Source organism: Mesorhizobium sp. WSM4841 (assembly GCF_055811515.1).
In genome coordinates this window covers 114,654-172,324 of record NZ_JBVVQC010000001.1, presented here as the reverse complement: position 1 = coordinate 172,324, position 57,671 = coordinate 114,654, and the positions used below count along the sequence as shown (strand labels likewise).

General features: G+C 59.7%; 46 protein-coding genes (2 of these 46 cut by a window edge). 37 read left to right on the top strand and 9 right to left on the bottom strand.

What is annotated here, in order from left to right:
* From AC0L14_RS00800 to AC0L14_RS00765, 8 genes are all read left to right on the top strand, one after another.
* On the top strand, positions 1–193 hold the 3' portion of the coding sequence (locus AC0L14_RS00800) for a glycosyltransferase family 2 protein (protein WP_473748393.1). Its footprint begins 563 nt before the window's first position; only the last 193 of its 756 coding nucleotides appear in the window; its start codon lies beyond the left edge, outside the window; it ends in the stop codon at positions 191–193.
* Positions 194–273: 80 nt separating this feature from the next.
* Positions 274–1,041, top strand: a complete 768-nt coding sequence (locus AC0L14_RS00795) for an FkbM family methyltransferase (RefSeq protein ID WP_473748391.1) — start codon at positions 274–276, stop codon at positions 1,039–1,041.
* Between the two features lie 94 nt (positions 1,042–1,135).
* Entirely contained in the window at positions 1,136–2,407 is a 1,272-nt protein-coding gene (locus AC0L14_RS00790; protein ID WP_473748390.1) for a lipopolysaccharide biosynthesis protein, read from the top strand.
* A complete protein-coding gene (locus AC0L14_RS00785; RefSeq protein WP_473748389.1) occupies positions 2,404–3,141 on the top strand; it encodes an FkbM family methyltransferase in 738 nt (245 codons plus the stop codon). Before AC0L14_RS00790 ends, AC0L14_RS00785 begins: the two co-directional genes overlap by 4 nt.
* Before the next feature lie 29 nt (positions 3,142–3,170).
* Entirely contained in the window at positions 3,171–4,085 is a 915-nt protein-coding gene (locus tag AC0L14_RS00780; protein ID WP_473748387.1) for a hypothetical protein, read from the top strand.
* Between the two features lie 88 nt (positions 4,086–4,173).
* Positions 4,174–4,914: a methyltransferase domain-containing protein gene (locus AC0L14_RS00775; protein WP_473748385.1), complete on the top strand. Its 741-nt coding sequence runs from the start codon at positions 4,174–4,176 to the stop codon at positions 4,912–4,914.
* 29 nt (positions 4,915–4,943) lie between these two features.
* A complete protein-coding gene (locus AC0L14_RS00770; RefSeq protein WP_473748383.1) occupies positions 4,944–6,020 on the top strand; it encodes a glycosyltransferase family protein in 1,077 nt (358 codons plus the stop codon).
* 270 nt (positions 6,021–6,290) lie between these two features.
* A complete protein-coding gene (locus AC0L14_RS00765; protein WP_473748382.1) occupies positions 6,291–7,121 on the top strand; it encodes a hypothetical protein in 831 nt (276 codons plus the stop codon).
* Between the two features lie 6 nt (positions 7,122–7,127).
* Here AC0L14_RS00765 and AC0L14_RS00760 read toward each other — a convergent pair whose 3' ends face one another.
* Positions 7,128–8,351, bottom strand: a complete 1,224-nt coding sequence (locus AC0L14_RS00760; protein ID WP_473748381.1) for an O-antigen ligase family protein — start codon at positions 8,349–8,351, stop codon at positions 7,128–7,130.
* A 5-nt stretch (positions 8,352–8,356) separates the two neighbouring features.
* Entirely contained in the window at positions 8,357–10,315 is a 1,959-nt protein-coding gene (locus tag AC0L14_RS00755; protein WP_473748379.1) for an acyltransferase family protein, read from the bottom strand.
* Between the two features lie 589 nt (positions 10,316–10,904).
* On the opposite strand from AC0L14_RS00755, the gene AC0L14_RS00750 reads away from it, so the two are divergent.
* The 13 genes from AC0L14_RS00750 to cysQ all read left to right on the top strand — a co-directional run bounded on the left by AC0L14_RS00750 (position 10,905) and on the right by cysQ (position 28,387).
* Entirely contained in the window at positions 10,905–11,669 is a 765-nt protein-coding gene (locus AC0L14_RS00750) for a class I SAM-dependent methyltransferase (protein ID WP_473748377.1), read from the top strand.
* Entirely contained in the window at positions 11,666–12,640 is a 975-nt protein-coding gene (locus AC0L14_RS00745) for an NAD-dependent epimerase/dehydratase family protein (RefSeq protein ID WP_473748375.1), read from the top strand. The genes AC0L14_RS00750 and AC0L14_RS00745 overlap by 4 nt, the downstream gene beginning before the upstream one ends.
* A complete protein-coding gene (locus tag AC0L14_RS00740) occupies positions 12,637–13,812 on the top strand; it encodes a glycosyltransferase family 4 protein (protein WP_473748374.1) in 1,176 nt (391 codons plus the stop codon). Before AC0L14_RS00745 ends, AC0L14_RS00740 begins: the two co-directional genes overlap by 4 nt.
* On the top strand, positions 13,809–16,049 hold the full coding sequence (locus tag AC0L14_RS00735; protein ID WP_473748372.1) for an AGE family epimerase/isomerase: 2,241 nt from the start codon (positions 13,809–13,811) through the stop codon (positions 16,047–16,049). The genes AC0L14_RS00740 and AC0L14_RS00735 overlap by 4 nt, the downstream gene beginning before the upstream one ends.
* Positions 16,050–16,828: 779 nt before the next feature.
* A complete protein-coding gene (locus tag AC0L14_RS00730; RefSeq protein WP_473748370.1) occupies positions 16,829–17,479 on the top strand; it encodes a hypothetical protein in 651 nt (216 codons plus the stop codon).
* Positions 17,480–17,858: 379 nt separating this feature from the next.
* Complete coding sequence (locus tag AC0L14_RS00725) at positions 17,859–18,668, top strand: tyrosine-protein phosphatase (protein ID WP_473748368.1); 810 nt, start codon at positions 17,859–17,861, stop codon at positions 18,666–18,668.
* 41 nt (positions 18,669–18,709) lie between these two features.
* On the top strand, positions 18,710–19,450 hold the full coding sequence (locus tag AC0L14_RS00720; protein ID WP_473748367.1) for a polysaccharide biosynthesis/export family protein: 741 nt from the start codon (positions 18,710–18,712) through the stop codon (positions 19,448–19,450).
* A gap of 51 nt (positions 19,451–19,501) precedes the next feature.
* Entirely contained in the window at positions 19,502–21,874 is a 2,373-nt protein-coding gene (locus tag AC0L14_RS00715) for a GumC family protein (RefSeq protein WP_473748366.1), read from the top strand.
* Positions 21,762–23,021, top strand: a complete 1,260-nt coding sequence (locus AC0L14_RS00710) for a tetratricopeptide repeat protein (RefSeq protein WP_473748365.1) — start codon at positions 21,762–21,764, stop codon at positions 23,019–23,021. The genes AC0L14_RS00715 and AC0L14_RS00710 overlap by 113 nt, the downstream gene beginning before the upstream one ends.
* Positions 23,018–24,337: an O-antigen ligase family protein gene (locus AC0L14_RS00705; protein WP_473748364.1), complete on the top strand. Its 1,320-nt coding sequence runs from the start codon at positions 23,018–23,020 to the stop codon at positions 24,335–24,337. Before AC0L14_RS00710 ends, AC0L14_RS00705 begins: the two co-directional genes overlap by 4 nt.
* Positions 24,338–24,745: 408 nt before the next feature.
* A complete protein-coding gene (cysD, locus tag AC0L14_RS00700) occupies positions 24,746–25,651 on the top strand; it encodes a sulfate adenylyltransferase subunit CysD (protein ID WP_473748363.1) in 906 nt (301 codons plus the stop codon).
* Positions 25,652–25,653: 2 nt separating this feature from the next.
* On the top strand, positions 25,654–27,591 hold the full coding sequence (gene cysN / locus AC0L14_RS00695; RefSeq protein WP_473748361.1) for a sulfate adenylyltransferase subunit CysN: 1,938 nt from the start codon (positions 25,654–25,656) through the stop codon (positions 27,589–27,591).
* 10 nt (positions 27,592–27,601) lie between these two features.
* On the top strand, positions 27,602–28,387 hold the full coding sequence (cysQ, locus tag AC0L14_RS00690) for a 3'(2'),5'-bisphosphate nucleotidase CysQ (RefSeq protein WP_473748514.1): 786 nt from the start codon (positions 27,602–27,604) through the stop codon (positions 28,385–28,387).
* A gap of 173 nt (positions 28,388–28,560) precedes the next feature.
* Here cysQ and AC0L14_RS00685 read toward each other — a convergent pair whose 3' ends face one another.
* The 4 genes from AC0L14_RS00685 to AC0L14_RS00670 form a co-directional block, all read right to left on the bottom strand.
* On the bottom strand, positions 28,561–29,703 hold the full coding sequence (locus AC0L14_RS00685) for a DegT/DnrJ/EryC1/StrS family aminotransferase (RefSeq protein ID WP_473748360.1): 1,143 nt from the start codon (positions 29,701–29,703) through the stop codon (positions 28,561–28,563).
* Between the two features lie 254 nt (positions 29,704–29,957).
* Positions 29,958–30,881: a carbohydrate kinase family protein gene (locus AC0L14_RS00680; protein ID WP_473748359.1), complete on the bottom strand. Its 924-nt coding sequence runs from the start codon at positions 30,879–30,881 to the stop codon at positions 29,958–29,960.
* Positions 30,878–31,324, bottom strand: a complete 447-nt coding sequence (locus AC0L14_RS00675; protein ID WP_473484673.1) for an RbsD/FucU family protein — start codon at positions 31,322–31,324, stop codon at positions 30,878–30,880. The genes AC0L14_RS00680 and AC0L14_RS00675 overlap by 4 nt, the downstream gene beginning before the upstream one ends.
* Positions 31,325–32,551 (bottom strand): ROK family transcriptional regulator, encoded by a 1,227-nt coding sequence (locus AC0L14_RS00670; RefSeq protein ID WP_473748358.1) that lies wholly within the window; start codon positions 32,549–32,551, stop codon positions 31,325–31,327. It abuts the gene before it with no gap.
* A 271-nt stretch (positions 32,552–32,822) separates the two neighbouring features.
* On the opposite strand from AC0L14_RS00670, the gene AC0L14_RS00665 reads away from it, so the two are divergent.
* The 10 genes from AC0L14_RS00665 (at position 32,823) to bglA (ending at position 49,022) form a co-directional block, all read left to right on the top strand.
* Entirely contained in the window at positions 32,823–33,800 is a 978-nt protein-coding gene (locus AC0L14_RS00665; RefSeq protein WP_473485129.1) for a substrate-binding domain-containing protein, read from the top strand.
* Positions 33,801–33,955: 155 nt separating this feature from the next.
* Positions 33,956–35,020 carry an ABC transporter permease gene (locus AC0L14_RS00660; RefSeq protein WP_473484679.1) on the top strand — a complete coding sequence of 355 codons (1,065 nt, stop codon included), beginning with the start codon at positions 33,956–33,958 and terminating at the stop codon, positions 35,018–35,020.
* Positions 35,021–35,022: 2 nt separating this feature from the next.
* Positions 35,023–35,805, top strand: a complete 783-nt coding sequence (locus AC0L14_RS00655) for an ATP-binding cassette domain-containing protein (protein WP_292187661.1) — start codon at positions 35,023–35,025, stop codon at positions 35,803–35,805.
* 258 nt (positions 35,806–36,063) lie between these two features.
* Positions 36,064–38,526, top strand: a complete 2,463-nt coding sequence (locus AC0L14_RS00650) for a glycogen/starch/alpha-glucan phosphorylase (protein ID WP_473484683.1) — start codon at positions 36,064–36,066, stop codon at positions 38,524–38,526.
* A gap of 57 nt (positions 38,527–38,583) precedes the next feature.
* The gene (gene glgB, locus AC0L14_RS00645) at positions 38,584–40,797 is read left to right on the top strand and encodes a 1,4-alpha-glucan branching protein GlgB (protein ID WP_473748357.1); all 2,214 of its coding nucleotides are present in this window, start codon (positions 38,584–38,586) and stop codon (positions 40,795–40,797) included.
* Between the two features lie 36 nt (positions 40,798–40,833).
* The gene (glgC, locus tag AC0L14_RS00640; protein WP_473526421.1) at positions 40,834–42,102 is read left to right on the top strand and encodes a glucose-1-phosphate adenylyltransferase; all 1,269 of its coding nucleotides are present in this window, start codon (positions 40,834–40,836) and stop codon (positions 42,100–42,102) included.
* A complete protein-coding gene (glgA, locus tag AC0L14_RS00635; RefSeq protein ID WP_473748356.1) occupies positions 42,103–43,548 on the top strand; it encodes a glycogen synthase GlgA in 1,446 nt (481 codons plus the stop codon).
* A 3-nt stretch (positions 43,549–43,551) separates the two neighbouring features.
* Entirely contained in the window at positions 43,552–45,180 is a 1,629-nt protein-coding gene (locus tag AC0L14_RS00630; protein WP_473748355.1) for an alpha-D-glucose phosphate-specific phosphoglucomutase, read from the top strand.
* 214 nt (positions 45,181–45,394) lie between these two features.
* Positions 45,395–47,407 carry a glycogen debranching protein GlgX gene (gene glgX, locus AC0L14_RS00625; protein ID WP_473526420.1) on the top strand — a complete coding sequence of 671 codons (2,013 nt, stop codon included), beginning with the start codon at positions 45,395–45,397 and terminating at the stop codon, positions 47,405–47,407.
* Positions 47,397–49,022, top strand: coding sequence for a beta-galactosidase BglA (bglA, locus tag AC0L14_RS00620; RefSeq protein WP_473526419.1), 1,626 nt, complete (start codon positions 47,397–47,399; stop codon positions 49,020–49,022). Before glgX ends, bglA begins: the two co-directional genes overlap by 11 nt.
* A gap of 17 nt (positions 49,023–49,039) precedes the next feature.
* Here the strand turns inward: bglA and AC0L14_RS00615 are convergent, their stop codons facing one another.
* The 3 genes from AC0L14_RS00615 to AC0L14_RS00605 are packed head-to-tail and all read right to left on the bottom strand — an operon-like array spanning position 49,040 to position 51,251.
* Positions 49,040–50,068: a hypothetical protein gene (locus tag AC0L14_RS00615; protein WP_473748354.1), complete on the bottom strand. Its 1,029-nt coding sequence runs from the start codon at positions 50,066–50,068 to the stop codon at positions 49,040–49,042.
* A complete protein-coding gene (locus AC0L14_RS00610; protein WP_473484700.1) occupies positions 50,061–50,804 on the bottom strand; it encodes a pilus assembly protein TadG-related protein in 744 nt (247 codons plus the stop codon). Before AC0L14_RS00610 ends, AC0L14_RS00615 begins: the two co-directional genes overlap by 8 nt.
* A 12-nt stretch (positions 50,805–50,816) precedes the next feature.
* Positions 50,817–51,251, bottom strand: coding sequence for a TadE/TadG family type IV pilus assembly protein (locus AC0L14_RS00605; protein WP_473485130.1), 435 nt, complete (start codon positions 51,249–51,251; stop codon positions 50,817–50,819).
* A gap of 416 nt (positions 51,252–51,667) precedes the next feature.
* On the opposite strand from AC0L14_RS00605, the gene AC0L14_RS00600 reads away from it, so the two are divergent.
* The 6 genes from AC0L14_RS00600 to AC0L14_RS00575 form a co-directional block, all read left to right on the top strand.
* Complete coding sequence (locus tag AC0L14_RS00600; RefSeq protein ID WP_473484702.1) at positions 51,668–53,260, top strand: peptide ABC transporter substrate-binding protein; 1,593 nt, start codon at positions 51,668–51,670, stop codon at positions 53,258–53,260.
* A gap of 265 nt (positions 53,261–53,525) precedes the next feature.
* Positions 53,526–54,449: an ABC transporter permease subunit gene (locus AC0L14_RS00595; protein ID WP_473484705.1), complete on the top strand. Its 924-nt coding sequence runs from the start codon at positions 53,526–53,528 to the stop codon at positions 54,447–54,449.
* Positions 54,442–55,563 carry an ABC transporter permease gene (locus tag AC0L14_RS00590; RefSeq protein ID WP_473484708.1) on the top strand — a complete coding sequence of 374 codons (1,122 nt, stop codon included), beginning with the start codon at positions 54,442–54,444 and terminating at the stop codon, positions 55,561–55,563. The genes AC0L14_RS00595 and AC0L14_RS00590 overlap by 8 nt, the downstream gene beginning before the upstream one ends.
* Position 55,564: 1 nt before the next feature.
* The gene (locus AC0L14_RS00585; RefSeq protein WP_473484711.1) at positions 55,565–57,184 is read left to right on the top strand and encodes an ABC transporter ATP-binding protein; all 1,620 of its coding nucleotides are present in this window, start codon (positions 55,565–55,567) and stop codon (positions 57,182–57,184) included.
* Positions 57,185–57,417: 233 nt separating this feature from the next.
* Entirely contained in the window at positions 57,418–57,654 is a 237-nt protein-coding gene (locus tag AC0L14_RS00580; protein ID WP_473526414.1) for a glycogen/starch synthase, read from the top strand.
* Positions 57,567–57,671, top strand: partial view of a glycosyltransferase gene (locus AC0L14_RS00575; protein WP_473748513.1) — the 5' end (the start) only. Its footprint extends 1,026 nt past the window's final position; 105 of the gene's 1,131 nt are visible here — the first part of the coding sequence; it begins with the start codon at positions 57,567–57,569; its stop codon lies beyond the right edge, outside the window. Before AC0L14_RS00580 ends, AC0L14_RS00575 begins: the two co-directional genes overlap by 88 nt.

Here is a 57,671-nt window from a genome sequence, read left to right as displayed (position 1 = left end):
TGCAACCAGCCACGTGTTGGTGGACATGATGGTTGGCGGGGCCAGCACAAGGAGCTTCCGTTCGCACATCGGGCACAACCTGGAAGCGCTACGCTCTCGACGCCGTTGGCTTGGGGCAGGGCCTCTTGACTACGCGCTTGTTGCGAAGCCAATGCGCAAACTCGGACAGTTCGTTTTCGCAAGGCGAGGTTAGCCGAATATGCGTCTTGAAGCCTTTAACTTGGCGGCCGTCTGTATCCTTCGCTCAGGCCGCCCTGAACCTGCCAATCCTAGATGCCGAAGCAACAAGCCTTTGCCGCCGCGCCTGGCATTCTGGCTGCGAAAGATGCAATGGAGTCACCTACAATGTTGAGCGATGTAAGATTCTGGGCCGCCAAATCCGGCCTGATACAAGGGCTGCGCGACATTCCCCTTCATTTTCAGCGTCGGGAAAGTTATTCCCAGCACGGCGAGGACACCTTCCTCCTCAACACCATCTTCAAGGACCAGGGGCGTCCCGGTCGATATCTCGATATCGGCGCTTCCCACCCGGTCCGGATCTCGAATACGTACTTGCTGCATCGCATGGGCTGGTCCGGAATCGTCGTCGAGCCGATCAGCCGTCTCCTTCGCCTTCATCAGCGCTGGCGTCCGCGTGATACACACGTCCAGTGCCTCATCGGGGAGACGGACAGTGTCGCGGAGTTCTTCTTGATGTATCCGTCGGTACTCTCAACCACATCGCCCGAACAATACGAGCGTGTGGTTGCAGCCGGCTATCGTTTGATTGAGCGCCTCGAACTCCCTCAATTGACGCTGGGCACACTGCTTCACAAATACGGCGAGGGAAAACGGATCGATTTTGCGAGCGTTGACATCGAGGGGGTCGATTGGATCGTAGCCAAGCAGATTGGCGAACTCGACGAGAAACTGGTTCCGCGTTGTCTGTGCATCGAATCGAATGATGAAGACGCAAATCTGCGCGTGACCAGCCTGTTGCGCGACGTTTATCGAAACAAGAAACGCATGGGCGCGAATACGATATTCTGGAATGAGATGTGAGAGGGCCAAGCATCCTCCACTTCCCCGCGATGGCTTTTCTACAATTGGCGCAATCAGCGGGAGCCGCCAATTTTGCTATACTCAGTAGCCAAACATGTTCCGCAGCATCCTGACCGTTTTATCGGGGTCAGTGATTGCGCAGCTCATCGCAATTGCAGTCCTTCCGGCCTTGACACGCCTGTATGACGCCGAAGCCTTCGGCCGATACCAGATCTATCTGTCGGTCCTGAACGTGGCGATCATGTTTGCCGCTTTTCGGTACGAAGTCGCACTGCTTGGCGCAAGGCCGGGGCGGGTTTTGGAAAACCTGCTGAAGCTGACATTTCGGCTATGTATCTTAACCGGTGTGGTGGCCGTTCTCGTCGCCGGTGTCGCCGATCTGTGGATGCCGAACGCAGTGTCGCCCCTCCGCGACATTATCTTTATCCTGCCCGCCGCAATGATTGTGGCGGGGCTCTACCAGATGTTCTCCTATTTGCCGATCCGCGATCGGAATTACAGCCTCAGCGCGCGTTCGAAGATCTTGCAGTCGGCAGGCTTTTCCGTTGGCGCGCTTGGGTGTGCCATATTCCCTTTCATGGGAGTTGGTCTTGTTTTAGCCGATATCTTTGGCAGGGCCGCTGGGAGCATTGCTATCCTCGTTCGCAGCGGCAATCTCTGGCGGATCCTGATCTCTCCCATCTCATTTTCTGCGATGAAATTTACGGCAATTCGCTTCAAGGAATTTGGATTCTTCACCTTTCCGGGAACACTTTTGTCCGCGCTCGGTGCCGCCGTCGTGCCATTCGCCTTTCTTGCACTGTTCAACCTGGAAGTTGCAGGACAGTACGCCCTCGTCGAACGGTTCATTTTAATGCCGGTTGCCATCGTCGCCGTGGCCGTATCGCAGGTCTTCACTGGTGAATTCACGAAACTTTATCGGACTGATAAAGACGGGTTAAATGGCGCATTTCGACGGGCGCTCTTTCAACTTCTTGCCATTGGCCTGTTGCCGACGGTGCTGGGGATGGTGTTCTCGCCAAGCGTCGTCCCGTTCGTCTTTGGTGCCGATTGGGCTATGGCCGGCAGTCTCTGTGCCATTGCGTTTCCAATCGCCTATGTGCGCTTCGTCGCGACGTCGTTGACGATGACTCTCATCATTGTCGAGCGACAATCGCTCCAGTTTATCTGGGAAATAGGTCGGTTCCTTTTCACTCTGTTGGTCTTTGGCTGGCTCGGCTGGGCTCGGGTCGACAATCCGCTCACCGTCATGATCTGGTACGGACTGGCGACCGCTGTCACCTATGCTCTTCAACTTGCGTTGGCTGACCGTGCAACGATGATAATCAATTTGCGGGCGAGGGAGAGTGGAGTGACGATGTCATGAGGGTGGGTTTGACGTTCGCTGCGCAGCGAGTTTTCAATATGTTTGGCTACCATTTGAGCAAGCTTGAGAGCGGTGTCCGCATCGATGACTCATTCGAGGAGCAATTGCGTCTTGCAGGCGATACCATTGCCACCATCTTCGAGGTAGGATCAGCGGACGGACGGGATACGCGCACATATGCCGACAGGTGCACGAAGGCGATCGTTCATGCCTTTGAGCCTTTGCCTGAAAACTTTGCCAAGCTCCGCAACATTGCCGAGCACGAGCCACGTATCGTTCCCATTAACATGGCGGTCTCTTCGAAAGCCGGAACTGCGTCCTTCCATGTCGCGGCGCTTGCTGATGCCAGCTCCCTCTTCAGTGCTCGTAGTACTGGCTCAACATTTGATAAGTACACATCAAAAAAAGAAATAATAGAAGTTAAGGTTACAACCATAGAAGAATATTGTGTAAAAGAAAAGATAGAACGTATTGATATCCTTAAGATGGATGCGCAAGGAGCTGAGCTTGAAATTTTAAAGGGCGCGGAAAATATAATCATGAAGAGAAATATATCTCTTATTTACTCAGAGGTTAATTTTATGAGAATATATGATGGGTCCTGCCAGTTCCACGAGGTGACAGCCTACCTTGAGCAATTCAACTACCGGCTCCACGCGATTTACAACCAGCACCATAACCAGTTCGGCCGGCTGGCCTGGGCTGACGCGATCTACCTGCCGAACATTGACTGAGTTTCGGCGTTTTCGATAAGGCAGCGCTCATGGCACATCTTTACGGCTATCCCGATATCGGCCGCTTCGGTCTCGGTCACAGCATGCTCGCTTGGGCGCGCTGTGAGATATGGTGTCGAGAGAACGATGCGCAGATGCTCGGGCCGCGTTGGTTCCGCCCACGTATCGGTCCCTACTTGCGCCGCGAACGGGACAAGCGCGAGTATTTCAGGCTCTTCAACAATAAGGGCTATGTCGGTGAACCGTGGCGAACCGCACTGCTCGCAACTGCACGAAAGGTTCCGGCAGAAGCGGCTGCATCCGCTCCATATGACGGTGGGAATACGGTCGTTGTTTTCAAGAACACCGTGGCATCAAACTTCGAAAAACATTTCCATGAAGTCCGCGGTCACGGTCCGGTGCTGTATGACGCGTTTCGCCGGATCACCCGCAAAAAGTACCTGCCACAAGCGCCTGCCACGCCCTTCCTGGCTGTCCATGTCCGCCTTGGCGACTTCTCCCGTTTCGACGTGAGCCAGGTGGAGGCGAAGACGCACAACCAGCGGCTTCCGATCGAATGGTATTGCGATAGCCTTGTCGCCCTTCGTGAGGGACTGGGCACGAACATGCCGGCCCGTGTGTTTTCCGACGGAGATGATGCCGACCTTGTTCCACTGCTCCGTCTGCCGGATGTGCGCCGGGCCAATGACGCGGAATCGGTCACGCACATGCTGGAAATGGCTCAGGCAAATGCGATCATCGGAGCAGGCTCGAACTTCAATCTGTGGGCTGCCTTTTTTGGGCAGGTTCCGCGGATCACCTACCCAAACCAGGCGATCGTCGTGGTAAATGACGATCCAACGCGCGAGACGAGTTTCCGCGATGATGCGTCCCTTCCTGACGCCTTCGTAAATCACGTGAAGGACCAGTTCATGCGGCGAGAAAAACAGGGCGAACTAACCTAGAGGTTGCCAGTGCAAGCCGTAACAGCACTATGATCTTGATCTATTTTCGATGTTCCGGTCTCTACCGGTTTGCAGGACAAGGGGTGCGGTGATTCTCAGGTCGTTTATTGGTTGGAACAGGAGCGCCGCCGCCTGGCTCGAACGCCGCTTTCCCGGAATTTTTGGCGCGCCGTCCTACAAAGCGGAGCTCGAACGGCGTATCGCAGACGACATTGCGCGCCTGACGCCATCTGCGATCCTTGAGGTCGGTGGGATCGACCGGCCGCTCCTGGAGCGGGGTAATGGCTTCACCTATATCGGTCTCGACATCGAGGAAAAGCCAGACTGCTATCGGATCTACGATCGATTTGTTGTCCAGTCCATCGAGCAGCCCGGCGACATTCAAGCAGACATGCTCATTTCGATCACATTGATGGAGCACGTGCCGGACAACAGGGCGGCGGCGCGTTCGATGTTTTTGGTGTTAAGGCCGGATGGCGTGATGCACCACTATATCCCGTCGAAGTGGCACCCCTATTCGGTAGCGTTGCGGCTCGTCGGACCCGTTATGCAAAAATGGCTTATTCCGTATCTTAGACCGGCTGCAGTCGGTGTTACCGGATACCCGGCCTTCTTTGACCACTGCTCTCCCTCGGACATGGCGAAGGTATTTCGCAGCCAAGGTTTTATCCAGGTCGACGCCAAGCCGTTTTACCGTGCCAGCGATTATTTTGCTTTCTTCCTGCCAGCCTACGTTTCCGTCGCTCTGTTCGAGAATCTTTGCGCGGCCCTGGACTGGCGCATCTTCTGTTCCGGCTTTGTCATCAGCGCGACAAAACCCGCCCGCTAGCTACACAGCAGATCAACAAGAACGGCGTCATGCAAATCTTTCAAAACTCCGGGATCGCCTCAAGCTATCGGCCCCGACTTGCCGGTCTCGTCGCGGAGATCATCGGGTTCGAACAGCAAAAGGACGTGTTCTTGAATGATCGTTACGGTGCAGCACATATCCTTTTGCCGGTACTCGGCCGTCATCCGGAGGCGTTCTTTACGAACGGCGACGACGAATCGCTGCAGCGGGCGTGGGCACGCGAAAACGGGCTTGGTCCAGACACGCCGCTGGCCGATATCCTTCTTGCCCAGATCGAGCATCACAAGACGGATGTCTTCTACAATCTCGACCCATTTCGCTACGACGCCGCTTTTGTGAGCCGCTTACCTGGGCACGTGAGACGAAAGATTGCCTGGCGCGCCGCGCCAGGCAAGATTGACTTTTCCGGCTATGATCTCGTGCTTTGCAATTTTCCGTCGATGCGACAGCTTTGGGAGGAACAGGGCGCCAGAACCGCTCACTTCTTTCCGGCTCACGATCCGGAACTCGACAGTGTGGCCGCGAATCGCGACAGGGACATCGATGTCCTTTTCTTCGGTGGCTACAGCCGTCATCACCAACGTCGGCGGCAGATCTTGGAAGCTGTCGCAGGTCTTTCCAGCCGCCATCGTGTTGTTTTCCATTTGGACCTGTCACGCTACACGCCACTCGCCGAGACGCCGCTTGGCTGGTTCGGTCCTCTGAAAGCGGTACGCCGCCCACGTGCGATCCGCAACGTCAGCGCGCCCCCTGTGTTCGGGCGTGCCATGTATGAACAGCTTAGAAGAGCCAAGATCGTGGTCAATGCTTCGATCGACATGGCCGGCCCGGACCGTGGCAACATGCGTTGTTTCGAAACGATGAGCGCCGGAGCTCTGCTGGTTTCTGACTCTGGCAACTATCCCGCGTCGATGCGCGACGGGGAAACCATGGTCGTCTATGAACAGCTGAAGGACGCAGTGGAAAAAATCGAGCGGCAACTGGACGAGGGAAGCTGGGACAGAATCGGTTGGACCGGGCACCGCGCGATTCGTGAAGAATACAGCAAGAAACGACAATTTGAGCAGTTTGTCGAACTGGTTTAGCGGATGATTCGATCGTGTTTTTACGTCTGGTATTGACATGCGTTTTGCGTCTCACCCACTGCGCCGCCATCACGTAACGCGACGAGACGCGGTTATTGACAAGGGTCGCGATCTGATCCTCGTGGTATGGCGTCGTCTGATTGCTCTTTGAAATTCGCGGGCAATGCGCCCTGTATCGCTTCCCCGCGCTCGGCATCGAGTTCCGCCCGGCCCGTTACCGACAAGTCTGGAATATGTGAGAGTCGGGTGCGCAAAGTCCACGAATGCGCGATGCCGGATATCGCCGTCATGTTTCAAAGGATAATATTCTGTGTGATATGCATTCTTGCCGGTTCTTGGTCCGCGACGGCGCAGACGCACGCTCAATTCAAGCTGTTCGAGAGTTTGCTTTTCTCCGGCGAGCCGCCCGATTTCCGTTTATTTGGGTTCGACCATCTCACGCTCGCCACCCCTCATGTGCTGGGATTCGATGTTCCCCGGACCGACCAGGTGCAGAAAGCCCTAGCGCTGCCGCGGACCAACAAATTCATGGCGATCGACATCGAGCACTGGCCGCTGAGTGGCACCGCCGTGGATCGTGCGTCATCCATTGCCAAATACAGAGCGACGCTCAGCGCCATAAAGCAGGCTGATCCGAGCCTCAAGCTCGGGCTCTACAGCATTCTGCCGATCGCAGACTACTGGCGAGCAAATGGCTCCGAAGGAAACGATGCATTCAGGGACTGGAAATCGCGGAACGATGAGATCGCGTCCGCTCTCATCCCCCATGTCGATGTGCTTTTTCCTTCTCTTTATACGGCCTATCGCGACAAGGACGCCTGGGTGGTCTTCGCGCGAGCCAACATCGAGGAAGCGCGAAGAATATCACAGGGAAAGCCTGTCTATTGCTTCCTATGGCCGCAGTTTCATAGCACCAGGGCCTTTCTGCCGGGCGATTACTGGTACGCCCAACTGGACACCTGCAGGAAATTCGCCGACGGGATCGTGATCTGGGGCACCATCGCCCTCAGTCCTACCTATCGGCCCGAAAAATGGGACGAAAAGGCGGAATGGTGGCATGCCACCTTGAGATTCCTTCGCGAGTTGGGCAAGATTCCCTAGAGTCCGTCACACGCGGGCGTGAAACGAGCGTTGAACGGTTCTGTTCGAGCGCGGAAGCGCTGTTAGCGAGCGAGGCTCGAAGCTCTTGCTGGCCGCCAACAGAATCGAGGTCAGCACAAACAGGCTGTCTGCCGCCCATATCGCACCTGAAGTCTGCAAGAATGCGAAAGAAACGAAGTACATAATCGTATAGAAGGTGAGATAGGCCCTAAATTTCATCGCCCTGTACATCGACATGGCTATCACGATGAAAAGCGGAATGGCCCCCACCAGGCCCAGCGCCATGAGTATTTCAATGATGATGTTGTGAGGGTACAGGCCCGGCCCCCAGTTCATGTCGATAAAGTGCTTGCCGATGATAGGGCTATCGAGGAAGTCGGAAATCGCCGTGCGTTGCACATTAAAGCGCTCCAAAGCTGCAGTGTCCCATTGCGCAATGACAAGGTCACTCATGCGCCGAACCAGGAAGTTGTCCTGCGGCAAGTACATCAAGCCGCCAAGCAAGAAGGATACCAAAATCCAAAGGCGGGATGGGCGGGAAACCGCATAGACAGCCGAAGCGACTATCACTCCAACGAAGGCGGCGCGGGATCCCGACAGGAACAAGGCGGCTATCGAACCGACGATGATCGCCACATGCACCACGTATTCGATAAGGCGTGGCTTATATTCGATTACGAAAAAAAATGCTGCGATTGCGACAGTGCAGGTAAAATGCCCAAGCAAAACCGCATTAACGAATTCAGAAGCATACCTGACGTTAGAGTCGTCCGTGCCTTGGGTGTTCAGGAGTCCATTGCTATACGCATAGAAGAATGCCGGAAGGAACAATATGCCGGAAAAAGAGATCATAAGTACGATTCTTTTTTGAATAGAGAGTATGTATTCAGAGTATGATCCAAGAGCAAAAGCTGGGATGACGACGGATGATAGATAAAATTGAATAGCTACTAGCGCATATTCGTTGTATTGATATGCGTAGTCGTATACAAGCCTGGCGAAATATAATATGAAGAACGCAAGCAACATTTTGTTAGTTTTGAATTTTTTATCGGAGACTGCAGCAAGTATCAAAAATATCGACATTAGGGCGATAATCATTCTTACAGCAATGGAGGCGATATTATTACCTAAGCCGGCAACGGTGGTATACATTCCCAGTAAAGGATAGCCTACCAGCGCCCATAGGAGCACGATTTCCACCAACCGCTTTTGAATGGATACGAGCATTTCGCTTACTCGCTTTTCAAGCGCTGCATGGCCAACGCTTCAGAGAAGATGGAGCGAAAGCGGAACAATTCTGCTTGCGCAATATGGCTGGCGTCCGCAAACACGGATCGTCCATCCAGAACATAATTGCATCGATTTGCATCGCACAACACCGTGTCCGGACGGGCGAAGCCGATATCGCGGCGCGCTCCGAAATGTTGGATGATCTCCTCATGCTGCCGCTGGAACGCATCTGCCGGCAGATAGGTCGGTTTTCCAAGTGGCCGGCCGAAGGCGAGATCACGGCTCAATTCGGAAGGAAGATCCCATCCGGGGTAAGCTATCGGGCCGATCAGAACGACTTTCTTGCCAAACTCCTGCAGGCGACCGATCAGATCGTCCAGCCCGCGAACGAGTTCTGCGTCATTCCTATTGTCGACCGTCTTTCCGTCCGCATCGACCAGTCCGTTCTCTGCATGTGCCCAGTTCAAGCCAAGAATAACGGTCCTCACGTTTGAAATTTTGCCAAGCTCACTGAGATTGGCGGCGGCCACATCGATACATTCACGCGAGATATTGACGGACACGGTCGGCAGGCAGCCGTTTGCCGGAACCAGGAGACCGGGCAACCCTTCTTCGACAAATATGGACTCCCAGACAGGCGCATACATTTGTGCATGCGAATTCCCCAACAGAACAACCTTTGCGTCAGAAGGGTTGCGAGTGGGAAGGTTCAGCACACAGGCGCGCGACTGGCCCACCCGCAGGAAATTTGGGACCGGGCAACGATAGTTAGTTCCGACAGCCGCATTGATGGCCGCGGCTTCACCGCTCATCCGGCCGGGCAGCCCATTGGACCAGATCAGCACCGACGCCATCACCACGAGGGCACCGGCGCCGGCGCCAGCAGCGAGACACACGGTTCGTGCCGCCATGGCTCGGCTACGAAAAGGGCGCTCAACATATCGCCATGAGACAATGGCGCAGATGGCCATGCCGGCCACGGCAATCGTCATCTCGCCGATGTTGAGGTCGCGGACGAGATAATATTGCGACAGGACGATGAAGGGCCAATGCCAGAGATAAAGCGAATAGGAGATCAATCCGACAAAGGCGAGCGGGCTGGCCGCTATTATTCGGTTGATGGACGGTTGCTGAACCTGACCAGCGGCGATCAAAAACATCGTGCCGATGACCACGGGTAGCGCGGCAGGTACGGAGCCATACGTCTGAACGGGGGTGACGATGCCAATGAGGACTGCAACCGCCCCGATTGCCCCGAGAAGGCTGGCGACGGTTCCTCGCGGCGTCAGGCTGGGCGGCAGAAGAGCAACCATAGCACCGGTTCCAAGCTCCCACGCCCGGGTAGGCAGCAGGAAAAATGCCGGCGATGCGCCACCTATCCTGAGGGCCAGGCAGTTGGCTGCCAGAGACACAAGAGTGAGCAGTGCGATTGCGGGGAAAGTCGCGCGGGGCCAAAAGCGGGCAAATGCCGCAATGAGCAGGGGAAAAATGATATAGAACTGTTCCTCGACACCCAATGACCAGACATGCAGGAGCGGCTTGGTCTCGGCAGCCCTCGAAAAATAGTCCGTATCTCTCCAGAAATAGATATTTGCCACGAAGCCAAGTGTGGCGAGCATGCTCTTTCCATATCCTTTCAAGTCGGCAGGCAGCAGCAAGACGATCGCGGCCATGGTGGTGAAAAACAGCAGGAGGAGAAGAGCCGGCATGATCCTGCGGATCCGCCGTTCATAGAACCGTAAGATCGAGAACTGCCCCTTGAGCGCCTCACGCCATAATATCAGGGTGATCAGATATCCCGAGAGCACGAAAAAGATATCGACGCCCAGATATCCTCCCGACAACCATGATCTCGACAGGTGGAATGCTATCACCGATGTGACAGCAATTGCGCGCAGGCCGTCGACGTCCGCCCGATACCCAATGACGTGCGAATCCGCGCTTCCAACTCTGGTGTGCATGTTGAATATTCAGGTCCCCGAGGCAGTGCCTCGTCTATAGAAGAACCAGAGCCGGGGCGCTACTCTCAGGTTCTGCGATAATCACCACCTGCGGACGGGACTCGGGGAGCGAGGAACTTAGCTTCGTAAAGGCGAGAGGGCGTTTTGCGCGGACGAGGTTCGCGCGGTTCGAACTCTCTTGACCTGAACTTGACGAATTTTAAAACGGTAGCTTAGCTGGACGTCTCGAACAACCTCCTGACTGAACGATGATCGACGCTGGAAATTATCCGCCTTTGTGGTGGACGGTCGAAGCATGCAAGCCTATGACCGAGCGCTGTCGCATTCGTCAAGCTGAGCCTTGGCGGCGGCTGCTGTGGCCGCATCTGACAAATCTGACGAGGAGATCGAGATTGTTGTGACCGAGATCGTTGTGACAAAGGACGTGCCGCCTTACGCAGTTGTCGCCGAAATCCGGCGCGGATGATCGAGCATATGGTTTCTCTCGATGCCTGAAGCGGCCATGACCTGGGAAGATGCCGTCCGCTGGTGCATGAGCGAGCCTTCGATGAAGGAACTCGCCCGCGCCGCTTATTTCGACGATCCGGTCGTGGCCGCGCAGCGCTATCACGAAAGCGCGGAGTTCGACGCGGTTCGCGACATGATCCCGCGCAAGGTGGGCCGTGCTCTCGATCTTGGCGCCGGCAACGGCATACTCTCCTACGCCCTGGCGCGCGAAGGGTGGTCGGTAACCGCAGTTGAGCCTGATCCGAGCGCACTCGTCGGTGCCGCTGCGATCCGGGCGCTTGCCGAAAGCACAGGCACGCCCATCGATGTGCTCGAAGCGTTTGGGGAGGCGATCCCGTTGTCCGCCGCAGGCTATGATTTGGTCGTCGCACGGCAGGTGCTGCATCATGCCCATGATCTTCCGGCTTTCTGCCGCGAAATGGCGCGTCTGTCTCGCGAAGGCGCGACGGTGCTGTCGTTGCGTGACCACGTGGTCTCCGGGCCGCAGCAACTCGAGCCTTTCCTGAGCGCACACCCGCTTCATCATCTCTACGGCGGAGAGAACGCCTTTACGCTGGCGGGCTACCGCGCTGCAATCGAGGGGGCCGGGCTGACGATCGATCGCGAACTGATCTCGTTTCGGTCCGTCGTGAATTATGACCCAATGATACCATCCGAGATTCGCGAGAGGCTCGCCAAAATCTTTGGTGCGTTTTCCCCGGTTGTTCGCCTGGCCCTTTCGACTGTGCCCTTTGGTGTCGTCGCCAGGGTCGCCGCCCTGCTTGACCGCCGGCCTGGGCGCCTGGTCTCTTTCCTCTGCCACAAGCACGGGCCTTTGCCACAAGCAGGGGAAGGACTGATTTCTTGACACAATCAAAAGAGGCCAAGCTTGTCTGGGTGACTGGAGCCGGCGGTTTCATCGGCCTGCACCTCGCTCGTTTTCTTGCTCAAAAGGGGTGCCATGTCATCGGCTTCGGTCGAAAACAAGCACCGGGTTTTGCGTTGGCGACCGGCGGCGTATTTTTTTCCGGTGGAATAGCCGTGGAAACGATGGATACGGCTCTGGCAGCGCATGGTCGCCCGTCAGCCGTGTATCATTTGGCGGGTGGCGCAACGGTCGGCCAGTCGATTGCCGATCCCCTCAAGGACTTTGAACAAAGCGTTGTCTCTGCGGCTCGTGTCCTCGATTTCTTGCGCCGCCACGCACCCGATGCACCTGTCGTTCTTGCATCCTCCGCCGCCGTCTATGGCGGCGGGCATGCCGGTTCGATCAGGGTCGACGCGGCGCTCGATCCCTATTCTCCCTATGGCTATCACAAACGTATGGTTGAGGAGCTTGGCCGGTCATATTGTGCCGCATACGGCCAGCCAGTCTCGGTGGCTCGCCTCTTTTCGGTCTATGGCGAAGGGTTGCGCAAGCAACTGCTCTGGGATCTCTGCGGAAGGCTCGCGGCAGGCGAAACCCACATTGTGCTTGGCGGCACAGGTGCGGAAATGAGGGATTGGCATCATGTCTCGGATATCGTGCGGTTGATCCATCGCATTTTGCCTCAAGGCGAACCGCGCTTCGCCGTCTATAATGGCGGTGCGGGCGCTCCTGCGTCCGTCAGCACGATTTCCAGCATGGTTTTGGATGCCTGGGGAGGGAACCATCGCCTCTCGTTTTCTGGAGAATCCCGGCGGGGCGACCCTGTCAATCTGATCTCGGATCCCTCCGGCGTCCCGGAGGGGCTTCAGTTGCAGGTGCCGCTCGGCAGGGGCATTGCCGGCTATGTCGATTGGTATCGCGCTGAAATTCTCGCCGAGCCGGTCGGTCATCTGCGACGCTCCGCGCCTTGATTACCGTCGGCTTCACTCTCATCGGCCGCGGAACCTGGTCAGGCGGCGAGTCCTATCTACGCAACATGCTGAGCGTCATAGCCTCTGAGTTGCGTGGTAAGGTGCAGGCGAAACTGTTTCTTACCCCTGAGCAGCATTCAAGCATTGGCGCGTCCTTCGATCATATGTTGGCTGCGCCTGCTATTGTTGATGACCGGGTCACGGGCGCCGGGCTCGGCAGGCGAGGGCTGATCGCACTTGCTGGCGGAAGTGACCGTGCCTTCGCGGATCTTGTCGCTGCGCAATGCATCGATGTCGTGTTTGAAGTCGCCCAGTGGTTCGGCAACCGGTTTCCAGTGCCGGTCGTCTCCTGGATTCCGGATTTCCAGCACCGTCGTTTGCCGCACCTCTTTCCGCGTAGCGCCTGGTGGCGCAGGGATCTCGGCTATCGCCTGCAGACGTCCGGAAATCGCACCATAATGCTCTCGAGCGGGGACGCGCTGGCGGACTGCAAAAAATTCTATCCGACCTCGCGCAACAAGACCGCCGTCGTGCGTTTCGCTATCGATCTCGATCCCGGCGCCATCCTGGCGCATGCCGATGAGGCGCGCCAGGCACATGGTCTGCCCGCGCGTTTCTTCTTTCTGCCCAACCAGTTTTGGATCCACAAGAACCATAGGCTGGTCATAGAGGCGTTGAAGCATATAGACCAAATCGGGGCGCTGGGCTCCTTGCCGCCGATAATCCTCACGGGGCGCACCATCGATCCGCGCGACCCGACATTGTTCAAGCGCCTGATGGAGCTTGCGGAAACGCACCGGCTCGCAAGCCATTTTCGACACCTCGGATTGATTCCCTATGACGATGTCGTCGCCCTGATCGGTGCCGCGGACTATCTTCTGAACCCTTCCCACTTCGAGGGGTGGTCAACCACGGTCGAGGAAGCCAAGTCGCTGGGCACGCCGATGCTGCTATCCGACATTCCACTGCATCGCGAGCAGGCGCCGGAATCGCTTTTCTTCGCACCCGATAGTGCAGAAGCGCTGGCGCAGCGACTCCTGGAAGCCGCGCAGCGCCCACGCTTAGCCCGCGACAGTGTCGCCGTGCTACAAAGCCGGCAACAAATGCGCCGCCGAGACTACGCGGCAGCGCTCCTTGCTTTGTTTGAAAATGTCAGAGGTGTCACCCCATGACCGAGCGGATCGTCAGTTTTGTCATGAGTGGCGGTATCGGCTCACGACTGTGGCCGCTGTCGCGCGAGGACAATCCCAAGCAGTTCCATGATTTTTCCGGCGATGGCTCGATGCTGTTCAAGACCTTGCGCCGGCTGACGGCGCGGCCGAAGGGCGAAACGCCGGTCTTCCTGATTGCATCGGAGCGGCACGCCGACCGCGTCCACGCCGATCTCGCCGGCCTCGATCTTTCCGGCGGCGGCCCGTTGTTCGAACCGACCGGCCGCAACACTGCCGCCGCCGTTGCCTTGGCGACGCTGCGCACCTTGTCCGAATTTGGCGACAGCCTGGTGCTGGTGGTGCCGTCCGATCATGAGATCACGACCGCACGGCAATTCTGGCAGAGCGTGGAAAACGGCACCGGCGCGGCGCGTGCCGGCCGGCTGGTGGTGTTCGGCATCAAGCCCGGCCAGCCGGAGACCGGCTACGGCTATATCGAGGTCGCCGACGAGAAGGATGGCATCTATGATGTCTCGCGTTTCGTCGAGAAACCAGACCTCGCAACCGCGCAGAGCTATCTGGCGGCCGGCAATTTCTACTGGAACACCGGCATCTTCCTGTTTCGCGCCAGCGCCATGCGCGACGCCTTCACGGCTTTCGAGCCCGAGATCTGGAAGGCCACCGAACTTGCCTATCAGGCGGCGACGTCAGATCTTTCCGGTCTCTACATGCCTCTGGAACTCTACGCCGCCATTCCGTCGACGTCGATCGACTATGCGATCATGGAGCGTGCCAGCCACATCGCCATGGTGCCGGCCGGCTTCCGCTGGAACGATCTCGGTTCGTGGCAATCACTGCTCGATGTCGGTCCGTCCGACAATGACGGCAACGTCATCGTCGGCGATGTCGTCGCCATCGACTGCGAGAACTCCTACATCCGCAGCGACAGTCGCTTGCTCTCTGCCATCGGCTTGAGGGACGTTGCCATCGTCTCGACCGCCGATGCCACTTTCGTCGCCCCGGTCAGCCGCAGCCAGAACGTCAAGAAGATCGTCGAGCAGCTCGAAAAGAGCGGCCGGCTGGAAACCAGGTTCACACCCGCCGGCGACCGCGTGATCGAAAGCGGCGCCTGGCGGCGCCGTGTGCACCACTGGCTGTTTGAAGAGACGGTGCCGCTGTGGTCCACCGTCGGGGTCGATGAGCGCCATGGCGGCTTCCACGAGGTACTCGGTTTTGACGCCACACCGCTGATGAAGCCCAAGCGCATGCGCACCATGGCCAGGCAAGTCTACGCCTTCGCTGTCGCCAAGGCGCGCGGCTGGGACGGGCCCGCCGACCGGTTGATCAGCCACGGCCTCGAATTCATGAACAGGAACGGCCGCACCGACAATGGCGGCTGGGTGCGCACGTTTAATGTCGACGGCACGGTCGCCGACGCAGCCGAGGATGCCTACGATCATTCCTGCGTGCTCCTGGCGCTGGCGCATGCCCATATGGTCGGCAATCCTGATGCATTGCGGCTTGCCGAAGAAACGTTTTCGTTTCTCGACGCGCATCTCGAGGATCACCGCATGACCGGCTTTCTCGAAACGTCGAGCGGCGCCGGCGAACGCCGTTCCAACCCGCACATGCATCTGCTCGAGGCTTTTCTGGCCTGGCATCAAGCGACGGGCGAGCTCGCCTATCTTCGCCGCGCCGCGCGCATCGTCGATCTGTTTCGCAGCCATTTCTTCGATCCGGAAAGCTGGACGCTGGGCGAATATTTCGATGCCGAGTGGAGGCCGGCGGAGGGCGAGAAAGGGACATGGACGGAACCCGGCCACCATTTCGAATGGGCCTCGCTGCTGGTCGACTTCACCGGGCGCAGCGGCCAAAGTGACCTGACCGGCTTTGCCAGAAAGCTCTATGCCTCGGCCATCGCCAATGGGCTCAATCGCGCCACTGGCCTTGCCTATGGCGCCGTCTCGCGGCAAGGCCTGCCACTCGACCTTGTCTCGCGCAGTTGGCCGCAGGCCGAAGCGATCAAGGCGGCGATTGCACTGGATGGCTCAGGCGGTCCCGATCTCAAGCCCGAGATCGAAGCGCGTGTCGGTCGCCTGTTCCGTTGGCACATCAATCCGGCACCACTCGGCCTGTGGATAGACCGGATCGACGAGCGGGGCCGCTCGCTGGCGACCGATGTGCCGGCAAGTATCTTCTACCATCTGGTCTGTGCGCTGACCCAATATCTCGACAGCACCGCCGGCAAATCTCGATAGAGCAGTTGACGGGATAGGAGGTGGTTGCGCGGGCGTTTCCGTTGGCGAAATGCGCGCGCCTGGCCACGGCGGGGAGTAGGATATTGTCATTCAAGAAAATAGGCGTGCTGGCACTTGTTGCCTTGGCGTTGCGATTGGCTTCTTTGACATCATCGTGGAAGAAGGGACGGCTGTTCGTCCGCCAAAGCCGCAAGCGGCACTTGAGCCGTTTGATGGCATGCTTTCCATCCCGGCAGTCGATGATCTTCGCGCCGCCGGCCGCAAGATTGTGTTGTCCGTCGTGGCGTTTACCAAGCCGGGATCCAAATGTGCCTGGTAACGGAGGCGGCGCGCCGGGACTACCAAGGGGTCGCCCTGACCTGCAAGCCGTTCGGCAAGGGTACGCCTTGCGACGGCAATGTCGCCTCAAAGTTTGGTGACGCCATCGTTGTGCAATGCCTCACGTCCGATGGCACGGATTTGGCCGCGAAACTTGCCGAGAATGGCCGCTTGTGCGGACAGCCCGCGCAGGCGGGTTCGACCTACAAATCTTGCTTATCGGGTTCGTAGCTCACGGCTTCGCCAACTGCCCTCGCGGCCGTCATTCCACGAATCGCGTGTCATAAAACGAAAGGCAGGGATGTGCGATAACGTCAAACAGAGTCGACCATAATCCTGTACGAAGCACGGCGCGATGGCGGCCATTCAAAGGCCACGAAATAGACCTGATTCCCGACAATTTCCAGAGGGGCCCGCAGCGAAAAAATGCTAAGTTCAAAGCTGCCAGGTGAGTGTGTCCAATGAAGCACAGCGGAAGCCAAAAAGTCATCTCGCAAATGCCAAACAGGTTGGAATCAAAGCAAAAAGCTGTTACGCGCTTGGTCAATACCTTGGTACTTGGGCGGGGCCGAGGTGCGGCGGGACAAAAAGGATCGAAACGAATGAACGTTATAGTTAAAAGTGCGTTAGCCGGATTTGTCGCCTCGATCGGTTTCGGCCCAGTTTCATCTTTCGCTCAGGACACGTCATGCACCTGTACGACAGCCTATCAGGCAGCAGCGAATTCGATTGGTTCCATCGGGCGCGCCAATGGCGACGTAATGGTTTCGCAAGCCGCCGGGTATGGCCCTGCCAAGCCGGGAAGCGCTCTGGATTTTGGCAGCCGCATAGTGGTCGGAGCCAGGGGATCGGCCGCCGTCAATGTCGGTGGCTGCAACCTGGATGTGCCGGCGAATTCAAGCCTCGAGATTTCCCGTGTCGAGAACAATATCTGCCTGAAGGTTGTGGGCTCCGAGCAGACGGCCGCCGCTGTCAGTTCCGAGCATACGGGTCAGATTCCCCCGGGCGGGGCCGCCAACTCCCGCCTTCCGCTCTTTCTTTTTGGGGGCATGGCTGGCACGGCTGGTCTCCTTGCTGCAACGCAGGATGACGGCGACAGCGTCAGCCCTTAAGCCGCCGCCCAGTGGATAATATAGCAGAGGCGTGAGACTGCCCTGTTGTATTGTATGCCTCTGTGCATCAGCCTTGGTGCGCCGGGTGGAGCCGGAAATGCTGATGAAATTCATTAACCATCCGCTCACTTTAGGTTGAAGTTGAATGAGCTTCGTCTTGGGCGATTTCATCCTATCCGACTGGGTGGGCACTGTGACAGGTGATTGCGGCACGCTGATCACCAGCTTGCACGATGACGACAACGCTGTCAGCGAATAGCTTGAGTTCTACCGCACTGCATGGACTTGATGGATGCGTCATTCGCTATCGTGCGGGTGGCGCATTTACCTTTTATCCGGGAGAAGTTGCTACGTTGCTTCAATGTGGCCACAAACGCCAATGATCGACCTGCATTCCCATATCTTGCCCGGTCTTGACGATGGCTCGCCCAGTCTTGCTGAATCGCTGGAAATGGCGCGGCTGGCGGTGGCAGATGGGACGACCCATATGGCGTGTACTCCGCATATCGTGCCAGGTATGTACGAAAACCGATCGGCAAATATTGCCCGAGCGGTTCAAGGGTTGGGGCAGGCGCTACATCGCGCGGCAATACCGCTTGCTCTTTACGTTGGCGCCGACGTGCATATAGCGCCGGATCTTCCGGAGCAATTGGCGCTGGGTAGCGTGCCGACCTTGAACAGGTCTCGCTATTTTCTATTCGAACCGCCGCATCACGTTCTGCCGCCAAGACTGGAAGATCTGGCTCTGCGCCTCATAAACGCCGGGTTCATTCCGATTCTTACCCATCCTGAGCGACTGACCTGGATCAAGACGAATTACGATGTTGTCGAGAGGTTAAATGCAATCGGCTGCCTTGTTCAGCTTACGGCAGACTCGATTGTTGGTGCTTTTGGACGCACAGCACTTTACTATTCGGAAAAGCTGATTGACGAAGGCAGGGTAGATATTATCGCATCGGACACCCATGGCGCCACCCGCCGGCGTCCTGGGCTTACGCAGGCCGTCGCCGCGGCGGCGAAGCGATGTGGGGAAGACGAGGCCCGCAACATGGTGTTGAAACGTCCAGGCGAAATATTAGCGAATCGGACTCTCGAGCCGGTCGGTAAGGCAGGCTCGAAAAAGCCAAGCCCCGGCAACGTCGGTCGCTTCGCAGGATTGGGTCGCTTGTTGAAGGGTGGGACCGCGTAATGGGCGTTTTTCATTTCGCAAAAAGCTGCACGATATGTGTCTTGCTCGCTTCGCTCTCTATGTCCGCCTGCACGAGCACCTCGTCGACGACATCGTCTTCGCCGACTTCGGTCGATGCGCTGCAACTGACGTCATCGTCGGCGCCGCTCTCGGGCGGCGGTGCCCTGCAGGTCGTAAAGGAACTGCCTGCGCCGCAGAACACCCAGAACGGCAATGAGCAGCCTTTGTCGCCGAACGATGTGCTCGAGGTGAATGTGTTCCAGGTCGACAATCTGAATAGAACCGTTCAAGTCGACGCCGGCGGGCAAATTTCGCTTCCACTTATCGGGACCGTCACCGCGGCAGGAAAGACCGTCCGTCAGCTTGAGCAGGAAATCGAAACGGCCTACGGCGCCAACTATCTGCAGTCGCCCGATGTGTCGGTCTACATCAAGGAATCGATCGGACAGCGCGTTACCGTCGATGGCGAAGTCACCAGGGCCGGTATTTTTCCGGTGTCGAGCAATTCCTCCCTCATCGACGCGGTCGCCCTTGCCGGAGGGTTCAATGCCGTTGGCGATGCAAAAAAGGTGTTTGTTTACCGCAATATCGGCCCAAACACATTGGTCGCAAATTACGATGTGGAGCAGATTCGCGCCGGCAAGAGCCGCAATCCACGCATCTATGGTGGCGACAAGATTGTCGTCTTCGCTTCGAAATCGAAAATTGCGATGAACAATCTCAAGGACGCTCTCGGAGTTGCATCAAGCGCAGCGAGACTTGCCGTAGTCCCCGGATTGTAAATCACGGCCAGTCAGAATTACGCACAGAGACAAACCCAAGGTTGTCACGCAATGCTCGATCGTAACAGGCAGCATCAAATCGCAGGCCCAGGGCATGGCCAGGCCTTGTCCGCCGACCTGTATTATGACGGTGCGCAAAACTATAGCCCGTACGGTCGCGATTACGCGGAGCAGGACGAGGGCTTCAATCCACTCAGGCTGTTTTTTTACGTTGTCCAGTATCGGTGGCTGATCGTCATGATGGTCGCCGGCGGGCTTGTCGCCGGCATCGTCGTTACCATGATGCAGACGCCAAAATATCGGGCAACAGCGCAATTGGAAGTGCTTGTTCCTTCGGCCAAGGTCTTCCAGGACCTTGAGGTGGTTTCTGAAACCAGCAACTTGTGGGCCTTTGAAACCGCCCGGGAAAAGCTGAAAAGCCGGGCTTTGGCGCAGCGCGTGGTCTTCCAACTAGGGCTTAGCGAAAAGCCGGATTTCCTGTTTCCGATCCCGAACTTCTCACTTAGCAATATTTTCTATCGTGCGTTCGGAATTTCCAAATCGCCTTCCATAGAAGAGAAAACCCCGGAGGAACGTGAGAGGATTGCGATTGGTCGCGTTCTCGATGACCTCAGGGTCACTCTGGTCTCAAATACAAGCCTGCTGTCGATTACGTTTGCCGACCAGAAACCGAAATATGCAACTGATATAGCCAATCAGGTCGCGCAAAGTTTTATTGACCAGCGCCTCGATCAGGTCGGCGAAACCTCAGACCTGGCACGGCAATTCATCCAGGAACAGGTTTTGCAGGTAAAGCAAAAGCTGCAGAAGTCCGAGGAGGAACTCGTCGCTTACGCAAAGGATGTAGGCATCACGATAACCGGCGACGAGAAATCGCTGATAGGGTCGAATATCGAGACTCTGAACACCGCGCTCGCGACGGCAATCCAGGAACGTCTCGATGCCGGACGGATGGTGGACCAGATAGACAAAGGTCGCGGGGCGAGCCTCGGCCCAGTCCTGGAGAGCGAAGGTCTGCAGAAGATCACCGACAAACTGTCGGATTTGACCAGCCAGTATCAGCAGAAGCTGGGCATATTGAAGCCTGGCTTTCCAGAAATGCAGCAGCTTCAGGCGCAGATCAAGGAGCTGCAACGGCTTTATAACAATGGCGTTTTGACTATAACCGACTCGCTGCGGCAGAAATATCAGGAGGCTCAGAACAAGGAGGCCGACCTCAAGTCAAAGCTTGCCGAGATGGAGATGCAGCAGGTTATCTTCAACGACAAAAACATCAAATATACGATCTTGAAGCGAGAAGTTGATTCGAACCGCTCTCAGTATGACAGCCTTATTGCCAAGTTGAACGAGGTTGGTGTGAGCTCAGAGCTCAAGACACAAAGTGCCGCGATCGTCGATTTCGCGACGCTGCCCAATGCACCTTATTCTCCACGCTTGGTCATCAATCTTGCGATCGCTCTGATTCTCTTCATGGCTCTGAGCGCATCAATTATCTATATCATCGAGTTGTTGAACAACACCTTCACCAATCCTGAGCAGGTCGAAAAGGAATTGGGATTGGCGATGCTCGGCATCTTGCCGCTTGTCGATGATCGGGAACTCATAGCCAGCATCACCGACCAGAAATCAGGACTGTCCGAAGCCTACCGTTCGCTTCGAACGTCATTGCAGTTCTCCGGCGCCGAAGGGGCGCCGCGATCGCTGCTGGTCACGAGTTCGGAACCCTCGGAAGGCAAGTCGACCACGTCGTTCAAGCTCGGGCAGGATTTTGCCGCGCTCGGTGCAAGGGTTCTCATTGTGGACGGCGATCTGCGAAAGCCCAACCTTCATCGGCTGTTTGGCCTCGACAACACAATCGGACTGAGCAATCTGCTGACAAACACCGTCCGCAAGGAGGATTTGGCAAGCATTTTCAGGGCGACGAAACATCCTAATGTGACCGTTCTGACCTCCGGAACGATCCCACCGAACCCCGCGGACCTGCTCTCTTCGCCGAAGATGGCGCTGATCATTACCAATCTCGGCAAGCGCTTCGATCTTGTCATAATCGATGCCCCGCCGATCGTCGGCCTTTCAGATGCGCCCATCCTCAGCCGGCTTGTCGAGGGCACATTGATGGTCATCTCTACCAACCAGGTGACACGCAAGTCGGCGAAGACGGCGTTGAAGCGCCTGCGAGCCGCCGGCGCGAATGTGGTCGGAGCCGCGATGTCGAAGTTTGCAGTGAACAAGTTCGACTACAACTACGCCTACAAATATATGAACTACCAGTATTACGACTACGGCACCCCGAAAATTGAGGGCAAAGTCGATGACGGAGCAGACCAGCCCGCTTATGCAAAATCTCCGGCGTTCAGGCGTTTGGTTCGTCGCATCCGTTCTAGCATTGGCGGCTTCGTCGATCGGGCTAAGTCGGTTTCTTGAAACCGAAACGCCAACCGTTTCCCTCGCGCTGGATCCGTTGAACGTCAATGCCTTGATAGGTGAGATCACCGACGGCCTGAACGACACAAGCAACGCTCCAGGTCTCGACGCATTGCTTGCCAAGGCCGAAAGCGCGCTTCGCTTTGATCTTGCGGACGCACGTCTCTATAGCCTGATCGGCGAAATCAAGTACCGACAGGGTGCAAAAAACCAAGCTTACGAATTTTTCGATCAAGCTCGAAAATTATCCAAGACCGAAATCCACGCGCTCCAGAGGTCGATAGGTCGCTCGATCGAAACAGGCGATCTATCAAAGGCCGTCGGCGAGATCGATATTTTGCTGCGGCGATGGCCAGATCAATTTCCTGAAATCGCCGAGGGGCTGCCGACAATCCTCTCGAACCCAGATGGATACCAGGCTGTGCTGGCAGCCATCAGGGGCGCGGCGCCCTGGAGAGCCAATCTGTTGGTCGCGCTGGGCAAAACCCCCGACGGGCTCGATTTTGCAAATCGGCTGTTGCTCGATTTGACCGGGTCAAGTGCGCCACCAAACTCGAGCGAATTGTCCCATGTGATCTACGGCTATATTCGTCAGAAGGAATATGAACAAGCGTATCGGTTGTTTCTTTTCAGTCTGTCCGATCAAGAACGGAAATTGGGCGGATATATTTTCAACAGCACATTTGAGCCTGTGTCTCGCGGCAAGCCTTTTGATTGGCAGGTCGGCGATCAGTCGGGCCTGGAAGTTACGTTTGCAACATCCCAAGATGCGGTCGAAGGTGAGGGGGGGGCGACGGTCCGCTTCCTGAATACGCCCGTCAAGAATACTCCTCTTCAGCAGTATATCCAACTGCCTCCAGGCTCCTACAAGATTTCGCTGGCTGCGTCTGCAAGAAACCTGAAGCTTCCGAAGGAGTTGTTCTGGTCGATTAAGTGCGCGGGGCCTGCTGGTGAAATAGCGAGATTCAATATTCCGGAGGGTACATACAATCGTCAGGCCCTGAGTCAGGATTTTTCGGTTGGACCGGCTGGGTGCCCCATGCAATTGTTACGGCTGGAGACGGCCGCCATTGCTGAGAGCTGGCGATTTCGCTACGTCGGTACGTTGGTAATGCACAAATTGAGCATCGAGAGACTTTCATCTTGAGCGACCGGCCATCGGAATGGGATAAATATCTCCTCGGATCGGTTCTGTTTATATCGCTGCTGATCGGCGGTGGCACTGTAAGCGGCCTTTACACGGACACGCTGATTGAGGTCGCGGCAATTGTCTCAGCCGCGGCGGTCTTTTCACAGGCCTCTGGCCAAAGAATCCCCCGTTCTGTTCTGTGGCTGCTCATCTTGGCCTTGGCGTTGGTGATTTTGCAAATCGTTCCGCTGCCTGCGGCGATATTCAGCGGATTGCGACCGGAACTGTTGCTCGCAGATTCCGGGCTGGTTGGAGAAACCCAATCTCGTTTCGTCAGTGTCGGCGTTGGACGGACGATCGAATCTCTGTTGTATATGGTGGCGTTGGGAGCGTTTTTTTTGAGTGTGTTGCGTTTGCGTGTCGGGCAGGTCCGTGCGCTTCTGCCGTTCTTTTTTATGGGTGTTATCTGCAACGGCTTGGCAGGCGCGATTCAATATTCGCTCTCAGATGACATCGCCATAGAGGGATTGTTGCCTTTCACGATCAATGCAGGGCTTTTTGCCAACGAGAATCATTTTGCGGCATTACTTTTTGTTTCTATCCCCTTTGTCGCTTATTACGGTCTGTTCCGAGGACATCTCTTGTCCGGATCGCTCGGGCTGGCCACGCTTTTGCTGCTCCTTTTGGCCGTCGGTTCGCGTGCCGGCGTTCTGATCGGATTAGCGATCACCGTACTATCCATAGTCTTTCTTTCAGCGCGTTCCAGGGTGAGCGGGCTCAGCATCCTTGCAGTTTTCATAGGCCTTTCGGCCTATACGATAGGCGCATGGACGAAGATCGATGCCGACGCGATTGATCCAGCTTTCGGGCGAGGAGAGATTGCTCGCACCACCATTGAGGGGATCAAAGAGAATTGGGCAACCGGCGTTGGGTTTGGAAATTTTCAAAAGGCCTACCAGATATATGAAAAGGAAGGGATGATTTTTAAGCAATATGTAAATCATGCTCACAATGAGTACCTTGAAATAGCTTTCGAAGGCGGAGCTCTTGCTGTTCTGTTGGTTACGCTTTATTTCGTAATGCTTTTTACGGCGCTTACCAAAGTTCGTCGCGATCCCCTTCAAAAGGCGGCGTTTCTCTCGGTGTCGTTTCTTCTCATCCATTCACTCGTCGATTATCCATTGCGGACCGAGGCGCTTGCAATGACGTTTGCCTTTATGAACGCCATTATCTTCCACAAAGGATTTGCAGGCCGTTCGGCCCAGAAGAACGAATTGATCGAGATTGACCACAACGGTGGCAAGTTGTTTGTTCCGATCGGAGCTTCGTCGTAGCGCCTCTTGGCGACGGCTCCGCTCTTCCATCAGCGGCAGGTAGGTAGCGTCCTGACCCAGGATATGTCGCTGAAACCAGGAAGATCATCAGGACTGCGTCCAGAAGAGGATTGCGATTGTCCCGGCCCGCACAGGCTGATCTCGGCCCTTCAAGAATATTTTTCTTGGGCCGCCAAGCCCATCAGCCCGTTGAGCAGGAATTTCCGGGTTCTGGTCCCCGCGTGGAAAATTCATTCGCGAACCACTCCAGGGCAGGCCTGTCTTGCATTGTTATAAACGATGGCGATCTGCTAGAAGGCCCGCACGAAGACACATTGTCCAGAAGTGAAGCTTGAACCGGGCCGCTGAAAATTGCGCCTGATGCATCGATGCAGGCTCTGGATTGGCACGAGAGAACGCTTACAGTCCATGAATATCGCGCTTACGCACCTTCAGCGGCTTGAGGCTGAATCCATCCATGTCTTTCGCGAGGTAGCGGCGGCCTTCGCCAAGCCGGTTATGCTCTATTCGGTCGGCAAGGATTCCTCCGTGCTGATGCATCTTGCGATGAAGGCGTTTTATCCGGCCAAGCCGCCCTTTCCCTTTCTCCACGTCGACACGACCTGGAAATTCCGCGAGATGATCGCCTTTCGCGATCAGATGGCGCAAAAGCTAGGCTTCGATCTCCTGGTCCATGTCAACGAGGATGGTGTGCGCGACAACATCAATCCCTTCGACCATGGCTCGAACACCCATACGCATGTGATGAAGACCGTGGCGCTGCGGCAGGCGCTCGACAAATACGGCTTCGATGCAGCCTTCGGCGGGGCGCGGCGCGACGAGGAGAAATCGCGCGCCAAGGAGCGGATATTCTCCTTCCGCAACTCCCAGCACGTCTGGGATCCGAAGAACCAGCGGCCGGAGATGTGGAAGATATTCAACACCCGCATCGCGACCGGTGAATCGATCCGGGTGTTTCCGTTATCGAACTGGACCGAACTCGATATCTGGCAGTACATTCTCCAGGAAGACATCCCGATCGTGCCGCTCTATTTCGCCAAGGAGCGACCGGTCGTCGAACGCGACGGCATGCTCATTCTGAAGGATGACGACCGTATGGAGCTGCGTCCCGGCGAGAGGGTGGAGAACCGGCTGGTGCGGTTCCGCACGCTCGGCTGCTATCCGCTGACCGGCGCGATCGAATCCGGCGCCGATACGCTGGAGGCCATTGTCGGCGAAATGCTGACGGCGCGCACCTCCGAACGGCAGGGCCGCCTGATCGACCGTGATGAAGCCGGCTCGATGGAAAAGAAGAAGCGCGAGGGGTATTTTTGAGCATGCGCCACATCACGGCCGAGAGCCTCGCGCCCACCGATGGCATTCGTGACTATCTGGCGGTGCAGGAACAAAAGTCGCTGCTGCGCTTCCTGACCTGCGGTTCGGTGGACGACGGCAAGTCGACGCTGATCGGGCGCCTGCTTTCGGATACCAAGCAGATTTTCGAGGACCAGCTTGCCGCGCTCGAGCGTGATTCGCGCAAGCACGGGACGACGGGCGACGACGTTGATTTCGCGCTGCTGGTCGATGGCCTCGAGGCCGAGCGCGAGCAGGGCATCACCATCGATGTCGCCTATCGCTTTTTCGCCACGCCGAAACGCAAATTCATCGTTGCCGACACGCCCGGCCACGAACAGTACACGCGCAACATGGCGACGGGCGCATCGACCGCCGATCTGGCCATCGTTCTGATCGATGCCCGGCAGGGCGTGCTGCGCCAGACCAGGCGCCATTCGATCATCGCCTCGCTGCTGGGCATCCGGCACATCGTCCTGGCCGTCAACAAGATCGATCTCGTCGGCTTCGACAACGCCGTGTTCGAACGCATCATCGAGGATTTCAGGCAGTTCTCGCACAAGCTCGGTTTCCAGACGATCGTGCCCATCCCGATGTCTGCCCGTTACGGCGACAACGTCACCAGACGCTCGGACAACACGGAATGGTATTCCGGGCCGACGCTGATCGAACATCTGGAAGCCGTGTCGGTCGATGAAGCCGTTGTCGAACTGCCGTTCCGCTTTCCGGTGCAGTATGTGAACCGCCCAAATCTCGATTTTCGCGGTTTTGCCGGCACGATCGCGTCCGGCTCCGTCTCACCAGGCGACGAGGTCGTTGTCGCCAAATCCGGCAAGTCTTCTCATGTCAGGCGCATCGTCTCGCATGGCGGCGACCTGAGCCAAGCGGTCGCCGGCCAGGCCATCACTCTTGTTCTCGACGACGAGGTCGAGGTCTCGCGCGGCAATATGCTGGTGTCGCCGGCGGCGCGGCCGCAGGTCGCCGACCAGTTCGCCGCCAACATCGTCTGGTTCGACGAGCACGCGCTGCTGCCGGGCCGGTCCTACATCCTGCGGACCGAGACCGACCAGACCAGCGCAACCGTCACCGACCTGAAATACCGCGTCAACGTCAACGACTTCGCTCATGAGGCGGCCAAGTCGCTCGAAATGAACGAGGTCGGCATTTGCAACATCTCGACGCGGGCGCCGATCGCCTTCGATACGTTCGCCGAGAACCGCACGACGGGCGCCTTCATCCTGATCGACCGCATCACCAACGCCACGGTCGGCGCCGGCATGATCCTGCATTCGCTGCGGCGTGCCGAAAACATCCACTGGCAATCGCTCGATGTCGGCAAGCACGGCCGCGCCGATCTGAAGAACCAGCGGCCTGCCGTGTTCTGGTTCACGGGTCTCTCGGGCTCGGGCAAGTCGACCATCGCCAACCTCTTCGAGAAGAAGCTATTCGCCACCGGCCGTCATACCTACATCCTGGATGGCGATAATGTCCGCCATGGCCTCAACCGCGATCTTGGCTTCACCGACGCCGACCGTGTCGAAAACATTCGTCGCGTTGCGGAAGTGGCGCGCCTGATGGCCGATGCCGGGCTGATCGTCATTGTTTCCTTCATTTCGCCCTTCAGCGCCGAGCGGCGCATGGCCAGGGAATTGATGACCAATGGTGAGTTCGTCGAGGTGTTTGTCGACACACCCTTTGAAGAATGCGCCAGACGCGATCCGAAGGGCCTCTATGCGCGGGCGTTGAATGGCGAAATCAAAAATTTCACCGGCGTCGATTCACCGTATGAAGCCCCGGAAAACCCCGAAATCCATCTCAAGACACTCGGCAAGTCTGCCGAGGAGATGGTAGAGGCCCTGGAACTCTGGCTGAACGAGCGCGACATTGCCGAAAACCAATATGATAGCGGCGGCGGCATCTGACGACGAAGCGATGCTCGGCGTGTTCGAGCGCCTTGCCTTGGCGGCGGGGCGAGAGGTGATGCGCGTCTTCGATGCCGGCTGCGCGGTCGACCAGAAATCAGACGCCTCGCCGGTGACCGAAGCCGATCGCCAGAGCGAAAAGATCATTCTCGACGGACTGCGCGCGGCGTTCCCCGATATCCCTTGCGTGGCTGAGGAAGAGGCATCGGCCGGCATCGTGCCGCCCGATCTCGACGACGCCTTCTTCCTGGTGGATCCGCTCGACGGCACCAAGGAATTCGTCAATCGCAGGACCGACTTCACCGTCAACATCGCGCTCGTTCGCCACGGCGTGCCGGAGATCGGTGTCGTCTTCGCGCCATGCACCGGACGCTTCTTTTCCGGCCGGCCGGGCAGGGCGGAAGCAATCGATATCAATAGCGACTACCAGATCATCGGCCGGCGGCCGATTTCGGTGAGGGCGGGTGTGGCGCCACTGACCATCGTCGCCAGCCGGTCCCACAATACGCCGGAGACCGAAGCCTATATCCGCACGGTGGGCGCTGCCGAAATCGTCTCGGTCGGCTCGTCGCTGAAATTCTGTCTTGTCGCCGGCGCCGAGGCCGACGTCTATCCGCGCTTCGGCCGCACCATGGAATGGGACACCGCGGCGGGTGACGCGGTGCTGCGCGCGGCAGGCGGCATAACGCGCACGCTCGATGGTCAGCCGCTCGCCTACGGCAAGCGCAACCAGAGCGATGACGTGGACTTCGCCAATCCGCATTTTATTGCAAGCGGCAGGCCTGCGGGCCAGTAATCTCTCCCCTTGAGAGGGAGATGCCAAGTTTTGGCAAAGAGGGCAGGCCAGAGGGGTCGCCACGCGTGAAGCGCCGACCTCCCTCTTTCGTTTCCATATGCGTCGCACCTGCTGAGGCGACCCCCTCTGTCGCCTTCGGCGACATCTCCCCCTCAAGGGGGGAGATTACGCGCTTACGCCGCGGCGATTTGCGCCGAATTCGAGCCGATATGGTTGCGGATCGTCTCGATGATCCGGTCCTGGTCGGCCTCGCTCAGATAGGGGTGCATGGGCAGGCATAGGATACGCTTCGGCAGCCCCTCCGAAACGGCCAGGCCTGTCGGCGTGCGCGGATAGTCGCGGTAGGCGATCTGGCTGTGCAGCGGCTTCACGTAATAGATCACCGACGGGATGCCTTTTTCGCCGAGATGTGCCTTCAGCCCGTCGCGCTTCGGCGTCTCGATGGCATATTGCGCCCAGGCCGAACGGCTGCCTTCCGGGTTGCGCGCCGCGTTGACGATGTCGCCGAGGCCTTCGGCATACCGATTGGCGACCGCTTGCCGGGCAACCATCTCGTCTTCGAGAATGGCCAGCTTCTCGATCAGGATCGCCGCCTGCAGCGTATCGAGCCGCGAATTGATGCCGACGCGGACATTGTCATATTGGGTTTCGCCCTTGCCGTGGAAGGCGAACGAGCGGAGCTGTTCGGCCAGCGCATCGTCATTGGTGAACATCGCGCCGCCGTCGCCATAGCAGCCGAGCGGTTTTGCCGGGTAGAAGCTGGTCGAGCCGACCGCGCCGAACGAACCTAACATCTTGCCGTCGATCGAGCCGCCGATCGCCTGCGCGGCATCTTCGATCACCATCAGCCCTTCGCGGTTGGCGATGGCCATGATCGCCTCGTAATCGGCGGCGAGCCCGAACAGGTCGACGGGAATGATCGCCCTTGGCTTCAGCCGGCCTTCCGCCTTGATCATGGCGATGGCGGCTTCGAGACTGGCGATGTCGATGTTGTAGGTCTGCGGATCGACATCGACGAAAACCGGCTCGGCCTTGGCCAGCGCCACCACTTCCGCCGTGGCGGCGAAGGTGAAGCTCGGCACGAACACCGCGTCACCTGGACCGATGCCGGCCGCAAACAGCGGTAGCAGCAGTGCGTCGGTGCCGTTGGCGCAGGCTACGACATGCTTGGTGCCGATATAGGCGGCGAGCTTGTTTTCGAATTCGGCAACCTGGGGGCCGAGAATGTAACGTCCCTCGTCGACGACGCGGTCGATGGCTGCTTTCAGCCTGTCGCGGATTCGTTCGCGCTGCGCGCCAAGATCGATGAACTGCATGTCGGCCTCAAAACGGTATTAGCTAGAGAATGGCCGCTGGTAGCAGAGTTGCGCCAGCCGAGAAAGCTGCACGAACGAAACCGCGAATTGCTCAAATGTCGCAGCCTGTTACCCCTGATTCCGACAGGTCCCCGTCGGACGCCGGAAATCCGGGGCTTTGTTGCGCACGATACGGCCCTTGTGTCGCACGCGCTCGGCTGGGCGAAACATAAAGTGATCGATGTCCAGCACGTCTTCAGCGCATCGCCGTCCAATCAGGCGATTTCATGCCGCCAGGGCGGATTGGCGCCGGCCCGCGACACGGTCACCGCCGCAGCCTTGGCGCCAAGCGCCAGCGCCTTGTGGATGGCGTCATCCGGCAGATTGGCGATCGCCTCCTTCGACAGCAGGCCTTGCTCGTGCAGCGAGGCCAGGATGCCGGCGTTGAAGGTGTCGCCGGCGCCGACCGTATCGACCACCTCGACCTTGTCCGGCACGACGGTGACCTTGTGATCCCTCGTATAGCCGACGGCGCCTTCGCTGCCATGGGTAACGACGATCAGCGTCGGGCCGCGATCCAGCCAGTTGCGGACGACGTCCTCATGCGAGCCGCCTTCGCCGAACCAGTTCAGGTCCTCATCCGACAGCTTCACGACATCGGCCATCGCCATCATCGAGCGGATGCGCCTGAGATGCTTGGCCTTGTCCGGTATGAAATTCGGCCGAATGTTGGGGTCGAGCATCATGACGCGGTGGCTGTGCTCGCGCCGCATGAATTCCTCGTAGGCTGATCCGGCCGGCTCCGAGATCAGGCTGATGGCGCCGAACAGCATGGCTTCGATCTCGCTGCCGAGTTCCGGCAGATCGTCGATGGTCAGCATGCGTCCGGCTGTGTTTTCATCGTAGAACGTGTAGGTCGCCTGGCCGTTGTCCAGCCGCACGAAGGCGAGCGTGGTCGGCCGGGGCGACGTGTGCGCATAGGTGGAACTGACCTGGCTTGCCCTCAGCGCGTCCTCGAACTGGCTGCCGAACAGATCCGTCGACAGGCCAGAAAAGAAACCGGCGGGTGCTCCCAGCCGGCCAAGCGCTATTGCCGTGTTGAAGACCGCGCCGCCGACATAGGGGGCAAAGGCCGGCTCGCCCTCCGTCGTGGTGCGTGGCAGCATGTCGATCAGGGCTTCGCCGCAACAGAGGATCATGATTTCCTGTTCTCCGGCGGATAGATCACACCCTTGCGGATGATGATGTTGGCGTAAAGCCGCGGCTCGCTTGTCGCGACGATCGCGTGCGCGGATCTAACCCGTAAATAGAAGTCGGCGCCGGCAAGCGCAACCACCTTGCGGCCCGGAGCACGCGTGGCGCAGATCGCCTCCATTTCGTGATGAACGGGATCGGCAAGCATGGGATCGCCTTTGACCGAGGCGCGAAACAGCGCCTCCGGTACTGCGTCATCGACAGGCAATAGGCTGAGAACAGCGTCGAGCATCGGAACAAGATGATGACCGTCGGCGCGGATGAGCCGGTGTGCCTGTTCCTTCGCCGGGTAGTTTCCGTCAACAAGGGCGATCTCGTCGCCATGGCCCATGGCACGCAGCATCGCCAGCAGCTCCGGGCCGAGCAGGGCCGGGATTCCGATCAGCATTCAGGCACTCCTGGAAATCGTGGTCGAGCCGATGAGGAAGCGCTCGGAAAGCGGCAGGCTGGCCCCGCCCAGGGCACGTGCATGAATGCCGACAGTCCCCTCGCGAACGTCCGGAAGCTTCAGGCCTTCACCGTCGATCTTGCCGATGGCTTCGATAACGGCATCGACGAGCCGGCGCCGCACAGCCTTCGGCATCCATCCGTCGATCACCGCTGCCTCGAAATCGATAACCGAGGACGCCGCCACGATAGCATAGGCGAGCGCCTGCGAGGCGCAGGCGATCCAGTCGTCGAGCTCGACGCCGATCTCGCCCCAATCCTCCGGTGACGTCCACAGATGTGAGGCTTCGACGCCGCGCGCGTTGAGCGCCTTTTCCAGCATGGCGATCGACGCCACGTCGATCAATTGGGTCGGCTTGCCGTCCGGTCCGGGCACCGGCATCGAACCCAGCGCGCCGGCATTGCCGGTCGGTCCGCCGAAAAGGTGACCGTTCAGCACGATGCCGCCGCCGGCGAAGGCGCCGATATAGAAATAGACGAAGTCGCGCGCCGCACCCGCCTTGCCGAACACCAGCTCGGCGCCGCAAGCCGAGGTGGCGTCATTCTGCAGGTAGACCGGGAATTCGCACTGCGCCTGGATGTCGGCGCGGATGTCGCGGTTGCGCCATTCGTCCATGACGTCGCGCGGCGCACCTGCCGTATCGGCCCAGTTCCACAATTCGAACGGCATGGCGATGCCAAGTCCGGCAATGCGCTTGTCCTGAGCCGGGGTGAGTTCGCCGCGCATTGTCTTCATGCCGGAGGTGACGAATTCGACCGTCTCGCGCGGTGCCGGATAGCGGTAGGAATGCTGCAGCATCGAGCGCACATTGCCGAGAAAGTCGATCAGCACGAGTTCGGCGCTGCGACGGCCGATCTTCAGGCCGATGAAAAAGGCGCCATCGGGATTGAGCGCCATCGGAATGGAAGGCTGGCCGATCTTGCCGCGCAGCGGCGCCTGGCGGACAAGGAGGTTGTCCTGCTCGAGCTCACGCATGATGACCGAAACCGTTTGGGCCGAAAGCCCGGTCATGCGCGCAATGTCGGACTTGGCCAGGCTGCCGTGCTGACGCACCAGCGACAGTACCAGCCGCTCATTGTGATCCCGCATGCCGCTCTGGTTGGTGCCGCGGTGAATGCGGCTCTCGGCTGCCTCGGGCGAACCGTGCCTTGTAATGCCGGTCTCCACCCCTGTTCCTCTCGTCTTTTCCCCTCAATCCTTTTGAGCCAGAATGAGTGAACGATGCAGCGCTGTCAATAATAAATAAGAGTGATTTAATTATTGACAGGAGCCTCGGTCTGGTATTCTGTTGGGGCAGGCGTCCACGCTGGGAAAAGTCGTCTGGATGCTTATGCGGACGCCGGGTGGCCGGCATCCGAAATGGTTCCACTGGGAGGAAATCGTGACCAAAACAACACTATTAAAATCCACCGTGTTTGCCGCGGCCGGACTGGGCCTGATGGCGTTCACCTCGGCTGCGTCCGCCGCCGATGTCGGAGCTTGCCTGATCACCAAGACCGACACCAACCCGTTCTTCGTCAAGATGAAGGAAGGCGCGTCCGCCAAGGCCAAAGAACTCGGCGTCGAGCTCAAAGCCTACGCCGGCAAGATCGACGGCGACAGCGAGAGCCAAGTGGCGGCGATCGAAAGCTGCATCGCCGACGGCGCCAAGGGCATCCTGATCACCGCGTCGGACACCAAGGGCATCGTCCCGGCGGTGAAGAAGGCACGTGACGCCGGTCTGCTCGTGATCGCGCTGGACACGCCGCTTGATCCGCTCGACGCCGCCGATGCGACCTTCGCGACCGACAATCTGGAGGCCGGCAAGCTGATTGGCGCGTGGGCCGCCGCGACGCTCGGCGACAAGGCGAAGGATGCCAGGATCGGCTTCCTCGACCTGACGCCCTCGCAGCCGACGGTCGACGTGCTGCGCGACCAGGGCTTCATGATGGGCTACGGCATCGACGTGAAGGACCCCAACAAGATCGGCGATGAGGACGATCCGCGCATCGTCGGCCACGACGTCACCAACGGCAACGAGGAAGGCGGCCGCAAGGCGATGGAGAACCTTCTCCAGAAGGACCCCGGCATCAACGTCATCCACACCATCAACGAGCCGGCAGCTGTCGGCGCCTACCAGGCGCTCAAGGCCGTGGGTCTCGAAGGCAACGTGCTGATCGTGTCGGTTGACGGCGGCTGCCCCGGCGTGAAGTCGGTCGCCGAGGGCGTGATCGGTGCGACCTCACAGCAATATCCGCTGCAGATGGCGGCACTCGGCATCGAAGCGATCGCCGCTTTCGCCAAGGACGGGACGAAGCCCAAGCCGACCGAAGGCAAGGATTTCTTCGACACGGGCGTCAACCTCGTGACCGACAAGCCCGCAGAGGGCGTGAAGTCCATCGACACCAAGGAAGGCCTCGCCAAGTGCTGGGGCTGATGCCGGTCTGACAGGCAACAGAACCGATCGGCCGGGCTTGATCCCCGGCCGTTTCGGGTGGACGATGCGGTAATCGCAAGCGCGAACAATTCCGGCGGCAGATCGGAAACAGTGGACGGGCGTCGGCGCGTGGCTGAAGCCCCACGGGAGAAAACATGGCTCAGGTTCAGGAATACGAGAAAGCTCTCTCGAACAGCGACGCAAGCGTTGCTGCTTTTGACGAGCACGGCACGTCGATCGTCAAGCGCATCCAGCATTTCCTGCATTCCACTCCGGCTGCGGTGCCGCTGATCGTGCTGGTTCTGTCGATCGCTGTCTTCGGCGTCACGATCGGAGGACGGTTCTTTTCGTCCTACACGCTGACGCTGATCCTGCAGCAGATCGCCATCGTCGGTATTCTAGGCGCCGCACAGACGCTGGTCATCCTTACAGCCGGCATCGACTTGTCAATCGGCGTGATCATGGTGATTTCGGCCGTGATCATGGGCAATTGCGCCGTCACCTATGGCCTGCCGACCTTGCTTGCCGTGGTGATCGGGCTTGCCGCCGGCTCGGCCTGCGGGCTGCTCAATGGCCTGCTCGTCGCCTACATGAAGCTGCCGCCCTTCATCGTCACGCTCGGCACCTGGAACATCGTCATGGCCACCAACTTCATCTATTCGGCCAATGAGACGATCCGCGACGCCGATGTCGACGTCCAGGCGCCGCTGCTGCATCTGTTCGGCCTGAACTTCAAGGTCGGCACGGCGGTGCTGACGTTCGGCGTCATTGCCATGGTCGTGCTGGTGCTGATCCTGTGGTACGTGCTCAATCACACGGCCTGGGGGCGCCATGTCTACGCCGTCGGCGACGATCCGGAGGCGGCCAAGCTGTCGGGCATCCAGACCAAGAAGGTGCTGATCTCGGTCTACACCCTTGCCGGGCTGATCGCCGCTTTCGCTGCCTGGGTCTCCATCGGCCGCAACGGCTCGATCTCGCCATCCGCCGCCGTCACCGACTACAATTTGCAGGCGATCACCGCGACGGTGATCGGCGGCATTTCCCTCTTCGGCGGGCGCGGCTCTATCCTGGGCACGCTGTTCGGCGCGATGATCGTCGGCGTCGTTTCGATGGGCCTCAACATGCTGGGCGCCGATCCGCAATGGAAAGTGCTGCTCACCGGTGTGCTGATCATCGGCGCCGTGGCGATCGACCAGTGGATCAGAAAGGTTTCGGTGTAACCATGACCCAGGAGCCCATCCTCACCGCGCGCGGCCTCGTCAAGCGCTACGGCCGCGTTACCGCACTGAACAGCTGCGACTTCGATCTCTATCCGGGAGAAATCCTGGCCGTGATCGGCGACAATGGTGCAGGCAAGTCGACGCTGATCAAGGCGATCTCGGGCGCGGTTGTCCCGGACGAGGGGGTCATCGAGTTGGACGGCAAGCAGGTGCTCTTCAAGTCGCCCATCGAGGCCCGCGAAGCCGGCATCGAGACCGTCTACCAGAACCTGGCGCTGTCGCCGGCGCTGTCGATCGCCGACAATATGTTCCTCGGTCGCGAGATCCGCAAACCGGGTTTTCTGGGCGACTGGCTGCGCATGCTCGACCGGCCGGCAATGGAAAAGCGCGCCCGCGACAAGCTCACCGAACTTGGCCTGATGACCATCCAGAACATCAGCCAGGCCGTGGAAACGCTCTCGGGCGGCCAACGCCAGGGCGTGGCGGTGGCGCGCGCTGCCGCCTTCGGCTCGAAGATGGTCATCATGGATGAGCCGACGGCGGCGTTAGGCGTCAAGGAGAGCCGCCGCGTGCTCGAACTGATCCTCGATGTGAAGAAGCGCGGCCTGCCGATCGTGCTGATCTCGCACAACATGCCGCATGTCTTCGAGGTGGCCGACCGTATTCACATCCATCGGCTGGGCCGTCGCCTCTGTGTCATCGATCCCAAGCAATATACCATGTCCGACGCCGTCGCCTTCATGACCGGGGCGAAGCTTCCGCCGGAGGCGGCACTGGCGGCCTGATGCATGTCGCCCAAAAGCGTGCCTCGGGCGTGAACCGAGGGTGCGCAGTGGTTTTGGGATGACGACATGTACATAAGTAAGAACTTAAGGCGCGTCGCAGAGGCCGCCCAAACGCGATGCGCTTTGAGTTTCTAATTGCCGTTGGGTAAGCTTCCCCGCGGCAATCTAACTCGATTGAACGCTTAACAATATGCGCTAGCATGGGCTGGGAGGAATGGTGAAAGCCGGTATGATCATGGCAACCGCACGAGAGGCAGCATGACGCGCGCGATGACATCCAAAGCTCCCATTCTCGAAAACTCCGATCCCAAGGCGCTTGCCGACGAAGTCTTGAAGGCCCTCAAATACAGGCTCGGCAAGGGGACCAGCGTCGCGACGCAATACGACTGGCTCACCGCCTCGATAAAGGTCGTGCGCGACCATATCGTCGATCATTGGATGCAGGCAACGCAAGAGGCCTACGCCCATCAGGAAAAGCGCGTCTATTACTTGTCACTGGAATTCCTCATCGGCCGCCTGATGCGCGACGCCTTCTCCAATCTCGGCCTGATGGACAATATGCGCGAAGCGCTGCGGTCTCTCGGCGTCGACCTCGACCTCATCGCGGCCCTCGAACCAGATGCAGCGCTTGGCAATGGCGGCCTCGGCCGGCTCGCCGCCTGCTTCATGGAAAGCATGGCAACCGTCGACATTCCCGCGCATGGCTATGGCATTCGCTACGCCAATGGCATGTTCCGGCAGGAAATCCATGGCGGCTGGCAGGTTGAGCTGCCCGAGACCTGGCTCGATCACGGCAACCCCTGGGAGTTCGAGCGGCGCGAACGCTCATTCGAGGTCGGTTTCGGCGGCTCGGTGGAATCGATCACCTCGAAGGACGGCAGGCTTGAGCGCCACGTCTGGAAGCCGATCGAACATGTTCTGGCGGTTGCCTACGATACGCCGGTGGTTGGCTGGCGGGCCAACCGCGTCAACACGCTGCGGCTCTGGTCCGGCATGCCGATCGATCCGATCCTGCTCGACAAGTTCAACGCCGGCGACCACATCGGCGCGCTCGCCGAGAGCAACAAGGCCGATGCCTTGTCGCGCGTCCTTTACCCTGCTGATTCCCACAAGGCCGGTCAGGAGCTGCGGCTCAGGCAAGAGTATTTCTTTTCCACCGCATCGTTGCAGGACATCATTCAGCGTCATCTCAGCCAGTATGGCGACCTGCAGTCGCTGCCCGACAAGGCGGCGATCCATCTGAACGACACCCATCCGGCCATCGCAGTGCCCGAGCTGATGCGCCTGTTGATGGATGTCCACGGCATGGATTTCGACCAGGCCTGGAGCATCACCAAGCGCACTTTCGGCTATACCAACCATACGCTGCTTCCAGAGGCGCTCGAAAGCTGGCCGGTGCCGCTGTTCGAGCGGCTGTTGCCGCGCCATATGCAGATCGTCTACGCCATCAACGCAGAAGTGCTGCTGGAGGCGCGCGCCTCCGACCAGTTTTCTGACGAGCAGATCAGTCAAATCTCGCTGATACAGGAAAACGGCGAGCGCCGCGTGCGCATGGGCAATCTGGCGTTTGTCGGCTCGCACTCGATCAACGGCGTCTCTGCCCTTCACACCGAGCTGATGAAGGAAACGGTGTTTGCCGAGCTCCACCGGCTCTACCCCGACCGCATCAACAACAAGACCAACGGCATCACGCCGAGGCGCTGGCTGATCCAGTGCAATCCCGGTCTCACCGCGCTCACCCGCGAGGCGATCGGCGACCGCTTCCTCGACGATATAGACGCGATCAAAGAGCTCGATGCCTTTGCCGACGACGCCGCCTTCCGCGACAGGTTCGCGGCAGTCAAGCGGGCGAACAAGGCCAAGCTTGCCAACCTCGTGGCCGACCGCCTCGGCATCAAGGTCGATCCCTCGGCGCTGTTCGACATCCAGATCAAGCGCATCCACGAATACAAGCGCCAGCTCCTGAACATCCTCGAAACAGTCGCCCTCTACGACCAGGTCCGCTCCCATCCGGAGCGCAACTGGATGCCTCGCGTCAAGTTCTTCGGCGGCAAGGCGGCGCCCAGCTATCACAACGCCAAGCTGATCATCAAACTCGCCAACGACGTCGCCAAGGTTATCAACCGCGACCCGGCCGTTCGCGGCTTGCTCAAAGTGGTGTTCGTGCCGAACTACAATGTCAGCCTGGCCGAGATTATGATGCCGGCCGCCGATCTTTCAGAGCAGATATCGACTGCCGGCATGGAAGCCTCCGGCACCGGCAACATGAAGTTCGCGCTGAACGGTGCGCTGACCATCGGTACGCTCGACGGCGCCAATGTCGAGATCAAGGAATGTGTCGGCGACGACAACATCTTCATTTTCGGCCTGACCACCGAAGAGGTCGCCGAGCGGCGCAGCAACGGCTACGATCCGCGATCGGTGATCGAAGCCTCTCCCGAACTGGCGCAGGCAGTGGCTGCCGTTTCGTCGGGCGTCTTTTCGCCTGACGATCCGGAACGCTATCGCGACCTGATGAACGGCCTCTATCAGAGCGACTGGTTCATGGTCGCCGCGGATTTCGATGCCTACGCCGCCACCCAGCGCGATGTCGACGCCGTCTGGCGCAACAGCCCGGATTGGTATGCCAAGGCAATCCGCAATGTCGCTCGCGTCGGCTGGTTCTCGTCCGATCGCACGATCCGCCAATATGCGAAAGAAATCTGGAACGTGCCCGTCTGATATGATTGCATGAGGCCACGAACAACGTGGTCCGGGTGCCGGGAGGGTCACTGCCTGATGAGGAAGCCGCGCGCGACCGCTGCGACAAGCGGGCCGGATGGACTGGCGTCAGCCGGTGATATCGCGGCAATTGTCGCCGGCACGCATGGTGATCCTTTCGCTGTCCTCGGTGTGCACGAGGTTGACAAGGGCTTTGTCGCCCGCTGCTTCGTTCCTCATGCCGAGTTCGTCACTGCCTATACGCTGACCGGCAAGAAAGCCGGCGAACTCTCCAGGCGCGACGAAGGCGGCTTCTTCGAGGGCAGCCTGTCGCTCAAAAAGCGTCAGCCGCTGCGCTGTCACGCGCGCAATGCCGGCGGTGACTGGTGGCTGACCGATCCCTATTCGTTCGGTCCGGTGCTCGGTCCGCTGGACGACTATTACATCGCCGAAGGTTCGCACCTCAGGCTGTTCGACAAGCTTGGTGCGCATCTCATCGATCACGAGGGTGCGTCCGGCGTGCATTTCGCCGTCTGGGCGCCCAATGCAAGGCGCGTTTCGGTGGTCGGCGACTTCAACGAATGGGACGGCCGCAGGCATACGATGCGCGTCCGCCGCGACACCGGCATCTGGGAGTTGTTCATTCCCGACATCGGCGCCGGCCGGCCTTACAAATATGAGATCATCGGGCCCGATGGCGTGAGACTCCCGCTGAAGGCCGATCCGTTTGCTTTCAAGTCCGAACTGCGCCCGGCCACCGCTTCGGTGACGGCGCTTCCGCCGGCTCATCAATGGGGTGACGAGGCGCACCGCAATTTCTGGCGCAACGCCGATCCCAGGCGCGAGGCGGTGTCGATCTACGAGGTCCACGCCGGCTCCTGGCAGCTTCACGACGACGGCAGCTTCCTGTCATGGGACGAGCTTGCCGGCCGGCTGATCCCGTATGTCGTCGACACGGGCTTCACCCATATCGAATTCATGCCGATCTCCGAACATCCCTATGACCCGTCCTGGGGCTACCAGACGACGGGCCTCTACGCACCGTCGGCCCGCTTCGGCGATCCGGACGGTTTTGCCCGGTTCGTCGACGGCGCCCACCGCGCCGGCGTCGGCGTCATCCTCGACTGGGTGCCGGCGCATTTTCCGGTGGATGCGCATGGCCTGGCCAATTTCGACGGCACCGCGCTCTATGAGCATGCCGACCCGCGCAAGGGCTTCCATCCCGACTGGAACACCGCGATCTACAATTTCGGCCGGCGCGAGGTGGTCTCATTCCTGGTCAACAATGCGCTGTTTTGGGCCGAGAAATACCATGTCGACGGTTTGCGCGTCGATGCCGTCGCTTCGATGCTCTACCTCGACTATTCGCGAAAGGCCGGCGAATGGATTCCCAACGAAAAAGGTGGGCGCGAAAACCTTGAGGCGGTCAGCTTCCTCCAGAGGATGAACAAGGAAGTCTACGGCCATCATCCGGGTGTGATGACGATCGCCGAGGAATCGACCTCATGGCCAAAAGTTTCGCAGCCGGTGCATGACGGCGGGCTGGGTTTCGGCTTCAAGTGGAACATGGGCTTCATGCACGACACGCTGGAGTATTTCTCCAAAGAGCCGATTTTTCGCAAGCATCACCACGGCGACATCACCTTCGGTCTGGTCTACGCCTTCTCAGAGAATTTCGTGCTGCCGCTCTCCCATGACGAGGTCGTGCACGGCAAGGGGACGCTGCTCGGCAAGATGGCCGGCGACGACTGGCAGAAATTCGCAACACTGCGCGCCTACTACGCCTTCATGTGGGGCTACCCCGGCAAGAAGCTGTTGTTCATGGGGCAGGAATTTGCCCAGCGCCGCGAGTGGAGCGAGGCGCGCGCACTCGACTGGAACCTGCTCGATTTCCGGGCCCATCGCGGCGTCTGGCAGACGGTGCGCGATCTCAACTATCTCTACCGCTCACGCCCGGCGTTGCATGCGCGCGATTGCGAGCCGGAGGGCTTTTCCTGGCTGATCGTCGACGATAGCGCGAACTCTGTCTTTGCCTGGCTGCGCAGCGCGCCGGGCGGAAACCCGGTCGCCGTCATCTCCAATTTCACACCGGTGCCGCGTGACGATTATCGCGTGCCGTTGCCGACGGCTGGAAGATGGCGCGAGATCATCAACACGGACGCCACCGACTATGGCGGTTCCGGCAAGGGCAATGGCGGTGCCGTCGAGGCTCGGGCGGAAGGAGGAGGCATCTCGGCGACGATGCTGTTGCCGCCGCTGTCGACGATCATGCTCGAACTTGCTCCGGACTAAGCGATGTCTCGCAGCGCGTAACTTGGGAGGATAAAAATGGCAGAGATAAAACGGACCCAGCCGCTGGCGCGCGATGCCATGGCCTATGTTTTGGCCGGCGGCCGTGGCAGCCGCCTGAGGGAGTTGACCGACCGGCGCGCCAAGCCCGCGGTCTATTTCGGGGGCAAGACGCGCATCATCGATTTTGCGCTCTCCAATGCGCTCAATTCCGGTATTCGCCGCCTCGGCGTCGCCACCCAGTACAAGGCACACTCGCTGATCCGCCACCTGCAGCGCGGCTGGAACTTCCTGCGGCCCGAGCGCAACGAGAGCTTCGACATCCTGCCGGCCAGCCAGCGCGTATCGGAAACGCAATGGTATGAGGGGACGGCCGATGCCGTCTACCAGAACATCGACATCATCGAGGCCTACGGCCCCGAATACATGGTCATCCTGGCCGGCGATCACGTCTACAAGATGGATTACGAGCTGATGCTTCGCCAGCATGTCGACGCCGGCGCCGACGTCACTGTCGGCTGCCTCGAAGTGCCGCGCATGGAGGCGACCGGCTTCGGCGTCATGCATGTCGACAAGAAGGACACCATCATCTCCTTCATCGAGAAACCCGCCGATCCGCCCGGCATTCCCGACAAGCCGGATTTTGCCCTGGCCTCGATGGGCATCTACGTGTTCAAGACCAAGTTCCTGATGGAGCAACTGCGCCGCGACGCGGCCGAACCGGGCTCAAGCCGTGACTTCGGCAAGGACATCATCCCCTATGTCGTCGAGCACGGGAAGGCGATCGCCCATCGCTTCGCCAAATCCTGTGTGCGCTCGACCGCCGAGAACGAAGCCTACTGGCGCGACGTCGGGACCGTCGACGCCTATTGGGAAGCCAATATCGACCTCACCGACATCACGCCGGAGCTCGACCTCTACGACCGCGACTGGCCGATCTGGACCTATGCCGAGCTGAAGCCGCCGGCAAAGTTCGTGCATGACGAGGATGGCCGCCGTGGCTCGGCGGTATCCTCGCTCGTCTCGGGAGATTGCATTGTCTCAGGCGCTTCGCTGAAGCGAAGCCTGATCTTCACCGGCGCACGCATCAACTCCTATTCGACGCTCGAGGACGTCGTCATGCTGCCTGACTGCCACGTCGGCCGCAGCGCGAGATTGAAGCGCGTGGTGATCGATCATGGTGTCAGGATTCCCGAAGGCCTCGTGGTCGGCGAGGATCCCGTCCTCGACGCCAAGCGCTTCCGCGTTTCCGAAAAGGGCATCTGCCTCGTCACCCAGGCCATGATCGACAAACTGGGATTGTCGTGAATGCAGGTCTTGTCGGTTACGCCCGAAATATTCCCTCTGATCAAGACTGGCGGGCTTGCCGACGTGACCGGCGCGTTACCCATCGCATTGGCGGGTAAGGGCGTGACAATGCGCACGCTTGTTCCCGGCTATCCCCAGGTCATGGAGGCCTTCAAGAAGAAAAAACCCGTACACCACTATCCGCTGCTGCAAGGCGGCAAGGCTTCGGTCCATGCCGTCCAGATCGCCGGGCTCGACCTGTTCGTGCTCGACGCGCCGCATCTGTTCGACCGTCCCGGCGGCCCCTATGGCAATGCGACCGGCGCCGACTGGCCGGACAATTGGCGGCGTTTCGCGGCCTTGAGCCAGGCTGGTGGCGACATCGCCGGCGGCGCCATCTCGGGCTACCAGCCGGATATCGTCCATGCCCATGATTGGCAATCGGCGATGACGCTGGCCTACATGCGCTTCGGCAAGGCGGTCGGCACGCCGTCGATGATCACCGTCCATAACCTCGCTTTCCAAGGTCAGTTTGGCGCCGGCATCTTTGGCGAGCTTGGCTTGCCGGCGGCGGCCATGGCGCTCGACGGTGTCGAATATTACGGCGGCGTCGGTTTTCTCAAGGCTGGCCTGCAGGCTGCCTGGGCCATCACCACAGTCAGCCCGACCTATGCGCAGGAGATCCGCTCGCCGGAATTCGGCATGGGGCTCGATGGCCTCATCAACATGCGGTCCGTCGATCTCTATGGCATCGTCAATGGCATCGACACCGAGATATGGAACCCTGAAACCGACAAGCATCTGGTCTCCAACTACACGGCCAAGACATTGAAGGCGCGGCACCCCAACCGGACCGCCGTCGAGGATCGTTTCAATCTCGACCGCGACGACAGTCCGATCGTCTGCGTCATCAGCCGGCTCACTTGGCAGAAGGGCATGGACATACTGGCAGCGGCCGTCGACGGGATCGTTGCCAGGGGTGCGCGCCTGGCGATCCTGGGGTCGGGCGATGCCGGCCTCGAAGGCGCGCTGCTGGCCGCCGCCGCCCGCCATCGCGGTCGCATCGGCGTCGTCGTCGGTTACGACGAGGCGCTTTCCCACACCATGCAGGGCGGCTCTGACGCCATCGTCATCCCGTCGCGCTTCGAGCCTTGCGGGCTGACGCAGCTCTATGGCCTGCGCTATGGCTGCGTGCCGGTCGTTGCCCGCACCGGCGGTCTTGCCGACACTATCGTCGACGCCAATGAAGCGGCCGTTTCGGCAGGTGTGGCGACCGGCTTCCAGTTCGCGCCCGCCGATGCCGGCGCCTTGCTGCACGCCATCCGCCGGCTGGTCGAGGCGCATGCCAACCCCACGATCTGGACGTCGATGCAGCGGCAAGGCATGAAGGCCGATGTGTCGTGGGACAAAAGCGCGGAAAAATACCTCGAACTCTATCGCTTGCTGCTATCGAAAAGGGCTGTCTGACGCATGATACGAACCGTCGCCACCAAACCCTACTTAGACCAGAAGCCCGGCACTTCCGGGCTGCGCAAGAAAGTGCCGGTGTTCCAGCAGGAGCACTATGCCGAGAACTTCATCCAGTCGATCTTCGATGCGTTGGACGGATTTAGGGGCAAGACCCTGGTGATCGGCGGCGACGGCCGCTTCTACAATCGCGAGGTAATCCAGAAGGCCATCGCCATGGCGGCGGCCAATGGCTTCGGCAAGGTGATGGTTGGGCAGGGCGGCATCCTGTCGACGCCGGCCGCTTCCAACATCATTCGCAAATACAAGACCTTCGGCGGCATCATCCTGTCGGCCAGCCACAATCCGGGCGGCCCGCACGAGGATTTTGGCATCAAATACAATGCCGGCAATGGCGGGCCGGCGTCGGAAAAGCTGACCGACGCGATCTTCGCCAAAACCAAGATGATTTCGAGCTTCAAGATCGCCGACATCGGCACGGTCGATCTCGACACGATCGGCACGGTCGAGGCGGGCGGCATGACGGTCGAGGTGGTCGACCCGGTCGCCGATTATGCCGAGCTGATGGAAAGCCTGTTCGATTTCGATGCCTTGCGCGCACTGTTCAGATCGGGTTTCCGCATGCGCTTCGACGCAATGCATGCCGTGACCGGTCCCTACGCCAAGGAGATCCTGGAGAACCGGCTCGGCGCGCCGAACGGCACCGCCCGCAACTTCATTCCCCTGCCGGATTTCGGCGGCCACCATCCAGACCCGAACCTGGTCCACGCAAAGCACCTCTATGACGAGATGATGGGACCGGACGCGCCGGATTTCGGCGCCGCTTCCGATGGCGACGGCGACCGCAACCTGATCATCGGCAAAGGCATTTTCGTCACCCCGTCGGATTCGGTGGCCATGCTCGCCGCGAACGCCCATCTGGCACCGGGCTACAAGGCCGGCCTGAAGGGCATTGCGCGTTCGATGCCGACCAGCGGTGCGGCCGATCGCGTCGCCGAAAAGCTCGGCATCGGCATCTATGAAACGCCGACCGGCTGGAAATTCTTCGGCAATCTGCTCGATGCCGGCATGGCAACGATCTGCGGCGAGGAAAGTGCCGGAACCGGTTCCAACCATGTCCGCGAAAAGGATGGGCTGTGGGCCGTGCTTTTGTGGCTCAATATCCTTGCTGCCCGCGGCGAAAGCGCCAAGCAGATCGTCACCGAGCACTGGGCCGCCTATGGCCGCAATTACTACTCGCGCCATGACTACGAGGAGATCGAGACCGACCGGGCCAATGCGCTGGTCGACGAATTGCGGCCGAAACTCGCTTCCTTGCCCGGCACCAGTGTGCGCGGTATGAAGATCGCCAGCGCCGACGATTTCGCCTACCACGACCCGGTCGACGGCTCGATAGCCAGGAACCAGGGCATCAGGGTGCTATTCGAAGGCGGATCGCGCGTCGTCTTCCGTCTCTCCGGCACCGGTACCTCGGGGGCGACGCTGCGTGTCTATATCGAGCGCTACGAGCCGGACAAGTCCAGGCACGATCTCGACACGCAGGAGGCGCTTGCCGACTTGATTGCGGCAGCCGATGATATCGCCGGGATTCGTAGCCATACCGGCCGCGTCAAGCCGAGCGTGATTACGTGAAGCTGGCGCGGCGCGCCTTTCCTTCTCCCCTTGTGGGAGAAGGTGGATTGGCGCGTAGCGCCGAGATGGTTGAGGGGTGTTGGACGGATCGTCGTAGGTGCCAGGCTGGAGCACCCCTCATCCGTCGCCTTTGGCTCCCCCTTCTCCAAGGGGAGAAGGGGGAGCCAACCTGCCAACCGCTCAAACCGTCTACGATCTGCTGTTGTGAGTGCGCGTGAGCCAGCTCGGCGCAATCATCGCCAAAGAAGGCGTTCGCTTCGCCGCATGGTCCTCGTCGGCTCGGCGCATCTGGGTCTCGATCTTCGACGATGAAGGAACCCGGGAGATCGACCGGCTCGAACTCCAGTCGGAAGGCGAGGGCGTTCACGCGGTTTTCGTTGCCGGCCTCGCCGCCGGCACCCGATACGGATTTCGCGCCGATGGCGAGTATGCGCCCGAGAATGGGCTTTGGTTCGATCCCGACAAGCTGCTGGTCGACCCCTATGCCGTCGAGGTCGACAGGCCCTATGTCTATGACGGCAGGCTCGCCGCGCGCCGGGGCGAGGGCACCGATACCGCGCCGCTGCTGCCGAAGGCGATTGCCGCCACCCTGCCGCAACCGGTGCCTGCCTTGCCGCCGCTATTCCAACCCGGTGGTCTGATCTACGAAGTGCCGGTGCGCGCCTTCACCATGCTGCATCCGGACATCCCGAAGCCCCGGCGCGGGACGATTGCAGCGCTTGCCCATCCGGCTATCGTCGAGCATCTGAAAAAGCTCGGAGTCGGGGCGGTTGAACTGATGCCGGTGACGGCATCGATCGATGAGCGGCATTTGCCGGCGCTCGGGCTGCGTAATGCCTGGGGCTACAATCCCGTGACCTTCATGGCGCTCGATCCGCGCCTCGCGCCCGGCGGTCTCGCGGAATTGCGGCAGACGGCCGCCACACTGCGTGAGGCCGGCATCGGCGTCATCCTCGATCTTGTCTTCAACCACACCGGCGAATGCGACAGGCTTGGGCTGACGCTGTCGCTGCGCGGACTCGACAGCCGCGCCTACTACCGGCATTGGCCGGACGGCAGCTTGGCTAACGACACCGGCACCGGCAACACCGTCGCTTGCGATCATCCGGTCGTCCAGGAAATGGTCCTCGAAACGCTTCGTCACTTTGTCTGCCATGCCGGCGTCGACGGTTTCCGCTTCGATCTGGCGCCCATTCTGGGTCGGGTCGATGGCGTGTTCGACGCTGCGGCACCGTTGCTGAGGGCTATTCGGAACGATCCGGTCCTCGGCGGCCGGGTGCTAATCGCCGAGCCCTGGGATATCGGCCCGGACGGCTATCAGCTTGGCAATTTTCCGCCGCCCTTCCTCGAATGGAACGACAGATATCGCGACGACATCCGCCGCTTCTGGCGCGGCGATAGCGGCATGGTCGGCGCGCTGGCGACCCGGCTTGCCGGCTCGTCCGACGTGTTTGCCAAGCCAGGCCGGCAGACAAGCCGCAGCGTTAATTTCATCGCCGCGCATGACGGCATGACGCTGGCCGACATTGTTGCCTATGAGCACAAGCACAATGAGGCCAATGGCGAGCAGAACCGCGATGGCCACAACGACAACCTGTCCTGGAACAATGGCGTCGAGGGTGAGACCGGCGACCGGGCGATCGTTACGGCCCGTTTCGATGACCAGTGTGCGCTGCTGGCCACGCTGTTTGCCTCGCGCGGCACGATCATGCTGACGGCCGGGGACGAATTCGGCCGCACCCAGAAGGGCAACAACAACGCCTATGCGCAGGACAACGAGATCACCTGGCTCGACTGGGCCGGGCGCGACCAGGCGCTGGAACAATACGCCGTTCTGCTCGCCGCGATGCGTCGTTCCGTGCCGGCGCTTTCCGACACGCGCTTCCTGACCGGAGAGCCGCCGCCGGGATCAGAAAAACCGGACGTCGTCTGGCTCACTGAAACCGGCACGCCGCTCGACGAGGCAGGCTGGCACGATCCGGGGCGGTACCGCCTGGTCATGATGCTCGGCGGCGATGATTGCCGCCTTGCCGTGGTCATCAATGGCGATCGCCGGGCGTGTATGTTCACGCTGCCGGAGCGCGACGGATTTCGCTGGGAGCCAGCCATCGAAACACCGGGCGGCGCAGCAGGAATTTCACGGCCGGTGCCAGGGCGAACGGTGATTTTCATGATCGAACACAAAGCCGCGCAACCTCAGATAAAGGAGAACGGCGGTGGCAAGTGAGAACGGCCAGTGGTGGCGCGGCTGCGTCATCTACCAGATCTACCCGCGCTCCTTCCAGGACACGACAGGGGACGGCAGCGGCGATCTGCGCGGCGTTGCCTCAAGGCTGGCTCATGTTGCATCGCTTGGCGCCGACGCCGTCTGGCTGTCGCCCTTCTTCAAGTCGCCGATGGCCGATATGGGCTACGACGTATCCGACTATACAGCCGTCGATCCGATGTTCGGCACATCAGAGGATTTCGACGCGGTGACCGTCGAGGCCCACCGTCTCGGCCTGAAAGTCATTATCGACCAGGTCCTGTCGCATTCGTCCGACCGGCACGAATGGTTCGTCGAAAGCCGCGCGAGCCGCGATAACCCCAGGGCGGACTGGTATGTCTGGGCCGATCCGAGGCCTGACGGCACCGCGTCCAACAACTGGCTGTCGGTCTTCGGCGGCCCAGCCTGGGAGTGGGACGCGACCCGCAGGCAATATTACATGCACAATTTCCTCGCCTCGCAGCCGGACCTCAATTTCCACAATCCGGAGGTTCAGGACGCCCTGCTGGAAACGGTGCGGTTCTGGCTGGAGCGCGGCGTCGACGGGTTTCGGCTCGACACGGTCAACTACTATGTCCATGACCGCTGGCTGCGCAGCAATCCGCCTTTGGCTTCGAGCGTTGCCGGCACCAACACCGAAACCAATCCCTACCTCTATCAGGAGCACCTGTTCGACAAGACACAGCCCGAAAACCTCGCTTTCCTCCGCCGTTTTCGGGCCCTGCTCGACGAATATGAGGGCCGCGCCGCTGTCGGTGAGGTTGGCGACGAAACCCGTTCCTTGCAGACGCTCGCCGCCTATACCAGCGGCGGCGACAAGCTCGACATGTGCTACACATTCGACCTGCTCGGACCGCAATTCTCGGCCGCACACGTGCGCGGATGCGTCGAAGCGTTCGAGAGTGCTGTCTCCGACGGCTGGGTCTGCTGGGCGTTTTCCAACCACGATGTCGTGCGCCACGTGACGCGCTGGACAAGGCCCGGCGGCAATCCGGAGGCGGTGGCGAAATTCTCGATCGCGCTGCTGTCATGCCTGCGTGGATCGATCTGCCTCTATCAGGGCGAGGAGCTCGGGCTGGAGGAAGCCGAATTGGCGTTCGAGGATCTGCGCGATCCATACGGCATCCGCTTCTGGCCGGGGTTCAAGGGCAGGGATGGATGCCGCACGCCGATGGTATGGGAGAAAGGCGCCGAGAACGCCGGGTTTTCAACAGGCAAGCCGTGGCTTCCGATCCCAGAAAGCCATCGCGACCGCGCCGTCGATGTCCAGAACGGCGAGGCAAAGTCGGTTCTAGCCAGCTACCGGGCGATGCTGGCCTTGCGCAGGCAGCATGCCGCGCTGGTACAGGGTTCGATCCGCTTTCTCGATGCCGAGGGCGATGTGCTTGCCTTCATTCGCGAAGGCGGCGGCGAGAAGCTGCTCTGCCTTTTCAATTTCGCCGAGGAGCCGGCCAAATGGCCGTTGCCGCAGGGTATCGATGTCGCAGAGACGATCGATCTTGGCGCTGGTGCCGCCTGGCAGGGAAAAATTCTGTCGCTGCCGCCTTTGGGCTGCTTCCTCGGACGAGCCGGCTGATGTCTTCATTTGTCAACTCATTGAACGAGCACGGAGCGCCCGCAAGTCGCGCCAATGACCCGGACATCTGCCTCGCCGACATGCACGCCCAGTGCCGCAAGCACGTTATAAACCAATTCGTCGACCGGCGCCGTCACGGCGTTCAGAGCCACAATCACCGCCGGCTTTACCGTTCCAAGCAGGGCGGTTACGTTCAGCAGCCCTAGTCCCAGCGCATTGATCGAGAGCGACAGTTCATCGACAAGCGATGTGGTGAGGGATTGCGTCAGGTTTTTCGTAGAAGCGGTCTTTATCGTCTTGTTGGCGATTTCGGTGCTGTTGAAGGTCAATGTCGTCGGATCGTTGTTGGTGATATCAAGCGCTGCAGACCCGTTCACCGACAGCAATGGAATGAGCAAAAGCCTCACTGCCGCGATCTGTGCATTAGAGAACGACTGTGGATTGCTGAAATCGGCAAAGGCGGTGGGGCTGCTGTCGGCATCGCTGGCGGCAAGATGCAGCGAGGCAACGCCCGGGCGCGCCGCGATGGAAACCTCCAAACTGTCCGGGCGCCCCGTCGGGCAACTAATGTCGGTCAGCTTGGCCTCGGCGTAGGCCACTTCGATATGCAGCGGAAGATTGACGGCCAGGAGAGTGGTGCCGCCTCCGAGATTCGAATTGCCGATGCCGACGGAGGCAACCAGCTTAATTCGTGTCTGCGCCGTGCGCACCACGGCGCCCTTCTCGCCGATTGTCAGCCACGGCGAGAATTGCGCAGGTTCGCCGATGGCGATGGCAAGTGTGGTCGAGGTAAGCCCCGGAATGGTGGCTCCGAGATTGAGCTCGACCTGCTTCGAGCCGTTGGCCAGTGCAGCGGCGGTGGTCAGCATACCCATGACACTAGCGTCGACCGAAAAACCGGCCGACTTTTGTCCGAGGCCCAGTTGGCCCATTGATCCAAGGTCGACAAGATGATTGAGCGGTATCTTGACCGTGCTGGTGGTCCTTGATGCGATTGTCTGCAAAGCAAGCTTGCTGGTGCTGCCAACAGGTGAAACATCAGCCATGGCGGTGGCTATCTGGCCCGCCGTCGCTTTCGAAGCCAGCACCTCCGAATAGCTGACACCTGTCAGTTTGCAACTGGACGGCAAGTGCGTCGAAGAACGAGAGAAGGTTGACGTCAGCAGCGATCAGCGCGTTGTAGTCTATGACGCTGAGCGAGATGTTGCCGCCCAGTAGCCCGCTGAGAAGCGAGTTGAGGATGCCGCCATTGACGCTGAGCAGCCTGGACCCGACAGAGAACATCGCCTGCGGCGCTACGCTGGCAACGGCTTGGGTGCCGATGACCGGCGTAGGGATAAGCGAACTTGCGAAATAGCGGGCAGGAATCTTTTTCAGCGTGACATGGACGGCGTTGTAGGGCGTCTTGCCGGCCTTGAAGCGCTTGTCGACGCCGAGCGACGACTCTGGTGAATATCGGCCGGCGGTGACCGACACGACGGTTTTTCCGAGGGCAGGGGTGATCGTCTGCCCTGCCTTCTGAACAACGATACCCGGCATTCCGTTGTCGCCGAGCGTGGTCACCACCGCGGCCTCAATGTTGTTGATGTTGGAGGCGGCGGTGATTGCCGCAAGATCGACCAGCGACTGAGCCTCCCGGCGCTCCAAATAGATCGAGCCTTCATCGATGGTGAAGGCGGCCAGCGCCAGCGCGAACGGTGCGCACAGCGCCGTCATGACGGTGAAGTTCGCCTTCAGGTCGCCAAGCATCGAGCGGGCGGCCCGGCCGATCCTCCCCGGCAAAGTTTCCGACTTTCAGATGCCACCGACCCGTATTGTCGACTCGCGTGAGATCGTGGTTCCAGGCATGGGCAGCGCCGGGAACAGATTCCAGACCGGCAAGTTACGGGCATCGTATTGGATGGACACGACGAACTGGTTTCCGTCGGCGGTGCTGTCCTTGGCCTGATAGGTCAGCTTGGTGGAATCGACGAACGGATATCCGCCGGCATTGGTGTTGACGAAACCGGTCACCAGTGCCTGGCGCTCGCCCTCATTCAGCCCGGCTATCGCCGTGCGGGCGGCGTCCGCCGCGATCTGCTGCACCGAGTTGCTTGGATCAAAATAGATTCCGTATGCAACCATTCCGAGCAAAAGTAGGATAAAAATGGGTGAAAGCAGCGCGAACTCGATCGCAGAAGTACCGAACTGATCTCTAAACTGGCGTAATTTGAGTGTTAACGGGTGCATTTTACGCTGTTGTATAGAGATTGTCTTAGTTTCTGTGCTGTTCATGTCCTTCGCCCATCGGGACATACCGAAGCCCGCGCAAGATGTAACCCGTGGTTGCTTAAAGGCGGCTTACGACATTTCGACAAAGTGGAATCGACGACAGATTTCTTGCCGGAAACGAATGCTTGAGTGGGAGAAACGGAGCCAAGTCAATGGTTTCGACCGCTGTTCTGCCGGTCGCAAAGTGGCTGTCGCTGCGCCTTACTTAGGGTGACCTCACGAGTCTGTTGAAATAAAAAATCGCCACGTTACTGTTTGGCCACCAGCTGCCGGAAAGGGAACCGGCGGCGCGCTCAAAGGAGCCATCTAATCGGTCTCGGGGCGTCAACACTCATGAGGCGTAGCTGAAGGGCCGCCTCGACAGGGAGAACTTCATGCTGAAAAACATGCTGAAGGCGACGGTGTTCGCCACAACCATGGCCTTGGCCGCCGGCACGTTCTACACGCCGGCCTTCGCCGAGGTCGTCTATAACCGCGGCAGCGCCGCCGAATCGGAGTCGCTCGACCCGCACAAGACCTCGACAATCTACGAAGCAAATATTTTGCGTGACCTGTTCCAGGGGCTGACCATGCAGGACGCAAAGGCGAACCTCATCCCGGGCGCCGCCGAAAGCTGGACAGTATCGGACGACGGCACCGTCTACACCTTCAAGCTGCGCAAGGGCGCCGTCTGGTCGGATGGTGCTCCGGTCACAGCAGATGACTTCGTCTACGCTTTCCAACGGCTGGAAGATCCGGCCACCGGCGCCGAATACGCTTCGATGCTCTATCCCGTGAAGAATGCCGAGGAGGTGAACACCAAGAAGGCGAAGCCCGAGGAGATGGGCGTCAAGGCAATCGACGCAAATACACTGGAAGTGACGCTGAAGGCGCCCACGCCCTATTTCCTCGAAATGCTGACCCACCAGGCGGCCTATCCGGTCAGCAAGGCCTCCATGGAAAAGCTCGGCGCCGAGTGGATCAAGCCGGGCAATTTGGTCTCCAACGGCGCCTTTACACTGGTGGAGTGGGTTCCCAACGACCACATCAAACTGGTCAAGAATCCGAAATTCTGGGATGCTGCAAGCGTCAAGCTCGACGTCGTCAACTACATCCCGACCGAAGATCGTTCGTCGGCGATGAAGCGCTTCGAGGCCGGCGAACTCGACAGCTACGACGACCTCCCGACCGAGCAGCTCGCCGACCTCAAGGCCAAGTTTGGCGATCAGATTCGCGTCGGGCCTTACCTCGGCACCTACTATTTTGCGATCAAGACCGACAAGGCCCCGTGGGACAACGTCGAACTGCGCAATGCCATCTCCATGGCAGTCGACCGCGATTTCCTTGCCGAAAAGGTCTGGCAGAACTCAATGCTGCCCGGCTATTCGATGGTGCCTCCAGGCATTGAGGGCTATACGCCGGCAATGGCCAAATACGCGGAGATGTCGCAGATCGACCGCGAGGATGAGGCCAAGAAGGTACTCGAGAAGCTTGGCTATACGCCCGAGAAACCGCTGAAGATGGAAATCCGCTACAACACGTCGGAAAACCACAAGAACACTGCGGTCGCCATCCAGGAGCAGTTGAAGCCGCTCGGCGTCGAAGTCACGCTGCTCAACACCGACACCAAGACCCACTACTCCTTCCTTGAGCAGAAGGGCGACTACGACGTGGCGCGTGCCGGCTGGATTGCGGATTACAAGGATCCGGAAACCTTCCTCGGCATCTCCCGCAAGGCAAGCGGCAACAACTATTCGGGCTACAACAGCCCGGAATTCGAGAAGGCTATGGACGAGGCTGCCGCCGCCGGCGGCAAGCCCGAAGAGCGCATGAAAGAACTCGCCGAGGCCGAGCGCATCCTCGTCGACGAGGTCGGCAACATCCCGCTTCTCTACTATAGCTACAAGGATATCGTTTCTCCGAAGCTTCATGGCTTCGAGGATAACGTTATGGATGTGCATCCGTCCCGCTTCATCTCCAAGGACTGACCTCCTTGGCCGGACTGCCGCTCCTTTACAGCGCCGCGCGTCCTTTGGGACGCGCACAGGGCGCTGTAACGCCTTGATTTTGCGCATGATCCTTTCCGAACCTTCGGTTCGGGTCATGCGTTAGGGGCGGCAGCTCCGGTTTGCCATCGCATCGGCCCGAAAATCGGAATCGATTTTCGGGAAGCACGATGCGAAGATTGAAGCGCTAGAGCGTACTTTGTGCGTCCAAGTGGACGCACGTCGCTCTAGGTCAAGCGGGGAACCGATGCTGCGATACGTATTCCGGCGGCTCCTGACCGCCATCCCGACGCTGTTCGTCATCGTGACCATGGCGTTCTTCCTGATACGTGTCGCGCCTGGCGGCCCGTTCAATCAGGAGCGGGGCCTGAGCCCCGAGATCAAGGCTAATCTTGAAGCGCAGTTCGGCCTTAATGACCCGCTCTGGCTGCAATATGTCCACTATCTCGGCAATCTGCTGCGCGGCAATTTCGGTCCGAGCTACAACATGCCGGATTTCACTGTGGGCGAATTGTTCAGGGAAGGTCTGCCGATCTCGGTCCAGCTCGGCGCTTCGGCGCTCATCCTGGCGCTGTTGCTCGGCAGCGTGCTCGGCACCGTTGCCGCGCTCAACCAGAACAAGCTTGCCGATTACTCGGTGATCGCGCTGGCGACCGCCGGCAGCACCATCCCGACCTTCGTCATCGCGCCGGTGATTCAGCTCTTGTTCGGTCTGACCTGGAAACTGCTGCCGATCGGCGGCTGGGGCGACGGCGCCTTGATCAACAAGATCGGCCCGGTGCTGACGCTCGCCCTGCCGCAGATCGCTATCGTCGCCCGCCTGATGCGCGGCTCGATGATCGAATCGCTGCGTTCGCACCACATCCGCACCGCCCGCGCGCTCGGTCTGTCCGACTGGTCGGTGGTGGTGAAACATGCGCTGCGTGGCGCCATCCTGCCGATCGTCTCCTTCACCGGTCCGGCGGCGGCAGCGCTTCTCACCGGCTCGATCATCGTCGAGACCATCTTCTCCATTCCAGGCATCGGCCGCCATTTTGTCGTTGCTGCGCTCAACCGCGACTACACGTTGGTCATGGGAACGGTGGTGGTCATCGCGCTGTTCACCATCATCTTCAACCTGATCGTCGACGTCATGTATGCCGTCGTCGATCCGAGGGTGCGCTATGACTGACATCGCAGCCACCGCTCCGGCCGTCGTCGGCCGCTCCCTGTGGGGCGATGCCTGGGCGCGCCTCAAGGCCAATCGCGCGGCCATGTTCAGCATCTATTATCTTGCCTTCATCGCCGTCATCAGCGTGTTTGGGCCCTATTTCGTGCCGCACCAATACACCACCATCTATGCCGACTATGTCCGTACGCCGCCGAGCTTTTCCGCCTATCCGAAGGCCGACATGATCGAAGGCGCTCTCGATGAGGCGATCAGGCGTATGCGCGTCGACATCAAGGAGTGGCGGCAGGAGGGCAGCCGTGTGTTCGTTACCGTCAGATCGTCGAAGCCGATCGACGACCGCAACATTCGCTACCTTGATCGTTCCGATACATTTGATGACACAAAGATCGAGAGCAAATCGCCGGACGGTCTCGAAATGGTGATGAGTGCCTCGATCAAGCAGCAATATTTCCTGTTCGGCACCGACAATACGGGCCGCGATCTCCTGTCCCGAACGCTGATGGCAGGGCGCATATCGCTGGCCATCGGCCTGCTTGCCGGCATTGTGGCCGTGGTCATCGGCGTGCTCTACGGCGCCACCGCCGGCCTTGCCGGCGGCAAGATCGACGAGGTGATGATGCGTATCGTCGACGTGCTCTATTCTTTGCCGTTCATCTTCTTCGTCATCATGCTGGTGGTGTTCTTCGGCAGGAATTTCGTGCTGATGTTCCTGGCCGTCGGCGCCGTGCTGTGGCTCGACATGGCGCGCATCGTGCGCGGACAGGCGCTGTCGATCCGCCGGCAGGAATATGTCCAGGCGGCCGAAGCCATGGGCGTCGGCCAGCGCGGCATTCTGCTGCGCCATGTGATCCCCAATTTGCTCGGGCCGGTGGTGATCTACATGACGCTGCTGGTGCCGCAGGTCATCATCCTGGAGAGTTTTTTGTCGTTCCTTGGGCTTGGAGTCCAGGAGCCGATGACCAGCTGGGGCGTGCTGATCTCGGTCGGCGCCCAGAACATCGGCTCGGCCAACTGGCTGCTTTTGTTCCCGGCCTTCTTTCTCGTCTCCACGCTGTTCGCGCTGAATTTCGTCGGCGATGGGCTGCGCGACGCGCTCGACCCCAGGGATCGTTGAGATGGTCGCTTCCGAAACGATCCTCAGCGTCAAGGACCTTCGGGTCCGCTTCCGAACGCTCGACGGCGCGGTCGAAGCCGTCAAAGGCATCAACATCCACGTCAATGCAGGCGAAACCGTTGCCGTGGTCGGCGAATCCGGGTCCGGCAAGAGCCAGACGATGATGGCGGCGATGAGCCTGCTGGCCTCGAACGGCGAGGCGACAGGCGTCGTCGACTATCGCGGCCGCAATCTTTTGACCCTAAGCAAGTCCGAGCTCAATCAGATCCGCGGCCGCAAGATCAGCATGATCTTCCAGGAGCCGATGACCTCGCTCGATCCGCTCTATTCGATCGGCAATCAGCTGATCGAACCGATCCGCCGGCATCGCGGGCTTAGCGCCGCCGAGGCACGCGAAGAGGCGCTAAAGCTCTTGCGGCTGGTCCATATTCCCGATCCGGAGCGGCGGATGAAATCCTATCCGCACGAGTTGTCGGGCGGCCAGCGCCAGCGCGTCATGATCGCCATGGCGCTGGCCAACGACCCCGACATACTGATCGCCGACGAGCCGACGACCGCGCTCGACGTGACGATCCAGGCGCAGATCCTCATGCTGCTCGCCGAACTGCAGCGCAAGCTCGGCATGGCGATCGTCTTCATCACCCACGATCTCGGCATCGTCAGGCGCTTTGCCGACCGGGTCTATGTCATGCGCTATGGCGAGGTGGTCGAGGAGGGCGAGGCGGAAGCGATCTTCGCCAACCCGCAGCACGCCTACACCAAGATGCTACTCGCCGCCGAACCGACCGGCACCAAGGCGCCGCCGCCTCCGAATGCGCCTGTCCTGCTTGAAGGCAGGAACGTCGAGGTGACCTTCAAGATCGGCGGCGGATTTCTTGGCGGCGAGCCGCTGCTGCTGCGCGCCGTCGATCGCATTTCGATCCGGCTGAAGCGCAACCAGACCATCGGCATCGTCGGCGAATCGGGTTCGGGAAAATCGACGCTCGGCCGGGCCTTGCTGCGGCTGCTGCCAAGCGATGGCCTCATCCGCTTTGGCGATCGCGATATTTCCGCCGCCGACCGTCAGGCCATGCGGCCGCTGCGGCGCGAATTGCAGCTGGTCTTCCAGGACCCGTTCGGTTCGCTGTCGCCGCGCATGACCGTCGGCCAGGTCATTACCGAAGGGCTTCTGGTGCATGAGCCGACCCTGTCGGGCAGGCAACGCGATCTGCGCGCGGTCGAGGCCTTACGCGAGGTCGGGCTCGATCCGAATGCGCGCAATCGCTACCCGCACGAATTCTCCGGCGGTCAGCGCCAGCGCATCGCCATCGCGCGGGCGATGATCCTCAAGCCCAAAGTGGTCGTCCTCGACGAGCCGACGTCGGCGCTCGACCGCTCCGTCCAGAAACAGATCGTCGAACTGCTGCGCAAGCTGCAGGCAGATAATGAACTGTCCTACCTGTTCATCAGCCACGATCTCGCGGTCGTGCGCGCCATGGCCGACTACATCATCGTCATGAAGCAGGGCAAGATCGTCGAGGAAGGGCCGACCGAGGCGATCTTCAGCAATCCGCAAGCTACCTACACGCAGACGCTGATGGCCGCGGCCATCGACGTCACACGGTTTCGGTTGAGTGCATAGCGCGGCCGGTCAGGACTGCAGCAGGTGGTGGGTGAAAGACACGTCCCTCGGTATCCTGCATCAAGAAACACACGAGGCAGCGCTGAAGCGGGAGGCCGAAACTTGAGGGCAAGGTCGAGGCTTGGCCTGAGTGCTACCGAGCCTGCCACCTGGTCGTCGCCGGCCCGAGAATCTGGACACGGCGATTTCTTTGAGGCCGCGTCCCTTCGATCGACAGACGCGGCAGGCCTTGCATGAACATCGTGATGTTTACCAACACATTCACCCCGCATGTCGGCGGCGTTGCACACAGCGTTGCGTCGTTGTCGGAGATGCTGCGTGAGTTGGGGCATGCAGTCCTGATCGTCGCGCCGGACTATGCGGAAGCAGCTCAGAAAGCGACATCCTCCGCGTCCCGGCGATCCAGAATTTTAACGGGAGCGATTTTTCAGTGCCGATCCCGTTCACCCGCTCCCTTGAGAAGACACTGAACGCCTTCAAACCGGAT

What these genes read in the sequence shown, in the direction of transcription:
- AC0L14_RS00795 (WP_473748391.1), top strand. Translation starts at nt 274, where the DNA reads ATGCCGAAGCAACAAGCCTTTGCCGCCGCGCCTGGCATTCTGGCTGCG.
- AC0L14_RS00790 (WP_473748390.1), top strand. Translation starts at nt 1,136, where the DNA reads ATGTTCCGCAGCATCCTGACCGTTTTATCGGGGTCAGTGATTGCGCAG.
- AC0L14_RS00785 (WP_473748389.1), top strand. Translation starts at nt 2,404, where the DNA reads ATGAGGGTGGGTTTGACGTTCGCTGCGCAGCGAGTTTTCAATATGTTT.
- AC0L14_RS00780 (WP_473748387.1), top strand. Translation starts at nt 3,171, where the DNA reads ATGGCACATCTTTACGGCTATCCCGATATCGGCCGCTTCGGTCTCGGT.
- AC0L14_RS00770 (WP_473748383.1), top strand. Translation starts at nt 4,944, where the DNA reads ATGCAAATCTTTCAAAACTCCGGGATCGCCTCAAGCTATCGGCCCCGA.
- AC0L14_RS00765 (WP_473748382.1), top strand. Translation starts at nt 6,291, where the DNA reads ATGCCGGATATCGCCGTCATGTTTCAAAGGATAATATTCTGTGTGATA.
- AC0L14_RS00760 (WP_473748381.1), bottom strand. Translation starts at nt 8,351, where the DNA reads ATGCTCGTATCCATTCAAAAGCGGTTGGTGGAAATCGTGCTCCTATGG.
- AC0L14_RS00755 (WP_473748379.1), bottom strand. Translation starts at nt 10,315, where the DNA reads ATGCACACCAGAGTTGGAAGCGCGGATTCGCACGTCATTGGGTATCGG.
- AC0L14_RS00735 (WP_473748372.1), top strand. Translation starts at nt 13,809, where the DNA reads ATGACCGAGCGGATCGTCAGTTTTGTCATGAGTGGCGGTATCGGCTCA.
- AC0L14_RS00730 (WP_473748370.1), top strand. Translation starts at nt 16,829, where the DNA reads ATGAAGCACAGCGGAAGCCAAAAAGTCATCTCGCAAATGCCAAACAGG.
- AC0L14_RS00725 (WP_473748368.1), top strand. Translation starts at nt 17,859, where the DNA reads ATGATCGACCTGCATTCCCATATCTTGCCCGGTCTTGACGATGGCTCG.
- AC0L14_RS00715 (WP_473748366.1), top strand. Translation starts at nt 19,502, where the DNA reads ATGCTCGATCGTAACAGGCAGCATCAAATCGCAGGCCCAGGGCATGGC.
- AC0L14_RS00710 (WP_473748365.1), top strand. Translation starts at nt 21,762, where the DNA reads ATGACGGAGCAGACCAGCCCGCTTATGCAAAATCTCCGGCGTTCAGGC.
- cysD (WP_473748363.1), top strand. Translation starts at nt 24,746, where the DNA reads ATGAATATCGCGCTTACGCACCTTCAGCGGCTTGAGGCTGAATCCATC.
- cysN (WP_473748361.1), top strand. Translation starts at nt 25,654, where the DNA reads ATGCGCCACATCACGGCCGAGAGCCTCGCGCCCACCGATGGCATTCGT.
- cysQ (WP_473748514.1), top strand. Translation starts at nt 27,602, where the DNA reads ATGCTCGGCGTGTTCGAGCGCCTTGCCTTGGCGGCGGGGCGAGAGGTG.
- AC0L14_RS00685 (WP_473748360.1), bottom strand. Translation starts at nt 29,703, where the DNA reads ATGCAGTTCATCGATCTTGGCGCGCAGCGCGAACGAATCCGCGACAGG.
- AC0L14_RS00680 (WP_473748359.1), bottom strand. Translation starts at nt 30,881, where the DNA reads ATGATCCTCTGTTGCGGCGAAGCCCTGATCGACATGCTGCCACGCACC.
- AC0L14_RS00675 (WP_473484673.1), bottom strand. Translation starts at nt 31,324, where the DNA reads ATGCTGATCGGAATCCCGGCCCTGCTCGGCCCGGAGCTGCTGGCGATG.
- AC0L14_RS00665 (WP_473485129.1), top strand. Translation starts at nt 32,823, where the DNA reads ATGGCGTTCACCTCGGCTGCGTCCGCCGCCGATGTCGGAGCTTGCCTG.
- AC0L14_RS00660 (WP_473484679.1), top strand. Translation starts at nt 33,956, where the DNA reads ATGGCTCAGGTTCAGGAATACGAGAAAGCTCTCTCGAACAGCGACGCA.
- AC0L14_RS00655 (WP_292187661.1), top strand. Translation starts at nt 35,023, where the DNA reads ATGACCCAGGAGCCCATCCTCACCGCGCGCGGCCTCGTCAAGCGCTAC.
- AC0L14_RS00650 (WP_473484683.1), top strand. Translation starts at nt 36,064, where the DNA reads ATGACGCGCGCGATGACATCCAAAGCTCCCATTCTCGAAAACTCCGAT.
- glgB (WP_473748357.1), top strand. Translation starts at nt 38,584, where the DNA reads ATGAGGAAGCCGCGCGCGACCGCTGCGACAAGCGGGCCGGATGGACTG.
- glgC (WP_473526421.1), top strand. Translation starts at nt 40,834, where the DNA reads ATGGCAGAGATAAAACGGACCCAGCCGCTGGCGCGCGATGCCATGGCC.
- glgA (WP_473748356.1), top strand. Translation starts at nt 42,103, where the DNA reads ATGCAGGTCTTGTCGGTTACGCCCGAAATATTCCCTCTGATCAAGACT.
- AC0L14_RS00630 (WP_473748355.1), top strand. Translation starts at nt 43,552, where the DNA reads ATGATACGAACCGTCGCCACCAAACCCTACTTAGACCAGAAGCCCGGC.
- AC0L14_RS00615 (WP_473748354.1), bottom strand. Translation starts at nt 50,068, where the DNA reads ATGGCTGATGTTTCACCTGTTGGCAGCACCAGCAAGCTTGCTTTGCAG.
- AC0L14_RS00605 (WP_473485130.1), bottom strand. Translation starts at nt 51,251, where the DNA reads ATGCACCCGTTAACACTCAAATTACGCCAGTTTAGAGATCAGTTCGGT.
- AC0L14_RS00600 (WP_473484702.1), top strand. Translation starts at nt 51,668, where the DNA reads ATGCTGAAAAACATGCTGAAGGCGACGGTGTTCGCCACAACCATGGCC.
- AC0L14_RS00595 (WP_473484705.1), top strand. Translation starts at nt 53,526, where the DNA reads ATGCTGCGATACGTATTCCGGCGGCTCCTGACCGCCATCCCGACGCTG.
- AC0L14_RS00590 (WP_473484708.1), top strand. Translation starts at nt 54,442, where the DNA reads ATGACTGACATCGCAGCCACCGCTCCGGCCGTCGTCGGCCGCTCCCTG.
- AC0L14_RS00585 (WP_473484711.1), top strand. Translation starts at nt 55,565, where the DNA reads ATGGTCGCTTCCGAAACGATCCTCAGCGTCAAGGACCTTCGGGTCCGC.
- AC0L14_RS00580 (WP_473526414.1), top strand. Translation starts at nt 57,418, where the DNA reads ATGAACATCGTGATGTTTACCAACACATTCACCCCGCATGTCGGCGGC.